Source organism: Collinsella sp. LCP19S3_H3 (genome assembly GCF_052119145.1).
Lineage (GTDB): Bacteria > Actinomycetota > Coriobacteriia > Coriobacteriales > Coriobacteriaceae > Collinsella.
The window spans coordinates 115204-172874 of the sequence record NZ_JBQKFW010000003.1 but is presented as its reverse complement, the minus strand read 5'-3'; the positions used below and the strand labels follow the sequence as shown (position 1 = coordinate 172874).

General features: G+C 61.2%; 45 protein-coding genes and 2 tRNA genes (2 of these 47 only partly in view). 35 read left to right on the top strand and 12 right to left on the bottom strand.

The window, feature by feature from the left end:
- Window positions 1-915: the 3' portion of an adenine deaminase gene (locus ACTQZF_RS02580; protein WP_441056895.1), read on the top strand. It extends 906 nt beyond the left edge of the window; only the last 915 of its 1821 coding nucleotides appear in the window; the start codon falls outside the window, past its left edge; its stop codon occupies window positions 913-915.
- A gap of 198 nt (window positions 916-1113) precedes the next feature.
- Window positions 1114-1908 (top strand): Cof-type HAD-IIB family hydrolase, encoded by a 795-nt coding sequence (locus ACTQZF_RS02575; RefSeq protein ID WP_441554489.1) that lies wholly within the window; start codon window positions 1114-1116, stop codon window positions 1906-1908.
- Window positions 1909-2026: 118 nt separating this feature from the next.
- Here ACTQZF_RS02575 and ACTQZF_RS02570 read toward each other — a convergent pair whose 3' ends face one another.
- The 3 genes from ACTQZF_RS02570 to ACTQZF_RS02560 all read right to left on the bottom strand — a co-directional run bounded on the left by ACTQZF_RS02570 (window position 2027) and on the right by ACTQZF_RS02560 (window position 4737).
- The gene (locus tag ACTQZF_RS02570; RefSeq protein WP_441554488.1) at window positions 2027-2869 is read right to left on the bottom strand and encodes a Cof-type HAD-IIB family hydrolase; all 843 of its coding nucleotides are present in this window, start codon (window positions 2867-2869) and stop codon (window positions 2027-2029) included.
- Between the two features lie 87 nt (window positions 2870-2956).
- Complete coding sequence (locus ACTQZF_RS02565; RefSeq protein WP_441554487.1) at window positions 2957-4375, bottom strand: citrate synthase; 1419 nt, start codon at window positions 4373-4375, stop codon at window positions 2957-2959.
- A 74-nt stretch (window positions 4376-4449) separates the two neighbouring features.
- Window positions 4450-4737: an ACT domain-containing protein gene (locus ACTQZF_RS02560; protein WP_006235289.1), complete on the bottom strand. Its 288-nt coding sequence runs from the start codon at window positions 4735-4737 to the stop codon at window positions 4450-4452.
- 349 nt (window positions 4738-5086) lie between these two features.
- On the opposite strand from ACTQZF_RS02560, the gene rpmE reads away from it, so the two are divergent.
- The 18 genes from rpmE to ACTQZF_RS02470 all read left to right on the top strand — a co-directional run bounded on the left by rpmE (window position 5087) and on the right by ACTQZF_RS02470 (window position 22789).
- Window positions 5087-5512, top strand: a complete 426-nt coding sequence (gene rpmE, locus ACTQZF_RS02555; RefSeq protein WP_154516018.1) for a 50S ribosomal protein L31 — start codon at window positions 5087-5089, stop codon at window positions 5510-5512.
- 191 nt (window positions 5513-5703) lie between these two features.
- On the top strand, window positions 5704-6807 hold the full coding sequence (locus ACTQZF_RS02550; protein WP_441554486.1) for a hypothetical protein: 1104 nt from the start codon (window positions 5704-5706) through the stop codon (window positions 6805-6807).
- Window positions 6794-7066 (top strand): hypothetical protein, encoded by a 273-nt coding sequence (locus ACTQZF_RS02545; protein ID WP_427794657.1) that lies wholly within the window; start codon window positions 6794-6796, stop codon window positions 7064-7066. Before ACTQZF_RS02550 ends, ACTQZF_RS02545 begins: the two co-directional genes overlap by 14 nt.
- A gap of 157 nt (window positions 7067-7223) precedes the next feature.
- On the top strand, window positions 7224-10031 hold the full coding sequence (secA, locus tag ACTQZF_RS02540; protein ID WP_441032949.1) for a preprotein translocase subunit SecA: 2808 nt from the start codon (window positions 7224-7226) through the stop codon (window positions 10029-10031).
- Window positions 10031-11179: a peptide chain release factor 2 gene (gene prfB, locus ACTQZF_RS02535; RefSeq protein ID WP_441042315.1), complete on the top strand. Its 1149-nt coding sequence runs from the start codon at window positions 10031-10033 to the stop codon at window positions 11177-11179. The genes secA and prfB overlap by 1 nt, the downstream gene beginning before the upstream one ends.
- 163 nt (window positions 11180-11342) lie before the next feature.
- Window positions 11343-12233: a YitT family protein gene (locus ACTQZF_RS02530; protein ID WP_441048319.1), complete on the top strand. Its 891-nt coding sequence runs from the start codon at window positions 11343-11345 to the stop codon at window positions 12231-12233.
- Window positions 12234-12440: 207 nt separating this feature from the next.
- The gene (locus ACTQZF_RS02525; RefSeq protein WP_154516003.1) at window positions 12441-13271 is read left to right on the top strand and encodes a transketolase; all 831 of its coding nucleotides are present in this window, start codon (window positions 12441-12443) and stop codon (window positions 13269-13271) included.
- 1 nt (window position 13272) lies between these two features.
- Window positions 13273-14214, top strand: coding sequence for a transketolase family protein (locus tag ACTQZF_RS02520; RefSeq protein ID WP_441554485.1), 942 nt, complete (start codon window positions 13273-13275; stop codon window positions 14212-14214).
- A gap of 450 nt (window positions 14215-14664) precedes the next feature.
- Window positions 14665-15882 (top strand): cell division ATP-binding protein FtsE, encoded by a 1218-nt coding sequence (ftsE, locus tag ACTQZF_RS02515; RefSeq protein WP_441540493.1) that lies wholly within the window; start codon window positions 14665-14667, stop codon window positions 15880-15882.
- A complete protein-coding gene (ftsX, locus tag ACTQZF_RS02510; RefSeq protein ID WP_154515997.1) occupies window positions 15869-16789 on the top strand; it encodes a permease-like cell division protein FtsX in 921 nt (306 codons plus the stop codon). The genes ftsE and ftsX overlap by 14 nt, the downstream gene beginning before the upstream one ends.
- Before the next feature lie 268 nt (window positions 16790-17057).
- The gene (locus ACTQZF_RS02505) at window positions 17058-19193 is read left to right on the top strand and encodes a ribonuclease R family protein (RefSeq protein WP_441554484.1); all 2136 of its coding nucleotides are present in this window, start codon (window positions 17058-17060) and stop codon (window positions 19191-19193) included.
- A gap of 315 nt (window positions 19194-19508) precedes the next feature.
- A complete protein-coding gene (locus ACTQZF_RS02500; protein ID WP_441067540.1) occupies window positions 19509-19868 on the top strand; it encodes an arsenate reductase family protein in 360 nt (119 codons plus the stop codon).
- Window positions 19869-20178: 310 nt separating this feature from the next.
- Window positions 20179-20252, top strand: a tRNA-Gln gene (locus ACTQZF_RS02495).
- A gap of 17 nt (window positions 20253-20269) precedes the next feature.
- Window positions 20270-20346: transfer RNA gene (locus ACTQZF_RS02490), tRNA-Glu, on the top strand.
- Window positions 20347-20441: 95 nt separating this feature from the next.
- Complete coding sequence (locus ACTQZF_RS02485) at window positions 20442-21359, top strand: hypothetical protein (protein WP_427727424.1); 918 nt, start codon at window positions 20442-20444, stop codon at window positions 21357-21359.
- Window positions 21349-21819 carry an SsrA-binding protein SmpB gene (gene smpB / locus ACTQZF_RS02480; RefSeq protein ID WP_006235325.1) on the top strand — a complete coding sequence of 157 codons (471 nt, stop codon included), beginning with the start codon at window positions 21349-21351 and terminating at the stop codon, window positions 21817-21819. Before ACTQZF_RS02485 ends, smpB begins: the two co-directional genes overlap by 11 nt.
- Before the next feature lie 232 nt (window positions 21820-22051).
- Window positions 22052-22555 carry a flavin reductase family protein gene (locus tag ACTQZF_RS02475; protein ID WP_427717758.1) on the top strand — a complete coding sequence of 168 codons (504 nt, stop codon included), beginning with the start codon at window positions 22052-22054 and terminating at the stop codon, window positions 22553-22555.
- 90 nt (window positions 22556-22645) lie between these two features.
- Window positions 22646-22789 (top strand): rubredoxin-like domain-containing protein, encoded by a 144-nt coding sequence (locus tag ACTQZF_RS02470; protein WP_035137395.1) that lies wholly within the window; start codon window positions 22646-22648, stop codon window positions 22787-22789.
- A 441-nt stretch (window positions 22790-23230) separates the two neighbouring features.
- Here the strand turns inward: ACTQZF_RS02470 and ACTQZF_RS02465 are convergent, their stop codons facing one another.
- Complete coding sequence (locus tag ACTQZF_RS02465; protein WP_441554483.1) at window positions 23231-24514, bottom strand: Nramp family divalent metal transporter; 1284 nt, start codon at window positions 24512-24514, stop codon at window positions 23231-23233.
- Between the two features lie 523 nt (window positions 24515-25037).
- Between ACTQZF_RS02465 and gltB the strand changes: the two genes are divergently transcribed.
- From gltB to ACTQZF_RS02440, 5 genes are all read left to right on the top strand, one after another.
- Window positions 25038-29735: a glutamate synthase large subunit gene (gene gltB / locus ACTQZF_RS02460; RefSeq protein ID WP_441554482.1), complete on the top strand. Its 4698-nt coding sequence runs from the start codon at window positions 25038-25040 to the stop codon at window positions 29733-29735.
- A 5-nt stretch (window positions 29736-29740) separates the two neighbouring features.
- On the top strand, window positions 29741-31222 hold the full coding sequence (locus ACTQZF_RS02455) for a glutamate synthase subunit beta (protein WP_441554481.1): 1482 nt from the start codon (window positions 29741-29743) through the stop codon (window positions 31220-31222).
- Between the two features lie 424 nt (window positions 31223-31646).
- Window positions 31647-32354 carry a hypothetical protein gene (locus tag ACTQZF_RS02450; protein WP_427747714.1) on the top strand — a complete coding sequence of 236 codons (708 nt, stop codon included), beginning with the start codon at window positions 31647-31649 and terminating at the stop codon, window positions 32352-32354.
- A gap of 354 nt (window positions 32355-32708) precedes the next feature.
- Window positions 32709-33785 (top strand): hypothetical protein, encoded by a 1077-nt coding sequence (locus tag ACTQZF_RS02445; RefSeq protein WP_441554480.1) that lies wholly within the window; start codon window positions 32709-32711, stop codon window positions 33783-33785.
- A gap of 491 nt (window positions 33786-34276) precedes the next feature.
- Window positions 34277-35647 (top strand): amidohydrolase family protein, encoded by a 1371-nt coding sequence (locus tag ACTQZF_RS02440; RefSeq protein ID WP_441554479.1) that lies wholly within the window; start codon window positions 34277-34279, stop codon window positions 35645-35647.
- Window positions 35648-35738: 91 nt separating this feature from the next.
- On the opposite strand, the gene ACTQZF_RS02435 is transcribed toward ACTQZF_RS02440, so the two are convergent.
- The 4 genes from ACTQZF_RS02435 to ACTQZF_RS02420 form a co-directional block, all read right to left on the bottom strand.
- Entirely contained in the window at window positions 35739-36212 is a 474-nt protein-coding gene (locus ACTQZF_RS02435) for a hypothetical protein (protein WP_427727434.1), read from the bottom strand.
- A gap of 146 nt (window positions 36213-36358) precedes the next feature.
- Window positions 36359-36628, bottom strand: coding sequence for a metal-sensing transcriptional repressor (locus ACTQZF_RS02430; protein WP_229778266.1), 270 nt, complete (start codon window positions 36626-36628; stop codon window positions 36359-36361).
- Window positions 36629-36679: 51 nt separating this feature from the next.
- Window positions 36680-36901 carry a heavy-metal-associated domain-containing protein gene (locus ACTQZF_RS02425; protein ID WP_154515953.1) on the bottom strand — a complete coding sequence of 74 codons (222 nt, stop codon included), beginning with the start codon at window positions 36899-36901 and terminating at the stop codon, window positions 36680-36682.
- A 147-nt stretch (window positions 36902-37048) separates the two neighbouring features.
- The gene (locus ACTQZF_RS02420) at window positions 37049-39391 is read right to left on the bottom strand and encodes a heavy metal translocating P-type ATPase (protein WP_441554478.1); all 2343 of its coding nucleotides are present in this window, start codon (window positions 39389-39391) and stop codon (window positions 37049-37051) included.
- Window positions 39392-40029: 638 nt separating this feature from the next.
- Between ACTQZF_RS02420 and ACTQZF_RS02415 the strand changes: the two genes are divergently transcribed.
- From ACTQZF_RS02415 to ACTQZF_RS02405, 3 genes are all read left to right on the top strand, one after another.
- A complete protein-coding gene (locus ACTQZF_RS02415; RefSeq protein ID WP_441554477.1) occupies window positions 40030-42234 on the top strand; it encodes a DEAD/DEAH box helicase in 2205 nt (734 codons plus the stop codon).
- A gap of 973 nt (window positions 42235-43207) precedes the next feature.
- Window positions 43208-43411, top strand: a complete 204-nt coding sequence (locus ACTQZF_RS02410; protein ID WP_117647680.1) for a type II toxin-antitoxin system RelB/DinJ family antitoxin — start codon at window positions 43208-43210, stop codon at window positions 43409-43411.
- 88 nt (window positions 43412-43499) lie between these two features.
- Entirely contained in the window at window positions 43500-44411 is a 912-nt protein-coding gene (locus tag ACTQZF_RS02405) for a CPBP family intramembrane glutamic endopeptidase (protein ID WP_441554476.1), read from the top strand.
- On the opposite strand, the gene ACTQZF_RS02400 is transcribed toward ACTQZF_RS02405, so the two are convergent.
- Entirely contained in the window at window positions 44408-46552 is a 2145-nt protein-coding gene (locus tag ACTQZF_RS02400; RefSeq protein WP_441554475.1) for a YgiQ family radical SAM protein, read from the bottom strand. The genes ACTQZF_RS02405 and ACTQZF_RS02400 overlap by 4 nt on opposite strands.
- A gap of 250 nt (window positions 46553-46802) precedes the next feature.
- On the opposite strand from ACTQZF_RS02400, the gene ACTQZF_RS02395 reads away from it, so the two are divergent.
- The 4 genes from ACTQZF_RS02395 to ACTQZF_RS02380 all read left to right on the top strand — a co-directional run bounded on the left by ACTQZF_RS02395 (window position 46803) and on the right by ACTQZF_RS02380 (window position 51713).
- On the top strand, window positions 46803-47519 hold the full coding sequence (locus tag ACTQZF_RS02395; RefSeq protein ID WP_441554474.1) for a YoaK family protein: 717 nt from the start codon (window positions 46803-46805) through the stop codon (window positions 47517-47519).
- Between the two features lie 231 nt (window positions 47520-47750).
- Complete coding sequence (fucO, locus tag ACTQZF_RS02390) at window positions 47751-48917, top strand: lactaldehyde reductase (protein ID WP_441554473.1); 1167 nt, start codon at window positions 47751-47753, stop codon at window positions 48915-48917.
- Window positions 48918-49181: 264 nt separating this feature from the next.
- Window positions 49182-50201, top strand: a complete 1020-nt coding sequence (locus tag ACTQZF_RS02385; protein WP_117635086.1) for a M42 family metallopeptidase — start codon at window positions 49182-49184, stop codon at window positions 50199-50201.
- Window positions 50202-50339: 138 nt separating this feature from the next.
- Window positions 50340-51713 carry a hypothetical protein gene (locus ACTQZF_RS02380; protein WP_441554472.1) on the top strand — a complete coding sequence of 458 codons (1374 nt, stop codon included), beginning with the start codon at window positions 50340-50342 and terminating at the stop codon, window positions 51711-51713.
- Between the two features lie 8 nt (window positions 51714-51721).
- On the opposite strand, the gene mnmA is transcribed toward ACTQZF_RS02380, so the two are convergent.
- The gene (gene mnmA / locus ACTQZF_RS02375) at window positions 51722-52945 is read right to left on the bottom strand and encodes a tRNA 2-thiouridine(34) synthase MnmA (RefSeq protein WP_441545509.1); all 1224 of its coding nucleotides are present in this window, start codon (window positions 52943-52945) and stop codon (window positions 51722-51724) included.
- 57 nt (window positions 52946-53002) lie between these two features.
- Window positions 53003-53941 carry a cysteine synthase A gene (gene cysK, locus ACTQZF_RS02370; protein WP_154515926.1) on the bottom strand — a complete coding sequence of 313 codons (939 nt, stop codon included), beginning with the start codon at window positions 53939-53941 and terminating at the stop codon, window positions 53003-53005.
- A 252-nt stretch (window positions 53942-54193) separates the two neighbouring features.
- Here cysK and ACTQZF_RS02365 point away from each other — a divergent pair, with 252 nt between their 5' ends.
- Window positions 54194-54622, top strand: a complete 429-nt coding sequence (locus ACTQZF_RS02365) for an RrF2 family transcriptional regulator (protein ID WP_154515923.1) — start codon at window positions 54194-54196, stop codon at window positions 54620-54622.
- Between the two features lie 137 nt (window positions 54623-54759).
- On the opposite strand, the gene ACTQZF_RS02360 is transcribed toward ACTQZF_RS02365, so the two are convergent.
- Window positions 54760-55125, bottom strand: coding sequence for a phage holin family protein (locus ACTQZF_RS02360; protein WP_427717799.1), 366 nt, complete (start codon window positions 55123-55125; stop codon window positions 54760-54762).
- Between the two features lie 326 nt (window positions 55126-55451).
- Between ACTQZF_RS02360 and ACTQZF_RS02355 the strand changes: the two genes are divergently transcribed.
- Together ACTQZF_RS02355 and ACTQZF_RS02350 are read left to right on the top strand one after the other, a co-directional pair.
- Window positions 55452-55751: a YerC/YecD family TrpR-related protein gene (locus ACTQZF_RS02355; RefSeq protein ID WP_154515917.1), complete on the top strand. Its 300-nt coding sequence runs from the start codon at window positions 55452-55454 to the stop codon at window positions 55749-55751.
- Window positions 55752-55933: 182 nt separating this feature from the next.
- A protein-coding gene (locus tag ACTQZF_RS02350; RefSeq protein ID WP_441554471.1) for a PD-(D/E)XK nuclease family protein crosses the window boundary here: on the top strand, window positions 55934-57671 show its 5' portion. It continues 1361 nt past the right edge of the window; only the first 1738 of its 3099 coding nucleotides appear in the window; the start codon lies at window positions 55934-55936; its stop codon lies off the right edge, out of view.

Below are 57671 nucleotides of genomic sequence, written 5' to 3'. Positions count from 1 at the left end.
GTGGCCATCGAGGCCGGCATCGACCCGGTGGTCGCCATCTCCATGGCGTCCCTTTCCACGGCCGAGGCCTTTGGTCTGGACCACGGTTGCCGCGATCCGCATGAGCTCCGCGGCGCCATCGCTCCGGGTAAGCGTGCCGACCTGCTGGTGCTCAACGATCTGACGTTTGCCACGGCCCCGCATCGCGTATATGCCGCCGGTGCTCTGGTGGCGCAGGATGGCGCCTTTGTGGGCGAGATCGCACCCGAGATGGCTGAGGTTGCAGCCCTTGCCGACGAGCTGCGCGCCTCTGTTAAGCTGCCGAAGCTTTCGCTCGACGTTTTCGACTATGCCTTTAAGCCGGGCGAGGCTGTGATTGACGTGGTGCCGGGTAAGGCCATCACGGGTATGGCTCGCCCCGAGAGCGCCGAGGGCCTGCGCCGCATTATGCTGATTGAGCGCCATGGCCGCGGCGTGTCGCTGCAAGCCGAGGGCGTCGACGGCGACGGCCCCGATGGCCTGGGCCTGGTCGGCAAGCATATCGGTCGCGGCTGGGTGCGCGGTTTCACCATCACCGGTGGTGCCATTGCCTCCACGATCGGCCACGACTCGCACAACGTGTGCGTGGTGGGCGACAACGCCGCCGATATGATGGCTGCTGTTGAGGCCGTGGGCCAGGGCGGTCACGTGCTGGTGCGCAACGGCGAGGTCGTGGCCCGCATTCCGCTGGCGCTCGGTGGCCTGATGAGCGAGGGCACGGCCGAGGATGTCGCAGCGCAGCACGACGACTTTATGGTCAAGGCGCGCGCCATGGGTATTGAGCCGCCACTCGACCCCATCATGGGCATCATCTTCCTGCCCCTGCCGGTCATCCCGACGCTCCGCATCCGCCCCGAGGGCATGTTCGACGTCACGACCTTCACCTACGCCGACTAATCATCGGGGACGTTCTTAAACGACTAACCGTCGGGGTGGCGTGTGGCCTGACGCCGCGACCGTGGGCTCTCTGGCGCGCGTGAGCTATTTGCCAGGTCTATGTAACGTTTATGACTGCGGGGTCTTATTTGAGCTCCCTTTGGGTACGTTGGAATCGGATACACGTTCGATTCCAGCAAGCCCGAAGGGAGCTTTTCTATGTTTAAACTGATTGCATCCGATATGGACGGCACGTTGCTTGACGAAAACGGCCAGGTGCCTCCCGAGACCTACGAACTGATTTTGGCGCTACGCGAGCATGGCGTGCATTTTGCCGCATCGTCAGGCCGCCGCTACGATCGCCTGTGCGAGTTCTTTGCACCCGTTCGCGACAAGATGGACTTTGTCGCAGCTAACGGTGCCCAGGTCTACGCCGACGGCAAAATGGTAGACCGCGAGGTGTATTCGCACCTGGCGATTCGAAAGCTCGCCCAGGCCGTCGCGACGTTTCCCAATTTGCATCTTGCACTCTTTGACCGAACCAAGTCCTTTTTGCTCGATGACGAGTGCAAGTTCGTACGCGAGGTCGATAAGGACCTTCCCAATGCCGAGCGCATTTGGGAGCTGCCCGATCCCAGCGTAAATATCATCAAGGCGAGTATCTTTTGCGATGACTGTGCCGTTATGGACAGCGCCTACGTGCTACAGCGCGAACTCGGTCAGCTCTTTACTTTTGCGCCTTCGGGCAACGCGTGGATCGATGCCATGCAGCCCGGTGTTTCGAAGGCCTCGGGCATCGCACAGCTCATGGAGCACTATGGCGTCGAACGCGACGAGGTCATGGCGTTTGGCGACTCGATGAACGACTACGAGATCATTCGCTTTGTCGGCACGGGCTGCGCGATGAAAAACGCGCGCCCCGCGCTCAAGGCAGTCGCCGATCGCGTGGTGGGGTGCAACAGCGACCACGCCGTTCAGCAGGAGCTCCGTCGCGTGCTGGAGAGTCTCGCCTAATTCGGCAGATGGGGACAGTCCTTGCAGCGCCCCGCGAAGAGTGCCCCCAACGACTACTGTGACCAGGGTAGCTAAAAAAGCCCCGTCCCAAATTAGCTACCCTGCCGGGTTGCTGCTGCTAGGCGAGGGCGGCCATGATGGCGCGGGCGACGCCGTCGTGGTCGTTGTCGTATTCGGTGATGGCGCCAGCGGCTTCGCGGTCCTCGGGCTCGGCATTGATCATCGCCGTACCGTGGCCCGCTGCCTGCAGCATGGGGATGTCGTTGATGTTGTCGCCGAACGCCCAGGCGTCGGCGAGAGGCTCGCCCAGACGCCCACATAGCCAAGCCAATGCCGTTCCCTTGGTGGCGCCCCCGCCCATGACCTCGATATTCATGGCGTACGAACGCGTGACCTCAATGCCTTCGAGTGTGTCGAGCGCCGCCACGATAGCATCGCGGTCGGCTGAGTCGTGCCAGTACATGGCGATGCGTTCGAGCACCTCGACCTCGTCGATTTTGCTGTCGATATCCATGTCGATCGGCGTTCGCGTGCGCTTGAGCGAAGCCGCGATGTGAGGATCTCCGCCGCAGAATTCGTCCAGGCGCGTGTAGAGCGAGCGGGGGAGGAAGCACTGCCCGTCCGCGAAGATATCGAAGGTCACATCGTGGCCGGCGGCAATGCTATGGACGCGGTGGGCGATGGCGCGGTCGAGCGGTCGGCTCAATATGCACGTGGCGCGTGAGGCATCGGTGGGCACATCCTCGTCGAGCTGCCAGACGCTAGCGCCATTGGCGCAGACCGCGTAGTGCACGGCAGGATGGGCGAGGATGGCCTCAAAGACGCCCGACAGCGGACGCCCCGTGCACGGTACAAACTCAATGCCGCGACGTGCGAGCTCGTCGAGCATCGCCCAGGTGGCGTCGCTCATCTGCTTGTCACTCGTCAACAGTGTCCCATCCATATCGGAAAAAACAATCATTCGATGCAGCCCTTTCTGCTGGCATAAAAAGCGTGGCCGAGGGCGGTGATGCCCTGGCCACGCTCGTGTTCTATAACGGTGCGCGTCCTAACGGTCGGCGAGTGGCTTGTACTCCAGTGGCTCGATCACCGGACGGTATGCCGGGCGAATAATACGGTGTGCGCAGAAGAGCTCTTCCATGCGGTGTGCCGACCAGCCTGCCATGCGGGCCACGGCGAACATCGGCGTAAAGAGCGTCTCGGGTACGCCGAGCATCTTGTAGATAAAGCCCGTGTACAGGTCAATATTGGCGCAGATAGGCTTGGCCATGCCGTGGTCGCGCATGACCTGGGGCGCCAGGCGCTCGATGCGCTCGATCAGCGCGAATTCCTCGCCCAGATCTTTCTTGGCGGCGAGCGAACGTGCGTAGTGGCGGCAGACCTCGGCGCGCGGGTCGCTGAGCGTGTAGACGGCGTGCCCCATGCCGTAGATGAGCCCCGTGCCGTCAAAGGCCTGCTTGTCGAGAATCTTGCTCAGATATGCAGCGACCTCGTCATCGTCTTCCCAGTTGGAAACATGCGCGCGAATGTCCTCGTGCATGGATACGACCTTGGCGTTGGCACCGCCGTGACGCGGGCCCTTGAGCGAGCCGATAGCCGCGGCGTAGGCGGAATACGGGTCGGTGGCCGAAGACGACAGCACGCGGCAGGCGAAGGTGGAGTTGTTACCGCCGCCGTGCTCGGCGTGGAGCATGAGCATCACGTCGAGCAGCATGGCCTCGTCGCGGGTGAACGCCATGCCGCCGCGCAGGACCTGCAGAATGGTCTCGGCGGTGGAGAGACCGGGCGTGGGGTGCGGCACGTGCATCTCCGAACCGTGGCACTTTGCGATCGATGCCATGTGCGCAAAGGCGGCGATGCGGGGCAGACGTGCCAGCATGGAAATGGCAACGTCGATCTCGTGCTCGGGTGTGATTACATCGGGCTCGGCATCGAAGGCATAGAGCAGCAACACGGCGCGCTGAAGCACGTTCATGATGCTCGAGGATACCGTGGTCATGGGGAACACGCGGACGTATTCGTCGCTCAGGTGCCTAAAAGCACCCAGGCGTTCGCAAAAACCGTCAAGCTCTTCCTTGGTGGGCAGAGAGCCCGTGATGAGCAGGTAAGCGACTTCTTCGTAGCCGTAGCGGTTCTCGGCCTGGGCATTGTTGACCAGATCTTCGATGCTGTAGCCACGAAGCGTGAGCTTGCCCTGATCGGGCACAACCTTTCCGTCGACCTTGTTGTAGCCATGCACATCCGAGATGCGAGTGAGGCCCGCAACCACGCCCGAGCCATCTGCATTGCGCAGGCCGCGCTTGACATCGTGCTCGACAAACAGGTCCTCGTCATAAGGGTCGGTCGGCAGGCCGTAGTATAGATTTTCACTTTCGGGCGAAATCTGGCGGCTTGCTTCGTAGTCCAAGACCAGGCGGCTCAGGTGGTCATCGAAGCGGTAATAGATTTTCTTGGCGTCGTAGGCCATGCGCGCTCCTCTCCGGGCTATGTGGCGACGTTGCGCCTGGGCGCACGTTGGGCCGTCGTCACGCAGTCTGTTCGCTACAGGCGGTACATAAAGTTAAAGACGTCCTCGCGCTGGATGGACACGTTAACGCCCGAAAGCTCGCCGGCCTCGGCCAGGGCCTTCTGCAGCTCGGCGAAGTCGAGCTTGGACTCGGCGGTGTCGGCCAGCATGGTCATGGTGAAGATGTCCTCGATAATGGACTGCGTAATGTCGCGGATGTCGACATTGGCTTCGCCCAGGACGCGGGTGACGCCGGCGACAATGCCGGGGCGGTTCTTGCCAAGGACGGTGATGACGATACGGGAGGACGAGATCTCGGCCATGGGAAACCCTTTCGCGTGTTAGCGGCGCGCGGCGGCGCTCCGCTACGGTACAGTGTTCATCATTGTACCTGTCCCGTGCAAAAAGGGGCACCTTTGCTGCGGCGTTACACGTCTGCAACATGGAGCGCTTGTCTCGTAGGGTGTATTTTTGGCACCCTGGACAGCTCGGGCGGCTCTGTTGGCGCCGCGATCGGGCAGATTCGCCTGTGCGCTCCGGCGTAAAGACCGTGAACCTTTTGTGGGACGCTCGACGCCGTGGTAACATAGCCGAGTTTGTTGTCTTGGTCGGAAACCAAGACGCCTTATGCGCTGATCGGTAACCAGCGCCTGACCAATAAGGAGTCCTACCATGAAGCAGGGTATCCATCCCCAGTATGTCGAGTGCACGGTGACGTGCTCCTGCGGCAACACCTTCAAGACGCACGCTACCGTGTCCGAGATGAGGGTCGAGCTTTGCAACGAGTGCCACCCGTTCTACACCGGCCAGCAGAAGTTCGTCGACACCGGTGGACGCGTCCAGCGCTTCGCCGACAAGTTCGGTGGCGCCGCTGCCGCCCAGCTCAAGAAGGCCGAGGAGGCCAAGGCTGCCAAGGCCGCCAAGGCTGCTGAGGCCGAGGCCGCTCGCAAGGCCGCCGCTGAGGCTAAGGCTGCCGAGAAGGCCAAGCGTGCCGCTAAGTTTGCCGAGGAGGCTGCCAAGCAGGCCGCCGAGGCTCCCGCAGAGGCTCCCGTCGAGGAGGCCGCTGCCGAGGCCGAGACCACCGAGGCTGCTGAGTAAATAGCTCGCCGAGGAATCGCTCGCATTCATGGCAAAAGGGCCGTGCATCCAATTGGGTGCACGGCCCTTTTCTTATCGACGCAAAGTAGCACGTCCTCTTTGCACCGAACGGTGGGGATTTTTCGTTTGCCCAGATAAAACCTGCCAAAATAAACCTGTCCCTTTTTGGCAGGTAACCGATAGGAGGCTACGTGGACACATCGACGTCCTTGGGCAATCGCGAGCTCGCGGTGGCAAAGAAGCGTGCGCTCGATGCTGCCTATTTTAGGAAGGGTATCGCTGTCGCGGCGCTTTCGAGCTGCATGTATGCGCTGTACACGGCCTTTGTTACCGCCGGTCAGCTCTTTGGCGTTTGGGCCGGTTGGTTCGATGCATTTGCTCCCTCCGGTCTTTTGGCGGTATTCATCTTGCCCACAATCGCCTCGGGCGTCAATGACGTGCTGAGTGCCGTCTGGGCCACGTTTTTCACTGCCGGTCAGGGCAAACTCGCTGACCTAGGCCGCTGCATCGCCTCAAAGCCCGGCGTCATCGTTATCGCCGCCGCCTTCATTGGCGGGCCCATCGCTTCTGCCGCCTACGTTATCGCGCTTTCGCAGGCAGGCACGCTTGCCGTGCCCATCGCCGCGCTCAACCCCGCGATCGGTGCGGTGCTCGCCCGCGTGCTCTACCGACAGCCGCTTAGCCCCCGTGTCGTCACCGGCATCGTTGTCTGCGTGGTCGCCGGCGCCATGATCGGTAGCGCCGGCCTGAGCGGGCAGGCATCTTCCGGCATGGCGCTTGGCCTGGTCCTGGCGCTGTTAGCCGCCCTGTGCTGGGGCGTCGAGGGATGCGTGGGCGGCCGCGCCACCTGCATGATCGATCCTCAGATCGCCATCAACATTCGTCAGCTTGTCTCGGGGGTCGGCAACCTGTGCTTGGTACTGCCGGCCCTAACCTTGGCATGCGGAGAGCCCCTTGGTCAGAGTTACGTCCTTGTCGCCCAAGCGCTCACCGACAAATCCTCCGTCGTGTTTTTCGCCTGCTCCGGTTTTGCCGCCTACTTTTCGTTTATGAGCTGGTATCGCGCCAACTCCATGTGCGGCACGGCGCTGGGCATGGCCATCAACGGCACCTATACCTTTACAGCGCCGCTGTTTACGTGGATTATCGTCGGCCTGGTCTTGGGCTTTGACGGCTACGCGCTTCCGTCCGTCGCATGGGTGGCGGCCGTCGTCAACCTCGTCGGCATTTGCCTGATCGCCGTGAATCCCCTCGACATGGTTAAAAAGGACGGTGATCGGGATGCTTCCGCTTAACTATGCCATGCTCGATTATTTTGTTTGCCATGACGAGGCTTGCGTCGACGATGTGATGGCCGATCTCGCGGCCGAGTATGCATCGTTTGCCGCCTTTGCAAGGCCGCGCATGCAGGAGGCGCTCATGACCGCGCACAAGAATGGCCTGATTGACGAGGCGCGCTTTGATTTGAATGCCGAAGGCGAGCTTCGCGTCTACTATCGGGCGAGCGCCGAGCAGCGCAAAGTTATCGGCGCTTATCTGGGCCGTAGCCATTAAAAATAAAACGTCCCTTTTTGGCAGGTCGGTCGTAGTTATTACGTGGGGGATGAGGTCGAGCGTATAGCGTGCGTCCCGTTTGGCTAAAGTACAACTATCTGTGTTTAACTCGCCCAGTGCAGTGCGCTACGGGCGATGGCCAAAAAAGGAAAACCACATGGGATTCATGTCAAAGCTGCTGTCCTTTGGATCCGATAAGGACCTTAAGCGCTACTACAAGATCGTTGACCAGATCAACGGGCTTGAGCCTCAGTTTGAGAAGATGACCGAGGAGGAGCTTCGCGGCCAGACCGATAAGTTCCGCGAGCGTTATGCTAACGGCGAGTCGCTTGACGACATGCTCCCCGAGGCCTTTGCCACCGTGCGCGAGGCTTCAAAGCGCATCACGGGCATGCGTCACTTTGACGTACAGCTCATCGGCGCCATGGCGCTGCACGAGGGTCATATCGCCGAGATGAAGACCGGCGAAGGCAAGACGCTCGTCTCCACCCTGGCCGGCTATCTTAACGCCATCGCCGGCAAGGGCGTGCATGTCGTTACCGTCAACGACTACCTGGCAAAGCGCGACTCCGAGTGGATGGGCCGCATCTACAAGTATTTGGGTATGACCGTCGGCCTGCTGCAGAACAACATGCCGCTCGAGCTTAAGCGCCCGGCCTACCAGGCCGATGTCACCTACGGCACCAACTCCGAGTTTGGCTTTGACTACCTGCGCGACAACATGGTCACCCGCCCCGAGCAGCGCGTCCAGCGCGGCCACAGCTACGCCATCGTCGACGAGGTCGACTCCATCCTGATCGACGAGGCCAGGACCCCGCTTATCATCTCGGGCGCCGGCACCAAGTCGGCCAGCACCTACAAGGACTTCGCGCGCGCCGTGCGCGGGCTGGAGCGCGGCGAGGACGTGTCGCACGATATGCTCACCGCCACCGAGGACGTGGAGCCCACGGGCGACTACGTCATGGACGAGGCCAAGCACACCATTGCCGCCACCGAGCGCGGCCTCAAGAAGATCGAGCGCCGCCTGGGTATCGAGGACATCTACGCCGACCTTTCGGGCCAGCTGGTCAACCACCTGCAGCAGGCGTTGAAGGCCCAATACATGTTCCACCGCGACAAGCAGTACGTCGTTACCAACGGCGAGGTCAAGATTGTCGATGAGTTCACCGGCCGCATCATGGAGGGCCGCCGCTACTCCGAGGGCTTGCACCAGGCCATCGAGGCCAAAGAGGGCGTGCTCGTGCGCGAGGAAAACCAGACCCTTGCCACCATCACCCTGCAGAACTACTTCCGTCTGTATGACAAGCTCTCCGGCATGACCGGTACGGCACTCACCGAGGATGCCGAGTTCCGCGAGATCTACAAGCTGCCCGTCGAGGTCATTCCCTCCAACAAGCCCGTGCAGCGTGTCGATCACGAGGACCTGGTGTACCGCACCATCCAGGCCAAGTACAACGCCGTTGCCGACGACGTCGAGCGACGTCACGCCAAGGGCCAGCCGGTCCTGGTGGGCACCGTCTCCATCGAAAGCTCCGAGAAGCTGTCGGCCGCCCTTACCAAGCGCGGCATCGCGCACGAGGTCCTCAACGCTAAGCACCACGAGCGCGAGGCTCATATCGTTGCCCAGGCCGGACGCTACGGCGCCGTGACCATCGCTACCAACATGGCCGGTCGTGGTACCGACATCCTGCTGGGCGGCAACCCCGACGAGCTGGTGCGCGAGCGCCTTGAGTACGAGGGCCTGACCATGGAGGACGTGACGCCCGAGCAGCTCGAGCAGTTTAACGCCGAGGCCAAGGAGACCTGCAAGGCCGAGCGCGAGCGCGTGCTTGCCGCCGGCGGTCTGACCGTCATCGGCACCGAACGCCATGAGTCCCGCCGTATCGACAATCAGCTGCGTGGCCGCTCCGGTCGTCAGGGCGATCCGGGCGAGACCCAGTTCTACCTGTCGCTCGAGGACGATCTGATGCGCCTGTTCGGTGGCGACAAGATGGACCGCGTCTCCAAGATGATGGTCACGGCAGAAATGGGCGACGACATGCCCATCCAGCACAAGATCATCTCCAAGGCCGTCGAGAGCGCTCAGCACAAGGTCGAGAGCATCAACTTCTCCATGCGCAAGAGCGTTCTTGAGTACGACGACGTGATGAACAAGCAGCGCCAGGTTATCTACGCCGAGCGCAACAAGATTCTGGACGGTAAGGACCTGACCGACCACATCACCGAGGTCATGCACGACACCGTGTACCGCTGCGTGCAAGAGTTTTGCGCTAAGGACAGCCACGACGGCGAGCGTGACCTCGATGGCCTGCGCAAGTGGGTTGTGGAGCTGACCGGCCATATCGATACGCCCAAGTTCCCCGACGAGGATTACGAGGCCCTTGCTGCCGATGTCCTGGCCTACGTCGAGAAGTGTTACAACATGAAGGCCGAGCGCCTGGGCGAGGACCTCATGCGCGAGCTCAATACTCAGGTCATGCTGCGCGTCATCGATACCCGCTGGATGAACTACCTGCAGGAGATGGACTATCTCAAGACCGGTATCGGCCTGCGCGGCTTTGGTCAGCGCGACCCGCTGGTCGAGTACAAGACTGAGGCCTATGGTGCCTTCCAGATGCTCGTTGACACCATGTACGAGGATTACCTGCGCACCGTCCTGCGCATCGAGATCAAGGCCGCCCCGCAGGCTGTGGAGCGCAAGGAGGACCCCGCGCTCGAGGGTGCGCGCTTCTCCGGCCCCGCCGACGTCGATGGCGACAACGGCAACTCGGTCCTGCGCAAGGAGGCACGGGCACAGGCTCGCACGGCCGTCCAGGGCGGACCGGCAGCTGTCAACAACGGCGCTAAGGTGACCACCTACCGCAAGTCCGAGAGCGACGACCCGTATGTCAACGTGGGCCGCAACGAACCGTGCCCTTGCGGCAGCGGTAAGAAGTTCAAGTACTGCCACGGCAGGAATCGTTAATGGCCGAGGCTTTAGAGGTAACGCCCGCCGAGCTGGACAAGTTTGCGGACCGGCTCGGCGAGGTTGAGTCGTATCTTCATTTGGACGAGAAGCGCACCCACGTGACCGAGCTTGAGGCCAAGAGCGTCGCTCCCGGCTTTTGGGACGACGCCGATGCCGCTCGCGCCACGATGGAAGAGATTGCGCGCGCCAAGGAGGATATCGCCGCCGTGGATACCGCGCGCGGTGAGCTCTCCGATGCCCGCGCGGCGCTGGAACTTGCCGAGGAAATGGGCGATGACCCCGATGCCGCTGCACTGCGTGAGGAGGCTGCCGCCACGGCTGATCGTCTGGCGCGCGCCATCGATGAGCTCGAACTTTCGAGCTGGTTTACCGGCGAGTTCGATCACGGTGACGCGATTGTGACCATCAAGCCCGGACAGGGCGGCTTGGAGGCGCAGGACTGGACCTTCATGCTCTTTAAGATGTACATGAAGTACTGCCAGCGCCGTGGCTGGAAGGTCACCATCAACGATTGCCCCGCTGCCGAGGTCATTGGCATTGATCGCGCGACCTTTACCGTTGAGGGCAAGGATGCCTTCGGTATGCTTCGTGCCGAGGCCGGCGTTCACCGTTTGGTGCGCATTAGCCCCACCGATGACAAGAAGCGTCGACAGACTACGTTTGCCGGCGTCGAGGTCATTCCGGTGCTGCCCGACGATATCGATATCGAGATCAACCCCGACGATATCCGCGTCGACGTGTACCACGCAAGCGGCCCGGGCGGCCAGGGCGTCAACACCACCGACTCCGCCGTGCGCGTGACGCATTTTCCCAGCGGCATTGTAGTGACCTGCCAAAATGAGCGCAGCCAGATTCAGAACAAGGCCGCGTGTATGCAGATTCTCAAGGCCCGCCTGTACGAGATTGAGCTCGAGAAGCGCGCCGAGGCGCTCGACGAGATCCGCGGTCCCAAGACCACGATTGGCTTTGGTAACCAGATCCGCAGCTACGTGCTCTATCCGTATCAGATGGTCAAGGACCTGCGCTCGGGCGTGGAGACCAGCAACGTCGACGCCGTTCTCGACGATGGCGACTTGGATCCGTTTGTGATCGGCTACCATCGCTGGGCTACCGGCAATGCTGATGCGGAGTCTCCGTCCGCTTAAGCCCCGGGTGAGTCACGGACCGACGCTAAACTCTGGACAGGGCGGTTTTATATCCAGAGCAAACCCGCCGCGGGGTGGCTTTTGCTCGGCGAATCGGTAGAATCGAATACGGTAAGAAGTTCAAAGCGCACCCAATGGGGTGCGCTTTTTTGAGGGAGGTAGCATGGCATATCGTCTGGATATTAAGCGCATTCTTTCAATGAACTTCTTCCGCGATCTGCCCCAGATCATGCTTGGGTGCGCTTTGGCGGCCATCGCGACCGACCTGTTTTTGATTCCCAACGGTCTTGCCGCCGGTGGCGTTACGGGCCTTGCGACTATTATCCAGGCGGTCGGTGCCGCGCGGGGCGTTTCGCTGCCCGTCGGTATCCAAACCATCGTGATGAATGCCTTGCTGTTGCTGGTCGTCATGCGCGAGGGCGGCATGTTCTATGTGGTACAGACGGCGACAGGCTTTGTGCTACTGGGCTTCTTTACCGACCTGTTTGCCCCGTTTGTAGCGCCTCTGGCAGATGCAGACCTGATGCTTCCCGCTATGTGGGGCGGCATTATCACGGGCATTGGTTACGGCATGGTGTTACGCGCCGGCGCCAACACCGGCGGCTCCGACACCATCGGCCAGATTATCTCGCGTAATACCTCGCTGCCGGTGGGTTCGACCGTCATGGCGATCGATGTCGCCGTATGCGCGGCATCGGCCCCCGTCTTCTCTCTGGAGAACGCGCTGTATGCAGGGCTTTCGATGGTAATTAGCGGCTATGTGATCGACGCTGTGGTCGATGGAGGCAACAAGCGCCGTATGGTGCTCATCATCTCGGAGAATTTCCCCGATATCGCGGCCGATATCATGTATGGCCTGGGTCGCGGCTGCACTAAATTTAAGGCGACCGGCATGTATTCGGGCGCTGAGAAGCCGGTGATTATGGTGATCGTTAGCCGCCGCGAGCTCAATACACTCAAGACCATCGTGCGTGAGCGCGATCCTCAAGCTATCGTGACGGTCGCCGACGTTACGGAAGCCTTCGGCGAGGGGTTCAAGGACATTAACGCGTAGGGCAGACTGCGCTCCATCCAAAAGACGTTCACATTGATAAACCGATTCATCAGCGGTTCTGCCTGCTAAATTATTCAAATAATGATAAAAACTCTGGTAAAGCCTTCAGTTTCCAGCATAATGAATGGCGCACGTGCATTGTGGCAGGGTTGGGATTACCTTCTGCGCCGTGCGCATCTTGTCTAAAGAGGATGAAAGGAAGGCACAATGAGCGACGAAGAGCTCAAAAAGGTTGCCAACGAGGTAAGGAAGGGCATCGTCACCGGCGTGCACGCTGCCAAGTCCGGCCATCCGGGCGGTTCGCTCGGCTCTGCCGACATCATGACTTATCTGTACTTTGAGGAAATGAATGTCGACCCGGCCGATCCTCGCAAGGCCGACCGCGACCGCTTTGTGCTCTCCAAGGGCCATTGCGCTCCGGGTCTGTACGCCGTGCTCGCCGAGCGCGGATTCTTCCCCAAGGAGGACCTCGAGACGCTGCGCCATATCGGCAGCCACCTGCAGGGCCACCCCAACATGAACGATACCCCGGGCGTCGACATGTCCACCGGCTCGCTGGGCCAGGGCATCTCCGCCGCCGTGGGCATGGCCGTCGCCGCCAAGCACTGGGGCGATACTTACCGCACGTACGCCCTGCTGGGCGACGGCGAGAGCGAGGAGGGCCAGGTCTGGGAGGCCGCCATGTTTGCCGGCAATCAGCAGCTCGACAACCTCTGCGTGATCGTTGACCACAACGGTCTGCAGATTGACGGTCCCGTCGAGGAGGTCAACGATCCCATGCCGCTCGCCGACAAGTTCCGCGCCTTTAAGTTCCACGTGGTGGAGCTCGCCGACGGCAACGACTTCGGTCAGATTCGCGCCGCCTTTGCCGAGGCTCGCGCCACCAAGGGTCAGCCTACCGCCATTATCGCCGAGACCATGAAGGGCAAGGGCGTTTCCTTTATGGAAAACCAGGTTGGTTGGCACGGCAAGGCCCCCAACGATGAACAGTTTGAGCAGGCCATGGCAGAGCTCACGGCCGCCGGAGAGGAGCTCTAGGATGGCAGACGTCAAGAAAATCGCCACGCGCGTAAGCTACGGCGAGGCCCTCGTTGAGCTCGCTGCCGAGCACGACGACTTTGTGGTCCTCGACGCCGACCTGGCTGCCGCCACGCAGACCGGTAAGTTTAAGGCCGCCTGCCCCGACCGCTTCTTTGACGTGGGTATTGCCGAGAGCAACCTGATGGGTGTCGCCGCCGGTATCGCGACCACCGGTCGTACTGCCTTCGCGAGCACCTTTGCCATGTTCGCCGCCGGCCGCGCTTTTGAGCAGGTCCGTAACTCCATCGGCTATCCGCACCTCAACGTCAAGATCGGCGCCACGCACGCCGGTATTTCGGTGGGCGAGGACGGTGCCACGCACCAGTGCTGCGAGGATATCGCCCTTATGCGTGTTATCCCTGGCATGACCGTGATTGTCCCGGCCGACGACGTGGAGGCCCGCGCCGTGGTCCGCGCCGCCCACGAGTGCGACGGCCCCGTGTACATGCGCTTTGCCCGTTTGGCCTCGCCGGTCATCAACGACCCCGAGACCTACAAGTTCGAGCCGGGCCGCGGCATCGTCATGCGTGAGGGCGCCGATGTGACCATCATCGCCTGCGGCCTGATGGTTGGCGAGGCTCTCGAGGCTGCCGAGCAGCTCGCTGCCGAAGGCATCGACGCCGAGGTCATCAACATGCACACCATTAAGCCCATCGACGCCGATCTGATCGTCAAGAGCGCCGCCAAGACCGGTCACGTCGTGACCGTCGAGGAGCACTCCGTGATCGGCGGCCTGGGCAGCGCCGTTGCCGACGTGCTCTGCGAGCAGTGCCCGACGCCGCTCAAGAAGATTGGCGTCAACGATACCTTTGGCGAGTCCGGTCCGGGCGCCGAGCTCCTGCACAAGTACGGCCTGGATGCCGCCAACATCGTGGCAACCACCAAGGAGTTCTTGGCCTAGGGCAAGACGAGGCAAAGTATCGCTTCAGCAACCGTAAGCAAGCCACAACAGGGGCGCCCCCAAAGAGGGCGCCCCTGTTTTTGTCGGTAACAAACAAATTAGGCCCACACCAAGCAAGGGCTTCCTCCGGGAAGCGGGCCCAGACCAGCAAAGTGCAACTCAGCCCTTCCAACTTTGTATATGCAGCACCCCAAGAAAAACGCGGCGACTCCTTAGTAGCCGCAGGCCGCGCACAGGGCTACCTCCCAAATCATTCCGCAGGACGGAGGAGTCCCCGCAGCGCGAAGCGCGCAGCGGGGACTCCGACATGTCCGAGGACGATTTGGGAGGTAGCCCTGTGCGCGGCCGGTGAGACCAAAACCCTGCCATGCTTCTTATGTGCAGTGAAGCTAATGCTGCTAAAATACAAAGCGCTCATGTAGTTTAAACGCACGATGATAAGGAGCACCAGTGGGTAACCACTTCCGTACCTCCGGTGCGGGCGATGAGGCCCCCAAGACACGGCAAGGTGTCCCGGGCACACGTTTCGCCACTCCGGATTCAGAGGGCCAGCATATTGCCCAGGCCCCCGCACAGCCGGCAGATCAGGCACGGCCGGCAACCGATCCCTTTGCCTACAATCCCACCAGCGATGCCGAGCTTTCTGCCGCTGCGGGCTTTGAGCCCGTCCAAAAGGTGACTGCTCGCGTGAACCAGCCTCAGACGTCAGCCGAGCCTCAGCCGACCATGGCGGGCATTCCCGATCCCATGGTTCCTGCTACGCCCGCGCCGCAGCCGGCGCAGTCCGGCCTCTTTGCCGGCATTCCCGATCCTACGCAGCCCGCTGCGCCCATGGTCGAGAATGATCAGGCTGCCGAGGTCGCAAGTCTTGACAATGCGCTCAACAACCCCGATTTTACGTCGGTGTTCGCGCCTATCGATCCGCAGGCAAGTCGCAAGAAGATGGCCAAGCAGGCCGGTGTCGAGCCCGTCATTCTGATGGAGCATGTCACCAAGATCTACCCGGCACAGCCCAACAAGCCCGCACTCGACGACATCAACATCGAGATCTATCCGGGTGAGTTCGTCTTCTTGGTCGGTCATTCCGGATCGGGTAAGACCACGCTGCTTTCCACGCTCAACCGTGATGTCAGGCCTACGAGCGGTCGCATTTTGGTCGCCGGTCAGGATCTCATGAAAATCAAGAACCGCAAGGTTCCCTTCCTGCGCCGCCAGATTGGCGCCGTGTTCCAGGACTTTAAGCTTTTGCCGCAAAAGACCGCCTATGAAAACGTGGCGTTTGCCCTGCAGTGCATAGGCAAGCCCAAGGGCGTCATTCGCAGCCAGGTGCCCGAGGTACTGCGTCTGGTCGGTTTGGCCGATCAGATGGACTCGCTGCCCGATCAGCTTTCCGGCGGCGAGCAACAGCGCGTGGCCGTCGCCCGCGCCATGGTCAACCGTCCGCCGCTGCTGATTTGCGACGAGCCAACGGGCAACCTCGACCCGGCAATTTCGCTCGGCATCATGAAGCTGCTCGAGCGCATTAACCGCACCGGCACGACCGTGATCGTGGCTACCCACGATCGCGAGATGGTCGATAGTATGCATCGTCGCGTGATCGCCCTCGAGGGCGGCCACGTAATCCGCGACCAGGAGAGGGGAGGTTACGGCAACTATGGCACCAACTAACGTGGGCTATTCGCTCAAAGAGGCAATGAGCCACTTCTTCCGTAACTGGACCACCTCGCTCGGCGCCGTCATCACGATTTTCCTTTCGCTGTTTATCATCGGCCTGTTCATCATGGGTTCCGCGATGCTGAACTCCGTGATCGGCACCGTTGAGGACCAGGTTGTTATCAACGCGTTTATTAGCGATGACGCCGACCAGGCCGACGTCCAGGCTTTCGAGAGTGAGCTCAAGACGTGGAACAACGTTAAGTCCGTGACCTATAAGGACAAGGACGACGCGCTGGCCGAGTACACGAGCAAGATGTCGGGTAATGCCGACGCCACTCTGAGTGCACTTGATGGCCAGAATCCGCTGCCTGCTTCGTTCGCGATCGAGATGGACGATCCGTCCCAGGTCGAGAGCACGGCCAAGAAGCTCAAGAAGAACTCCGATTTCCAGAAGATCGCGGATGACGGTGACGTCGATGCGAGCGTTCTGTACGGTCAGGAGGAAGTGAGCCGCCTGTTCCAGGTGACGAACTACATCCGCATCGCTGCCGTTGTGCTTGTTGGTTTGCTGACGTTTATCGCGTTCATCTTTATCAATAACACGATTCGCCTGTCGATTACGGCTCGCCGCCGCGAGATTGCTATCATGCGCCTGGTGGGCGCCAGCAATGGCTTTATTCGCGGTCCGTTTATCACCGAGGGCGTGCTGCAGGCCGTTTTGGGCTCGCTGCTTTCCATCGGTGTTTTGGAGCTGCTTCGCAACCTGTTGGTTCCGCGTCTTCAGGAGAGCATTGGCTGGATGTCGTTTGCGCTGCCGATGCAATACTACCTGGTGACGTATGCCGCACTGATCCTGGTCGGCGTGATCATCGGTCTCTTTGGTTCCGCCATTGCCATGCGTCGCTACCTGCGCGTGTAGACACAGCTGGAATTAGTTTTGCTAACGGGCCGTCCCGCTCTGGGGTGGCCCGTTTTTTGATTCCCGTGCGACGGAGGAAAAGGGCTCACCGGCAGTTCGGCTTGTCTCGATAATTCGATTTTCTCCGTCACATAGGGATCATGACGCGAGGTGCGTGCCCTGTTGTTGATTGGGTAGACTCATTGATGCGTGCGGTTTAGGCCTGCACAGTGTTTTGACATGATGCGGATGCGCCTGCGGGCCCCGCAACAGATAGTAAGGAGGCGCCATGGGGCGCAATAACAAACATAAGCGTAGCGCTCGCAACAAGCGCGCGCCGGTGCGCAGCGAGCGGCGTCCCAGCCTGACGGGCCGCGTGCAGCTCCATGAGCACAGCGCCTATGTTGTCACCGATAATGGCGACTATAAGGTTATGGGTCGCGGCAAGCGCGAGATTATGGACGGCGACATCGTGGCCGTGAGCATTAAGACCGGACCGCGCGGCGATCGCCGTGCCGTGATCGAGGGCGTTGTCGAGCGCGCGGCCATAAGCGTGGTGGGCACGTATCAGACGGCAGGCCCCCTCGGTGTGATCGAGCCGCTTGATTCGCGTCTCAAGGCCGATTTCTTTATTTTGCCCGAGGATACTTCGGCGGAGCGTTTAGGCGTGCATCCGGGCGATGCAGTCGTCGCACGCATCTTGACCTATCCGACACGCTTGGAATCGGGCACCGTGACTCTTGAGCGCCGCATTGGCGGCGACGATGCACCCGACTTGGGTGTTCAATATGTCATGGCTCGTTACGGCTATACCGATAGTTATCCCGAGACCGCCCTTGCCGAGGCCGAGGAGCTATCGCTCGACGTGGCGACAGCTCTTAAGGACCCACTTTGCCGTGATCTGCGCGACCGTTTTATCATCACGATCGATCCGGTCGACGCGCGCGACTTTGACGACGCCATCTCGTTGGAGCGCACGACGCAGGGCGGCTACAAGCTGGGTGTCCATATCGCCGATGTATCGCATTATGTGGCCTGGGACGGACACATCGACCTAGAGGCTCGTCATCGCACGACGTCGGTGTACCTTGCCGATCGCGTGCTCCCCATGTTGCCCGAGCGCCTGTCGAATGACCTGTGTTCCTTGCGCCCCGACGAGGATCGCCTGGCGTTTACCGTCGACATCGAGCTCGATGCGCAGGGGCACGTCCGCCACTACGATCCGTATCCTAGCGTGATTCGCTCGCGCGTGCGCATGGACTATGACGGTGCCGAGGCACTGCTGGTGCGTGCCGGTGCGGTGGAGTACTCCGTGTTGGAAGGTGCCGCCGAGGATGTTGCTGCAGCCGAGGCGTCGCGCGAGGAGGCGCTTGAGCGCGGTTTGACTTGCGAAGAGACTGCCCGCGACTACGACGTGGATCTGAGCGATTTTCTAGTCGCTGCCAACGAGCTTGCCGAGCGACGCCGTCGCATTCGCCGTGCGCGCGGCTCGGTCGACTTTGACACGGCGGAGATTCGCGCTTTGCTGGACGAGGACGGCATTCCCGTGCAGATCGTGGCCCGCGAGCGCTCGTGTGCCACGTCGCTCATCGAGGAAGCTATGCTGCTTGCCAACGAGTGCGTTGCCGAGTGGCTGGCAGACCGCGATATTGAGGCATGCTATCGCGTGCATGAGGATCCCAGCCCCGACAGCTTGCACGGGGCCGCTGTGGCGCTGGCGCAGCTGGGTATCATCGACGATCGCCGCGCGGCCGGCATTGCCCTGGGAAGTCCCGATGAGCTACAGGCGGCGGTTGACGCTGCCGCTGGCACGGCAAATGCCCCGCTTGTCAACACGTTGCTATTGCGCAGCATGCAGCGCGCGCTGTACAAGCCGCGCAACGAGGGCCACTTTGCGCTCGCCGCGCCGTGCTACTGCCACTTTACGAGCCCTATCCGACGCTATCCGGACCTTGTTGTCCATCGTGTGCTCAAATTGCAGCTGGCGTATGAGCAGCTGGGCGGCAAGGATGCCTTGGCGCGCACGCCGCGGCTGATCGGCAGGGGTCGCGAGTCGCTGCCGCGCATCTTGCCGCAGATTTGCCGTGCATGCAGCGATGCCGAGCGTGCGGCCGACGCCGCCAGCCATGCGACGCAAAAGATCAAGATCGCCCAGTATTACGAGGATCGTCTGGGCGAGCGCTATGCCGGAACCATTTCGTGGGTCAGCAGCATGGGCCTCTTTGTGCGCCTCGACCTGACACAGGTCGAGGGCTTGGTCTCGATTAAGAGTTTAGGAAGCGAGTGGTTCGAGTTTGACGAGGACGCGCTCACGTTGACGGGTGCCGACACGGGGCGCCGTTTTGAGTTGGGGCAACGCGTGATCATCGAGGTCTCGCGCGTCAACACGACCCGCGGGCACTTGGACTTTAAGCTCATCCATTAGTTTGGCCAGAAAAAACTTGGTTGGCGACCGGGTGCATAAGATTTTTGTTCCCGGCAGGCACTTCGACATTATTGACCTGGGTTTCGATGCTGCGGGCTATGTCACCGCTATCGTGCTGGTGCTGCTGGTGGCCGCGTTGGCGCGTTATGCCACCCGTCCCATCGGCGCCCATGCAAGACGTGTCTGGATACCCAAGATACTACCGGCATCGTTGGATACTCTTTATGGCAACCGGTTACAATGTCAACCGTCGATACGCGCCATCGACGTATCGGCGCTTACCCAGACATGCGTCTTTACGAAGAGGAGATTCCTGTGGCAGTGCTATTTGTTGAGTATCCCAAGTGCTCTACCTGTAAAAAGGCTAAGGCATGGCTGGATGAGCACGGGGTTGAGTATATCGATCGCGATATCGTAGCGGATAACCCAACAGCCGAGGAGCTTTCCGCGTGGGTTGCGCGGTCGGGATTGCCGGTGCGACGCTTTTTTAACTCGTCGGGCATGAAGTATCGCGAGCTGGGGCTCAAGGCTCGTCTGGACGCTGGCATGACGGACCAGGAGTGCTTTGAGCTACTCGCGACTGACGGCATGCTGGTTAAGCGCCCGCTGCTGGTGGGCGACGACTTTGCGATCCCCGGCTTTAGGGAAGCGGCTTGGACCGAGGCGTTGCTGTAGCGACTGCGGGGAAGCTGTATCCCGTTTTGGATGCCGATTTTGGGATACAGTTTTCGCTGACAGGCTTGCTCCGGTCAGTTTTTGAACCGCGGCCACCCGTGCGGGCCGAAGAGCTATGCGTGCTTGTCGAAGTATTGCTTCGCCATCCTTTGTCCATAAGGGGCAGATGTGTCGCTTCACAGGTCCTTCACGGGTTGGCTAAAATCAGGCCAATTTTAAAAAAGTCAAAATAAAGACTTGCGTCATCGCGATGCTTCCCGTATATTTCTTTCTTGCGCAAAGGCACAGCCGAGCGCAGCGATGCAGTCATTGGGATGTCGTCTAATGGCAGGACAGCGGATTCTGGTTCCGTCAATGGGGGTTCGACTCCCTCCATCCCAGCCATTGCATTTGCTACATATGGCCCGTTCGTCTAGCGGTTTAGGACGCCGCCCTCTCAAGGCGGAGATCACCAGTTCGAATCTGGTACGGGCTACCACAAATTGAATGCCCGGGCCTCGCAAGAGACCCGGGTTTTGTGTATACACCGCATGTGTGGAATGAGCCGCGTTTCACCTGGACCGAGGAGTTGCCATGGACCTGCCCATCAGCCTACAAGACATTACGTATGCCGAGAATTACCTGGCGCAGGGAGACCTGGCCACGGCGACGCCGCTGCTGGAGCGTTTGGTGGAGCTCGCCGAGGAGTATATCGATGCCGAGTGCAAAACGGAGGAGAACCGCCAGTACTTTAGCTTCGATAGCAAGTTTGAGCGCCTGGCCTACCGCCGCGTGGAAAAGGATCCACGCGAGCTGGTGCAGGTCGAGGTGCCGTTTGACCGCCTGTACTCCGACATGGCGTTTGCCTACATCCGTCAGCAGGATTATGTGAGCGCTCGCAATGCCTTGATGCAGGCCGTGCGCTGGGACCCCATGAACTGCAACTACCGACTGGATCTGGCCGAGCTGTTCCGTGCGCTCGAGGACAAGCAGGAGTGGGCTTCGCTTTCGTTTTCGGTGCTGGAGCGTGCGAGTGACGGCAGGTGCGCCGCCCGCGCCTACGCCAACTTGGGCCAGTACTTTTTGGAGCCCGAGACCGAGAACGTCTCGGCGGCCGTGGGTTGCGCACGTCTGGCGCTGCGCTTGGCCCCTGGCGATTCACATACGACGCGCTTGCTCAGCAAGATCCATGCCACCTATCCGGATGCCGCCGACGAGAGTGATGAGCATGTGATGGGCGAGCTGGCGTTACAGGGCGTACCGACCTCGCCTTCGGCCGAGATTGCCATTTGTCTGATTATGTGTGCGACCGACGCTGCGGGCGACGGTGACAAGCAGGAGGCTACACGCCTGACGGTCCGTGCCCGCGACCTGGTGGGCGAGGAGGCATGCGCGGCGATCATTAAGCTGGTGCGCGAAAGCGATGCCGAGCTCAACGCCGAGCGCAAGGCCAAACGCGAGGCCGCGAGCGGGAAAGCCGATGACGCCGAGGAGGCCGGCGATGCCCAGTAAGCGCGAGCGCAAGCTCATCTCTAAGAATCGTTCGGCGCATCACGAATACTTTATCGACGAGACATTCGAATGCGGCATTGAGCTGAGCGGTACCGAGGTCAAGTCGATTCGCGAGCGCGCCTGTCAGATTACCGATACTTTTGCGCTGATTCGCGGCGGCGAGTGCTGGCTGGTGGGTTTGCACATCCATCCCTATAGTCACGGTGGCGTGTGGAACCGTGATCCCGATCGCCGGCGCCGTCTGCTGCTGCATCGCAAGGAGATTGATTTTCTTGACGGCAAACTGCGCAACCGCGGCTATGCACTGGTGCCGCTCGAGCTCTACTTTAATACCGATGGTCGCGTTAAGCTGCTGTTGGGCCTGGGCCGTGGCAAAAAGCTCTACGACAAACGCGAAGACATGGCCAAACGTGACGTTCAGCGCGAAATCGATCGCGCGCTTAAGGAGCGTAATCGCTAAGGGTTGATATCCGGGCGGGCGGGGATGTTCATCCATCACTGTTGTCGTACTCCCGGTCTGCTCCTCGCAAGTTGCGGTGGAATAGTTCCTGTTTGTTGGGTATCCAGGCTTAAACAGGGACTTTTTCACCGCAACTGCGTGTGGCTCATTTTTCTTACCGTTCTGACACATATGTCTCATTGTGGGTATATACGTCTGCAAGGCTCAATTCCGAGTTAGGGGAGTGATCGTTTTGGATAAAACTGCGTTCTTTACGATGCCCTGCGGGCTGTATGTGGTGAGTGCCGCGGCAGATGGGTCGCGCGCCGGCTGCATTATCAACACCGCGGTGCAGGTGACGTCCACGCCGCCGCGCATTTCGGTTGCCGTGAACAAGGAAAATGTCACGTCTGGCGTTATCTCGTCTGCCAAGGCCTTTGCGCTGACCGTGATCGATCAGACGGCCGATATGCCCTACATTGGTAACTTTGGATTCCGTACCAGCAGCAACTATGATAAATTTGCCAAGTACGAGACGCGCGAGACCGCACTGGGCATGCCCTATGTTCCCGAGCATGCGGCGGCCTTGTTTAGCTGCCGTTTGATCGACACAGTGGATGTGGGCACGCATCTACTGTTTATCGGCGAGGTCGAGGATGCCGAGCGCCTGAGCGACGAGACGCCGCTCACCTACGATTACTACCATAAGGTCCTGAAGGGCAAGACGCCGCCCAAGGCGTCTTCGTACCAAGGGTAGAAATGCGGTAAAACCGCTTGCATTATATTATTAAGAATATATACTAATTAAGCAAAGTACACCAGCAGCCACGTTCGAGAGGAGAACATCATGGCCGAGGAAAAGAAGACGTACAAGTTCGTGTGCACCGTTTGCGGTTACGAGGTAGAGGTCGACACGCCCGAACTGCCCGAGGATTACGTGTGCCCGGTGTGTGGCGTCGGTCCCGATCAGTTTGAGCTCGTCGAGGAGTAGCTCGTAGACACACGACTTGCAGCAACATATAGCTCTGTCCAAGGGCCCCGGTCGGATTCCCGGCCGGGGCCCTTTTCCTCCGTCCCCAAGGGATCACGGCTGCTATTAGCCGATCCTGTCTGTTGTGAGTCCGGCCGACCTTTTGTCTTAACCTGCAACATCTAACGGCTCAAAACGGGTCTTCCTGTTACAGAACGAGACAAACCAAAACCATCATTCTCAAAATCTCAATCTATAACATTTAGGTACGTAAACCCCCTCTACTTGTTACAGATCGAGACAAAAGGTTGGGGCTGAAGAAATATCTCGATCTGTAACATCTGGGCGCGGAAATTGGGTCCACTTGTTACAGATCGAGACAAACTGAAACTATCTCTCAGAAAATCTCAATCTGTAACATCTGACGGTTTAAAACGGTCTCACGTGTTACAGATTGAGACGTTATATCTGGACAGTCACGCCATCCCATTGCATCCCCGTTAGCAGCACGATGTCGAGAATCGTCACGATGACACCGATCCCTACGAGCAACGCGTTGAGCGGGCGCGAGTTGGCGTATTTGCCCATGACGCGGGGCGAGCTGGTGAGTCGTATGAGCACAAAGACCGTAATCGGCAGCTGAAGCGACAACAGTGCCTGACTCCAAATGAGACCCTCAAAAGGATTCGGGACGATCAGGCACGCCGCTACTGCGCCGACGAAACAGGCCGCCACTCCGATCGAGGAATGTCGGTCGTGGATGTCGTATTCCTCGTCGAATATGCCCGCGGTGATGGTGCCCGCCGCCATGCCCGCCGTCACGCTACTCGATATGCCCGCAAACAGCAGTGCCACCGCAAAGATGGTCGAGCTTGCCGGGCCCAGAATGGGGGAGAGCGTGGCCGCTGCGACGGCGAGGTCGTCTACGACAATGCCGTGCGCAAAGAAGGTCGTTGCGGCCAGGATGACCATGGCCGAGTTGATTGCCCAGCCCACACCCATCGAAAAGAGCGTGTCGAAGAGCTCGTAGTGCAGGCGTTCTTCGATAACCTGCTCGCCTTGGCCTTCGAAGTGCATGGATTGGATGACCTCGGAGTGCAGGAAGAGGTTGTGGGGCATAACGACCGCGCCTAGGACACTTACGATAATCGCGACTGAGCCGGTGGGCATACTGGGTGTAATCCAGCTTGTGGCGGCTTGCGGCCAGTCGACCTTGACCAGCAGAAGCTCGGCTAAAAACGAAAGTCCCACCACGCCCACGAAGGCGATGATCCAGCGTTCGGCGCGTTTGTAGGAGCTTGTCATGAGCATGCCAATCGATGCCGCCGCCACGATGATGCAGCCGGCACGTACGGGCAGGCCAAAGAGCATTTGAAGTGCGATCGCACCGCCCAGGACTTCGGCCATGGCGGTGGCGACCGTGGCTAGATACGCGCTGCCGAGTATCGCACGCCCGACGAGGCGGGGCAGGTGGCGCGTCGTGGCCTCGGCAAGACACATGCCCGTGGCGATGCCCAAGTGAGCCGCGTTGTGTTGCAGCACGATGAGCATGATCGTGGACAGCGTGACGATCCACAGCAGCGCGTAGCCAAACTGCGAGCCGGCGGCCATATTGGAGGCCCAATTGCCCGGGTCGATAAAGCCGACGGTCACGAGCAGCCCGGGGCCGATATGCCGTGCGATGTCGAGTCCGCCGTGGCCGCCGGTGCGCAGGGAGCCAAAGTGATGTTTGAGATGGTCGATCATGGTGCACTCCTGCGTGCCGTTTGTTTGACGCCGCAAAGGATACCCGTTTTAGGCTCGAAATCTGACCATGACTAACAAAATTGTTGTATTTGAATAGGGTGGTAAAAGGGGGTTGCCGAAATGTCTTGATCTGTAACAACTAGGGATGGAAATTGGGCCTAGGTGTTACAGATCGAGACAGGAAGAAATGGTCCTATGGAAAATCTCGATCCGTAACAGCTGACCGCCAAAACCGGCCCCTCGTGTTACAGATTGAGACATTCGTAACCGTCTCTCGAGAACATCTCAATCTGTAACAGTTAGTCGTCGAAATTGGATCTTCCTGTTACAGATTGAGATGTTTGAAGCGGTGAGCTTACAGGCCGAACCTGGGGCCCTTGTTGTTGCCCTTGAGGTCGGCGGTGTCCACTCGTAGGGCATGCGTTACGCAATTGTTTCGAAACGGGCGGGAAACACAATGGGCCGGCGATGCTTCTAGTATGCCTATTCAACTGACTGTCTAAATATCTAGGGGAGGATCGCGATGCAGGCAGATTCCGCTCAGCAGCAGGGCCTTTATCGCCCCGAATTCGACCACGATGCATGTGGCATCGGCGCTCTTGCCGATATCAACGGCGAGCGCCACCACCAGATTCTGGACGATGCGCTGTCCATTCTGGTCAACTTGGAGCACCGCGGTGGCACGGGACTCGAGAAGAATACCGGCGACGGCGCCGGCATCCTGTTCCAGGTTCCGCATCACTTTTTCCGCAAAGAGGCTCAAAAGTGCGGCCAGATTCTGCCGGCAGAGGGCGACTATGGCGTGGCCATGCTGTTCTTCCCGCAAGACGACAAGGGTGTAGAGGATGCCCGCCGCGTGTTTGAGGAAGGCTGTGCCGAGGCCGGCGTGCCGCTGCTCTTTTGGCGCGAGGTGCCGGTCGACCCTCACGATCTGGGCGAGACGGCCCGCGCCTGCATGCCCACCATCCTGCAGGCCTTCCTGGGCCGTCCGGACGACACGCCCGCCGGCGATGCCTTTGAGCGTCGCCTGTACGTGTGCCGCCGTACCATCGAAAAGAAGGCCGACGCCGAGTTTGCCCTGCGCGACAAGATCTTCTATGTGTGCTCCATGAGCTCGCGCACCATCGTGTACAAGGGCATGCTGGTCGCCACGCAGATGCGCCGCTTCTTTATCGATCTCAACGACGCCGCCGTCAAGACGGCCGTGGCGCTCGTCCACTCGCGCTACTCCACCAACACCACGCCTAGCTGGGAGCGCGCACATCCCAACCGCTTTATTATCCACAACGGCGAGATCAACACCCTCAAGGGCAACGTCAACTGGATTCGCGCCCGCGAACCTAACCTGTACAGCCCCGTGCTGCAGCATGATCTTGAGCGTGTGATGCCCATCATCAACCGCGAGGGTTCCGACTCCGCGATTCTGGATAATGTGCTCGAGTTTTTGGTCATGAACGGCCGTCCGCTCACGCGTGCCGCGTCCATGTTGCTGCCCGAGCCTTGGGACCACAACGACAATCTGAGCGAGGAGCGTCGCGCCTACGATGCCTACCAGTCCATGCTCATGGAGCCCTGGGACGGCCCGGCGGCCATCGCCTTTACCGACGGCCGTACGCTGGGTGCCGCCCTCGACCGCAACGGCCTGCGCCCGGCTCGCTACTACGTGACGCGCGACGGCCGCTTTATGCTGGCAAGCGAGGTGGGCACCATCGAGGTGCGCCCCGAGAATATCCTGACAAGCGGTTGTTTGGGACCGGGCCAGATGCTCGAGGTCGATTTTGCCCGCGGCCGTGTGATCTACAATGACGAGCTGCGCGCCCGCTATGCCAAGGAAAAGCCCTACCGCGATTGGATTGCCGAGGAGACGCTGACCGTTGACGCGCTCGACAAGCCCGCCGCGGCAACGCCTGCCGAGGATGCCGAGGTGCCTGCCGCCGTGCGTATGGCCAAGCTCGGCTACCACTGGGATGATGTTGACGAGGTCGTGCGCCCCATGGCCCAGCAGGGCAAGGCCCCGCTCGCCTCGATGGGTATCGATGCGCCGCTGGCCTGCCTGTCCAAGAAGACGCGCTCGTTCTTTGATTACTTCTATCAACTGTTCGCCCAGGTCACGAACCCGCCGATCGACGCCCTGCGCGAGCATATGGTCACCTCGACCACGCTCTACCTGGGCAACCACGGCAACCTGCTCGAGGACTCTCGTACGGCCTGCCAACTGGTGCGTCTGGAGCGCCCGCTGCTGAGCGAGGAGGAGTTCGACCGCATTTGCGCGATTGACCGTGTTGGCTTTAAGACCCGCCGTTTCCGTGCCGTTTACCGCCGCGATGCCGGCGAGGGCGCGCTGCAGGCTGCGCTCAAGCAGCTTGCAGAGGACGTTGAGGCTGCGGTCCGCGACGGCGTGAACATCGTGGTGTTGAGCGATCGCGCCGGAGCGGACGAGGTACCCGTGCCGTCACTGCTCGCCGTGGGCTGCGTGCACAACCACCTGATCCGCGCCGGCGTGCGTACCTTTGCCGACATCGTGGTGGAGTGTGGCGACGCCGTGTCTCCGCACGACTTTGCGGCGCTGGTGGGCTACTCCGCGAGCGGCATCTATCCGTACAACGCGCATGCGTGCATTCGCGACTTGGCGGCGCACGGCGATCTGGACGTGACAGCCGAGCAGGGCATCGCCAACTACAATAAGGCTGCGACCGCCGGCATCGTTTCCATCATGTCCAAGATGGGCATCTCGACGGTGCAGAGCTACCATTCGGCGCAGATCTTCGAGGCCGTGGGCTTTACGTCGGAGTTCGTCAACGCGTACTTCGCCGGCACGGTGAGCCGTGTGGGCGGTATGGGTGTCGAGGACGTTGAGCGCGAGCAAAACGAGCGCTACGACGCCGCGCTCGCTATCCTTAAGAGCCCGGCTCCCGATCAGCTGCCCACGCTGGGTCTGACCAAGTGGCGCCCGCTCGGCGGCGAGGATCACCTCATTGATCCGCAGACTGTCTACTTGCTGCAGACCGCCTGTCGTGAGGACAGCTACGACACCTTTAAGGAGTACAGCGCCCGCCTGCACCGCACCGGCCGTGCCGTGCGCCTGCGTGACTTGCTCGACTTTAATGCCAACGGCCGCACGCCGGTTTCGCTCGACGAGGTGGAGCCCGCGCGCAACATCGTCCGCCGCTTTAACACCGGTGCCATGTCGTACGGTTCTATCAGCAAAGAGGCGCACGAGTGCATGGCCATCGCCATGAACCGCCTGCACGGACGCTCTAACTCGGGCGAGGGCGGCGAGGATCCGCGTCGCGAGACCCCGCTGGCTAACGGTGACTCCAAGAACTCCGCCATCAAGCAGGTGGCAAGTGCGCGCTTTGGCGTAACGAGCCGCTACCTGTGCAGCGCCTTCGAGATTCAGATCAAGATGGCCCAGGGCGCCAAGCCCGGCGAGGGTGGCCACCTGCCCGGTAAGAAGGTCTACCCCTGGATCGCCGAGGTCCGTCAGTCCACGCCCGGCATCGGCCTGATCTCGCCTCCGCCGCACCACGACATCTACTCCATCGAGGACCTGGCAGAGCTGATCTTTGATCTTAAGAACGCCAACCCCGGTGCGCGCGTGTCGGTCAAGCTGGTCAGCGAGGCCGGCGTCGGCACCATCGCCACCGGTGTGGCCAAGGGTGCCGCCGACAAGATCTTGATTAGCGGCCACAATGGCGGCTCGGGTGCCGCGGCGCGCGATTCCATTTGGCACGCCGGCCTGCCGCTGGAGCTCGGCCTTGCCGAGGCTCAGCAGACATTGCTGCAAAACGGACTGCGCTCCCGCGTGGTGCTTGAGGCCGACGGCAAGCTCATGGACGGCACCGATGTTGCCGTCGCCTGCCTGCTGGGCGCCGAGGAGTTTGGCTTTGCGACCATGCCGCTCATCTCCATGGGCTGCCTCATGCAGCGCGACTGCCAGCAGGACACCTGCCCGGCCGGCATCGCCACGCAAAACTGTCGCCTGCGTCGCGGCTTCCGCGGCAAGCCCGAGCACGTTGAGCACTTTATGCTCTTTGTTGCCGAGCAGCTGCGTGAGGTCATGGCGAGCCTGGGCTTCCGCACCGTCGACGAGATGGTCGGCCATCCCGAGTGCCTGCGCCAGATCGAGGTACCGGGCAACCGCAAGGCCAACCTGCTTGATCTGTCGCCCGTGCTGGCGAGCGCGACCTGCGAGTTCGGTGCCCATATCCCGGGCGCCGACGGTCGCCACTTCCTGCCGCAGATGGCTGCGGACAGCGAGCTCGACAAGACGCTCGACTCCACGTTGTTCGTGCCCTATACGGCCGATGCCCGTGCGCACCTGCGCCCGATTCGGTTCCGCGCCGATATCGCCAACGTCAACCGCTGCGTGGGCACCATCCTGGGCAATGCGGTGACCAAGGCGCATCCCGAGGGCCTGCCCGCCGGCTCCATCACCATCGATTGCGATGGTTCGGCCGGTCAGAGCTTTGGCGCCTTTCTCCCGCGCGGCATTACGCTCAACGTGTGCGGCGACGCCAACGACTACTTTGGCAAGGGCCTTTCGGGCGGCGAGGTGTCGGTGCGCCCCAACCCGCATGCGACCTACAAGTTCGACGAGAACATCATCGTGGGCAACGTGGCGTTCTTTGGTGCCACGAGCGGCCGCGGCTTTATTAACGGCCTGGCAGGCCAGCGCTTTGGCGTGCGTAACTCCGGTGCCACTGTGGTGGTCGAGGGCTGCGGCAACCATGGCTGCGAGTACATGACGGGCGGCCTGGCGCTCATCTTGGGCGAGGTCGGGCAGAACTTCGCCGCCGGTATGACGGGTGGCGTGGCCTATGTCTTTGACCAGTACGGCACGCTCGAGGCCCGTGTGAACCACGAGAGCGTGGAACTCAAGGCCCCGACGGCTGTCGAGCTGGCGCAGATTCGCGCGCTCATCCAGGAGCACGTGGACGCGACGCAGAGCCCGCGCGGCATTAAGCTGCTCTACAGCTTCGACTCGATGAGTAAGCACTTTGTGAAGGTCATTCCGACCGAGTACGAGCGCGTGCTGGCGATTGTCGCTGCGGCCGAGGCCGTGGGCAAGACGCATGCGCAGGCCGAGGAGTTGGCGTTTGACATCGTGACCGGCCGCGCGAGCAACGCGGATGTCGCTCGCTTTGATGTCGCGGGCGGTGCAGCGGGCACTGCGCCCGTGGCTGTCAGCTCTGTTGCTTCGACCAAGAAGGAGGCGTAAGTGCCATGGGTAAGCCCGGTGCTTTTCTTGATATCGATCGCGTGACCCACGAGCTGCGCCCCGTGGAGGAGCGCAGCTGCGATTTCGATCCGCTGTATGTGGAGCTCGACGACGATACGCGCCGCGCCCAGGCGAGCCGCTGCATGATGTGCGGCGTGGCGTTTTGCCAGATGGGTGCGAGCTTTGGCAAGGCGCGTCCGAGTGGCTGTCCGCTGCACAACCTGATTCCCGAGTGGAACGAGCTGGTGTATCGCGGTCGCTGGGACGAGGCGGCCGAGCGCCTGTCGCTCACCTCGCCCATGCCCGAGTTTACGAGCCGCGTGTGCCCGGCACTGTGCGAGGCTGCGTGCAACCTGGGTTCGGTCGACGGCCAGCCCACAACGATTCACGATAACGAGCGCGCGATCAGCGACCACGAATGGGCAAACGGCGGCCCGCGTCGCTTTGAGCCGGCAGGGGAGGACGCGCCCTCGGTCGCCGTGGTTGGTTCCGGCCCGGCTGGCCTGGTGGCTGCATGGGAACTTGCGCGTCGCGGTGCCCGCGTGACGGTGTTTGAGCGCGACGACCGCCCAGGCGGTCTGCTCATGTACGGCATTCCCAACATGAAGCTCGAGAAGTCCGTGGTCGAGCGCCGCGTGGCGCTCATGCGCGAGCTGGGCATTGTCTTTGAGCTGGGTACTGACGTTACGAACCCTGCGGTGGCGGCCAAGCTCAATGGTTTTGACGCCGTTGTGGTGGCTGCCGGTGCTCGTACGCCCCGCGGTCTTTTGGCTACGAATGTGGATGCCCCGGGCGTGGTGTATGCCGTGGACTACCTGACGGCTTCGACCGTCTCGGTGCTCGATGGCGGTGAGCCCGCGGTGAACGCGCGCGGCCTGGACGTTGTGGTCATTGGCGGCGGCGATACCGGCAACGACTGCGTGGGTACCGCGGTGCGCCAGGGCGCACGCAGTGTGCGTCAGTTTGAGTTCTTGCCGGCCGCACCCGATAAGCGTGCGGCGAGCAATCCCTGGCCGCAGTGGCCCAACGTTAAGAAGACCGACTACGGTCAGCAGGAGGCTATCGCTGCCATGGGCGGCGAGATGCGTGCTTGGGGCGTGGATACGCTCGAGGTATTGCTGGACAAGAAGGGCGCGGCCGCGGGCCTGCGCGTGGTCGATCTGGACTGGTCGGCCGGCAAGCCCGAACGCATTGCGGGCTCCGAGCACGAGGTGCCGGCCCAGCTGGTGCTGATCGCCTGTGGCTTTACGGGTCCGGAGCACGGCGTGTTTGACGCTTTTGACGTGCCTATTGCCACGGCGGGCCGTCCGTTGCCCGTGATGGCCTCCGAGGACTCGCATCTTGCGGCTCGCGTGGATGGCGTTGCCGCGGATGCCGCGCCGGTGTATGTGGCCGGCGATGCCCGCAACGGCAGCTCGCTCGTGGTGAGTGCCATGGCCGATGCCCTCGCCTGCGCAGCCGAGGTCGCCGAGGCGCTGGGGCTGTAAGACAATCACGGAGTTACTCAACAATCGAATCGGCAAGGGCTGTCCCCAACGGCCGGCATATAAGGAACGTCCCCATGTGCCGGCAGCTGGGGACGTTCCTTACGTGCCGGCATCCGGGGACACTCCTTGCGGGTTTGCGAGCGTTTTGCTCGTTTGCCGACGTTTGGCTGCCTACCCGTTGGTGTTTGCGCTCGTTGCGCTCTGCTGTTTATGTGGCGGCTTTAGTTGTTTGCGGACAGCGGCGCGGGTGATTCGTCTAGTTCTACCCGCGATTTTGTGGCAATTTGTATAATCTGCAAGTATCCCGTCAAGTGCTTGGTCAGCATCTGGTTTGCAGCCCGATGCTCATTTCGCCCGTGATGGCGGCGACCACCCGCCCTCCTCGTAAGCTCAAATTGAGGTTTATCAGTTTGAGGAGGATGCCATGGCTGATCATGTTTTGGACCGGGGACGTCTGGCCGAGGCCGTCGGTGACGATATTGCCGGCATGGCCCAGTTTTGGATGCTGCGCAAGTTTCAGTTTTTGGAGTCGGCGCGTACACAGTTCGAAGTGATAGTCGATCCATGGCTCAGCTATTGCGAGGAGCCCTCGCAAAATGAAATCATGGCCTATAACATGGCATTTACCGATTGGCTGCTGTTCGAGCGTCCCTATTACCATGGCAAGACGCTGCTTGAGCTGTATGTTGACGAGCCGCCGGCGTCGCTTTCGCCTGTCTCGCTCAGACGGCTCGAGCAGGTGCGCGGCACGCACTATTTTTCGCGCTTTGGCATTTTGGATAAGGATCCCGCGACCGGTATGGTCGCGCTGCGTGACACGCGTACCGACCGTCGCTTTGACGTCTATGATCCGCATATCGTGCAAAAGGAGCACTGGCGCGATGGCGCGATTGCGGTGCGCCTCGCGTGCGTCGACGATGTCTGGCTGACGGCGGGGCAGCTCTACCTCTACGACATTGCGCGCCTGAGCGATACGGCGGTCGACGGGCCTGGCGCCGTGCATCCTGAGGACCTAGAAGATGGCTTCGATACCTCGTGTATCAGCTTCTTTCTGAGGCTGGTTCGCGACATCATGGGTGCCCAGGGGCGCTACGTAAAGTCACTCAACATCTACAAACAGGAATGGGAGTAGGGGATGGGCAGTCGCGCCGCCGCCGCCCGTCTATTTGTCTCGATCTGTAACGTTTAGGGACAAAAAACCGGTCTACCCGTTACAGATCGAGACGACTGCTTGGGCGTTGCTGGTTTGTCTAAATCTGTAACGTTTAGGGGTCTGGAGAACGCCTAACTGTTACAGATTGAGACGTTTGGCACCTAGCTGGGGAAATGTCTCAACCTGTAACATCTACAGGCCAAAATTCGACCTAACTGTTACAGATTGAGACAAAGGTTGGGCGCGGTGCCGAACAATCTAAATCTGTAACAACTAGAGGCTCAAAGACTGTCTTCCTGTTACAGATCAAGACATTTGTCAGCGGAGGCAACGGTGACGATGGTCCATTTGTCTGACGTGGTGGTGATGAAAGTGTCTAATACCGTTTTCAAACACAAACATGCAGCACGTAGCACCTTGGCGCGGAATAGGATGCTCGCCAGGCTCACGGAGGCGGCTGAACAAGGCGTGCTGCTTGCGACGCACGACAATGCCGAGCTCATGTGGCTGCGGCGCCATGTGGGCACAGACGATATTGCGGAGCCCGAATCGCACCTATTCTGTTTTCAGCATAAATGGGATGCGTTGACGCCGCCGGAGCGGGCTCGGCGGACCATCAAGGGGCTTGCGGAGTTTCATCCCGATTGGGCGTTTTGGGGATATGACGCCGCGCTGATATGGGGTCTGGAGGTGCCGAATGATCTGCTCGGGCCGCGTTACTTGGTCAAGACGGGTTGTTCGGTGGCGTTGAGTACGGGATATAGGCTGCTGCGTCCGCAGGCGTCGGGTGCGCTTGAGCGCGTCGACGGCGTGCGAGTGACACCGTTTTGGCGCACGGTGGAGGATTGTCTGCTGCGTGCGCCGTTTTCATATGGTCTGGCGATTGCCGATTCTGCGCTGCGGGCGAAGGGCATATCGCGCGACGACCTCTGCGAACGGCTCCAGGCCGATTGCGAGGGCAGACGCGGGTATCGCAGAGCTCAGGTGATTGCGTCGCATGCGGACGGGCTGTCCGAAAACGGTGGCGAGTCTCGGTTCCGAGCGTTCTTTATTGCATACGGTTTTCCGGTGCCAGAGTTGCAGGTGGAGTTTCGCGATCCGCTCGATTCGAGCCAGGTGTTTCGGGTCGATTATTTCTGGAGGCTCGAGGACGGGACGTGCGTGATTGGCGAGCTCGACGGAAGAGGAAAGTATACCCTGCAGGATGGTGGGGATCGGGAGTCGGTCGACCCGTTCGTAGCAGAGCGTCAGCGGGAATCTCATCTGACAATGCTCGGGCACAAGGTGCTGAGGTTCACGTTTGATGAACTCAAGAACCCGGGGAAGCTGGCTGAAAAGATGAGGCTGGCGGGTATTTCGCAGCGGGCCGATTTGGCTGAGGGATGGAAGCGTCAGTGGTATGGGCGCTGAGGGATACGACTAACGCGGATGTGGTTGTTCCTGTCGAGTTTGTCTCGATCTGTAACAACAAGGGGCCGTTTGGCCTCGTAACTGTTACAGATCGAGACAGAAGGTTGGCTGCCGCTAAAAGATCTAAATCTGTAACATCTAGAGGCCGAAAACCTGTCTACATGTTACTGATTTAGATGTTTGACGACAGGGCTGGAGAATATCTCGATCTGTAACATCTAACGGCCAAAATTCGACCCAACTGTTACAGATTGAGACAAAGGCTGGACGCGGTGCCGAAAGATCTCGATCTGTAACATCTGGCTGCTAAAACCTGGTCTACCTGTTACAGATCAAGACGTTTTGCTGGAACGGCCGGAGCATTGCCGTACTGTCTCCGTTTGCCCTCACAGCTCTCTCGTCCCTCCGCTAACCGATATGTTCGACTTTAGTTTGCTGCATTAGGTGATAATGGACAAATGTTCAAGTTAATCGTGAGGGAGGAGCTCGATATGGCGTCTGCCGATCGTTCCACGTTGTTTATCAATGCGACCGTCCTGGATGGTTCGGAGCATATGGAGCCGCAGCCCGACTTGGCTGTGGCCGTTGAGCGCGGTGTCATCACGTGGATGGGGCCGAGCGCTGTTGCGCAGGCGCCTGCAGGTGCCGAGGTCCTCGACCTGGCCGGGGCGTATCTCATGCCGGGCCTCATCAATATGCATGTGCATCTGTGCGGCTCGGGCAAGCCGGTTTCGGCGGGCGATGCGGGCGCGCTGATGAAGAAGCTCGATAATCCCGTGGGGCGCGCTATCGTGCGCCATATTCTTAAGGGCAGCGCCCAACAACAGCTGGCAAGCGGCGTGACCACGGTGCGCGGCGCGGGCGACCCGCTGTTTGCCGATCTGGCCGTGCGCGATGCTATCGACGCCGGCAAGTATCAGGGTCCGCGTTTGGTGGCGCCGGGAACGGGCGTCACGGTGCCGGGTGGCCACGGCGCGGGCTTGTTCGCGCAGGTGGCCAACAGTCCCTCCGAGGCGGCCGAACAGGTGCGCGACCTGTATGCGCGCGGTGCCGATGTCATTAAGCTGTTCGTAACGGGCGGTGTGTTCGATGCGACCGAGGTAGGCGAGCCGGGCGTGCTGCGTATGCCGGTGGAGGTTGCCGCGGCGGCGTGCAAGGCAGCGCACGATATGGGCCTTCCGGTTATGGCTCATGTCGAGAGCACCGAGGGCGTGAAGGCCGCGCTCGAGGCCGGCGTCGATACGATCGAGCACGGCGCTCCGTTGACACCCGAGATCCTGGAGCTGTACCGCGGCGCCGCGGGAACTCAGCTCGAGGGGCGTGCGCCGAGTGTGACCTGCACGATCAGTCCCGCACTGCCGTTTGTGCTGCTCGATCCGGAAAAGACTCATTCGACTGACACGCAAAAGAAGAACGGCGATATCGTGTGCTCGGGCATTATCGAGAGCGCTCGTGCGGCGCTGGAAGCCGGTATCAAGGTAGGTTTGGGTACGGATTCGAGCTGCCCGTTCGTGACCCAGTACGACATGTGGCGCGAGGTGGCCTATTTTGCCAAGTACGTGGGCGTGAGCAATGCGTTTGCGCTGCATACGGCTACGCAGGTCAATGCTGAGCTGCTGGGGCTGGGCGGCGAGACCGGTGCAATCGAGTGCGGCAAGGCTGCCGATATCCTGGTGACGCGCGAGAACCCGCTCGATGACCTGTGCGCTCTGCGCGAGCCGATGCACGTGATGTGTCGTGGCGATCTGGTGCGCAAACTCAAGGTGAAGCGTATTCCCGAGGTGGACGCCGAGCTCGACACGATTATGGCCATGCCAGCCGAGGCGCTTGCCGAGGAGCTTGCCCGCGACGGCGTGGCGTAGGTGTGACGGGGGGCGGGCCCTTTGTCGCATTCAAAAAAGCCGAGGTCCCAGTGCGAGGCCTCGGCTTTTATTTTGTCCTGCGGTATGGCGGCTACGAGCGCGTCTCCATCTTGGCGTGGCACTTGGGGCAGGTGACGCGGATCTTGCCTTTGCCCTTGGGGACGGAGAGCATCTGGCCGCAGTTGGGGCACTTGAGGTATGCCGTGGTCTTGCGACCCTTCCACATCTTCTTGGCCGTGCGCTTGGCGCGCTCAAAGTCTTCCTTACTGGTGCCGGCCGCGCGTGAGGTGCTGGCCGCTGCAGCGCCGCCACCCAAGCTGGCGACAAACTTGCCCAAGCCGGGGACCTTAGCCGAGCCGGCGACAAAGGCGTCGTTCTCCTTGCGACGTGCGTCGATGTTTTTGGACAGGCCGCGCAGTACGCCGATCACGATGACGGCGATGGCGATCCAACTGAGCCACTGGACGCGGGCCATCGATCCGATCATCGCGATGACGATGCCCGCAAAACCCATCACGATGGTGAGCTCGTCGGCGCCATTGCGGCCCTTCATAAAGTCATTCATGCAAATTGCCTTTCGTTCGATATGCCGCACGCCTTTATACCCGATTTAGAGCAAGGGGGACAGGTTAATCTGCACCAATGTGGCGCAAACATACCTGTCCTCGGAACATCAAGACGGTGCAAAGTGGTTTGTCCCCAATGCGCCGATTACTTAGAGAGCTTGTCGACGACGCGTTCGATCTCGGCGAGCTTCGCGGCTTTGAGGTCTTCGTCGCCCGATTCGATTGCCGAAGTCACGCAGCCCTCGATATGCGCCTTGAGTACGTCGGCGTTAATGCGCGCGAGGAGTGCCTGTGTGGCCATGAGCTGCGTGGAAATATCGACGCAGTAGCGGTCCTCCTCGACCATCCGCAGGATGCCGTCGATCTGGCCGCGCGCCGTCTTGAGCATACGGTTCACCGATTTGTGGTCTGCCATCATGGCGGGTCCTCGTTTCTGGTCGATGGGGTCGAATGCTTCTGGTAGCTGCTAGGCTGCGGTCACGGACAGGGCGTGGAACTTCTCGCCGGCGCTCTCGACGGCGGCAGCGAGCTGCTCGGCGGCCACGGTGTCGGCGCACTCCACCTGTACCGTCTGAGTCTCGTGATCGGCATCGGCGTCGGTCACGCCGGCAACGTTGAGCAGTGCCGTCTCGACAGTAGCGTCGCAGTGGCCACACATAAGGCCGGAAGTCTTAATTGTGTAACGCATGGGTATTCCTCTCTGTTATGTTGGCTTTCCCAGGCACCCGACCTTGACCTTCAAGCCGTCGCTCGCGTACCAAAGTACGCGTCGCTCCTCTTTCAGGTCAATCTCGGGCACCTGGAAAACCCGTTCTAAATGGACGTAATGGTGAGCCTATTTTGCCACTTTAGGCTTAAAGGATTTCAGGCGCAGAGCATTGGACACGACGCACACGCTCGACAGGCTCATCGCCGCGGCGCCAAACATCGGCGAGAGCTGCCAGCCGGTGAGGGGGAAGAACGCGCCCGCAGCGAGCGGAATGCCGATGCCGTTGTAGAACAGCGCCCAGAACAGGTCTTGCTTGATGTTGCGAATCGTGGCGCGCGAAAGCTCGATAGCGCGGGCGACGTCCATGAGGTCGCTGCGCATGAGTACCACATCTGCCCCTTCCTTGGCGATGTCGGCGCCGGTGCCGATAGCAAGGCCCACGTCGGAGCGCGCCAGGGCGGGGGAGTCGTTGATGCCGTCGCCCACCATGGCGACCTTGCCGCCCGCATCCTGCAGTTCGCGCACGTGGCGTTCCTTGTCGGCGGGAAGCACGTCGGCGATGACCTGCTTGCTGCTCAGTCCTACGCGGCGGGCGATTGCTTCGGCAGTGATGCGGTTGTCGCCGGTGAGCATGTGCACGTCGACGCCGAGCGAACGCAGCGCAGCGATGGCCTCGGCGCTCGTCTCCTTGACCTCGTCAGCTACGGCAATGGTGCCGACAAGCTCGCCGTTCTTGGCAAAGAACAACGGTGTCTTGCCCTCGGCGGCAAATCGCTCCGCAAGACCGGCGGGCACGGTGATACCCAACTCGCCCATTAAGCGCACGTTACCGGCAGCGATGGCGTTTTGTCCCTCGCGCGCCGTAACGCCTCGTCCAGGCACGGCGGCAAAGTCCTCGACCATGCGCGCCACGATTCCGCGTGTCTCGCACTCGGTCATAATCGCCTCGGCCAGCGGATGCTCGCTCGAGCGCTCCAGCGCGGCAGCGAGCTTCAGTAACGCCTTTTCACTCATGGCGGGCGAGTCATCGGCGCGCGTGGCTACCACGATATCGGTCACGGCAGGTTTGCCGCGGGTGACCGTACCCGTCTTATCGAGCACTACGGTACCCACGCCGCGCAGGTTCTCCAGCGCCTCGGCGCTCTTAAACAGAATGCCCATCTCGGCGCCCTTGCCGGTGCCCACCATAATGGCGACGGGCGTGGCTAGGCCGAGCGCGCAGGGACAACTAATCACCAGCACGGCCACGGCGGAGGTGAGTGCCTCGTTTATGCTGCCGGTTAGTGCCATCCACACCGCAAAGGTCACGGCCGAGATCACGAACACCACGGGCACGAACACGCCGGCGACCTTGTCGGCCATGCGGGCGATGGGCGCCTTGGTGGCGTTGGCGTCCTCGACGAGCTGGATGATCTTGGCGAGTGATGTCTCGGCACCAACCCGCGTGGCGCGGAAGGTAAACGAGCCGGTGCGGTTGACGGTGGCGGCGTTGACGGTGTCGCCGGCGGTCTTTTCCACGGGGATTGACTCGCCGGTGAGCGCACTCTCGTCCACGGCCGAGCTACCCTCGAGCACCACGCCGTCGACGGGGATTGACTCGCCGGGGTGCACGCGCAGGACCTGGCCGGGAAGGATGCTATCGACGTCGACGGTGGTTTCGCTGCCGTCGTCGGCAACGACGGTCGCGGTTTTAGGCGCCAGATCGATGAGCGCCTCGATGGCGCCGCCGGTTTTGGACTTACTGCGCGTCTCGAGGTATTTGCCCACGGTGACGAGCGACAGGATCGTGCCCGCGCTCTCAAAATACAGATTGTCCATGCCTGTCATCATGGCCTCGTGCACCTGAGCTGTGGCCAGCTGGTCGGCCATGATGAACATGGCGTAGAGCGACCAGGCAATGGAAGCGGTGGCGCCCACGGCAATAAGGGCATCCATGGTGGGCGCGCCGTGCGCGAGCGATTTAAACCCGTTGATAAAGTACGCGTCGTTGACGTAGACGATGGGGATGAGCAGGACAAGCTCGGTGAGGGCGAGCGTCATGCTGTGGATATGGTCGGTGAAGATGCCGGGCAGCGGCCAGCCGAGCATGTGTCCCATGCCTATGTAGAACAGTGGGATGAGGAAGACGATCGAGACGATGAGGCGGGTGTGCATGGCAGAGGCGGCGGCCTCCAGCTTTTTGGTGGGCGACTCCATATGGGCGGCGCCAGACCTGGCTTGTGCGCTGCCGTTTGAGCCGGCGGCACCGGTGCCCGTGCTGACGGGTGAGGCCGAGTAGCCCGCGCGGTCGACGGCGGTGCAGATATCGTCGGGGGAGACCTGCGCGGGGTCGTAGTCGACCATCATGGAACCGGCGAGTAGGTTGACCGCGACGCTTTGGACGCCGTCGAGCTTGCTCACGGCACGGTCCACGTGCGCCTGGCAGGCGGCGCATGTCATGCCGCCTACGTCGAACTTATCTTGAGCCATGGACTCTCCTTTCTGTGGTTCGGTGTTGGAATTGTTAACCTCTCGATACTATACACCCATACCCCCTGGGGGTGTATGGCAAAAGTTGAAATGTATGACATTCCGATACGGGGGTCGACTGCCAAGTTAGCGCACCATCCTCGCCCTTCGTCTCAATCTGTAACATCTAGTTCCGTTTTTGCCGAGTTACTGTTACAGATTGAGACAAACAATTCGGCGGTTGCTTAACATCTCGATCTGTAACATCTGGCAGGGGAAATGACCTCTATCTGCTACAGATCGAGATGTTGTTTTGCGAGGTTTTGGTTTGTCTCGATTCGTAACGTGTAGACCTGGTTTTGCCTCGTAACTGTTACAGATTGAGACAATTGGCCCAGACCCGCCCCGTCCTCCCCGTCATCTGTGGTTTACGTGGGGGCATACGGAGTGCAGGTATACTAACCCGCGGCGAATCTGCTCCATCGCTTAGAGCTGCTGCGTCTGGACGGCGCGTGATATGGCTGCCAAAGCGATCGCCAGCGTGCTGAGCAACGTCCTCTCTGTGCGCACCCGTTTTTGTATGTACTAGCGCACTACCAAGCACGCCCGCGCGGCCGCATGCCGTGCCCCTTGCGCGTGCAGATAAGGAACAACAACATATGCGTAATTCTGTATCCGACGTCACCGACGCCGAGATCCTGGACGAGACCCGCGAGGCCATGGCCCAGGCTGCCTTCGATGCGGCCGACGAGGCCAGCGCCGCCGAGACCGTCGAGTCCGCTACCGAGAACCTGCCCGCCTTTGACGAGCTGGGTCTTTCGGACGAGATACTTCGTGCCATCGAGAACCTGGGTTACACGGCGCCGACGCCCGTGCAGGCCGGCTCGATCCCCGTGGTGCTCGAGGGCCGCGACCTGCTTGCCGCCGCTCAGACCGGCACCGGCAAGACGGCCGCCTTTTTGCTGCCGACCATGAACAATCTGGAGCACATCGCTCCTCCCAAACCTGTGCGCGAGCGCGGCGGCCGTAACCGTCGTCGCGGTGCTAAAAAGCCCGAGGGAAACGGCCGCGGCCCCGTGATGCTCGTCATCACCCCTACGCGCGAGCTCGCCCAGCAAATCGACGAGGTCGCGAGCAAGATCGCCGACGTCACCGGCCATGTTGCCGTGACCGTTGTGGGCGGCGTGAGCTACAAGCCGCAGACCGCTGCCCTCAAGTACGGCTGCGACATCCTGGTCGCAACGCCGGGCCGTCTGGTCGATCTGATCGAGCAGGGCGCTTGCCATCTGGACGAGGTCAAGGTGCTGGTGCTCGACGAAGCCGATCGCATGCTCGACATGGGCTTTTTGCCCGCCGTTCGCCGTATTGTGCGCGAGACGCCGGCCGAGCGCCAGACGCTGCTGTTCTCGGCGACCCTCGACGAGGAGGCCGTGGGCGAGATCACCGATCTGGTGAGCGACCCGGCCCGCGTGGAGATCGCGCCCGCCACGTCGACCGCCGACACCGTCGACCAGTTTGTGTTCCCGGTGTCCATCGAGGCCAAGAACAACCTGCTGCCCGAGTTCCTCAAGAAGGAAGGCCCGGAGCGCACCATCGTCTTTATGCGCACCAAGCACCGTGCCGACAGCTGCTGCCGTCGTCTGGAGCGCAAGGGCATCGAGGCCGCCGCGATTCATGGCAACCGCAGCCAGGCCCAGCGCGAGCGCGCGCTTTCGGCCTTCCGCGACGGCACCGTCGACGTGCTGGTGGCAACCGACGTGCTCGCCCGCGGCATCGACATCAGCGACGTGCGCTACGTCGTGAACTTTGACGTGCCGGCCGAGCCGACCGACTACATCCACCGTATTGGCCGTACGGGCCGCGCCGGCGAGCTGGGCTGGGCCATCACGTTTGTGACCGAGCAGGACGTGGATGAGTTCTACGAGATCGAGAAGCTCATGGACAAGACTGCCGACATCTACGAGGCCGGCGACCTGCACGTGGGCCCCAATCCGCCCGCGGTTGATCCCGAGCGCGACCCTGCGGCCTTTAAGGTGAAGAAGAAGACCAAGCGCGGCAAGTCCAAGAGCAAGAAGAAGCTTGAGCAGGCGCGTCGCGACGGCAAGCGCAACGGCGACGATTACGGCGATGTGGCCGGTCGTTCCAACCGTGGTCGCGATGAGCGTCGCGGCGACAGCGAGCGCCCGAGCCGTCCCAAGCGCGGCGGCAAGACCCGCGTGCGCGAGGGCGTTCAGGCTCGCGTGGACGAGGCCGTGGAGAGCGTGGCCCGCGAGGTGGCTGCCGAGGAGCGTGCCGGTGCTGGTGCCGTCGAGCCGGCCCCGCGCGGCAACCGTGCCGAGCGCCGTGCCAAGCAGTTCCAGGGCGAGGCACATCGCCGTCGCCGCGAGGACGAGGACCGCGGTGGTCGTCGCCGTGTTGAGCGCGAGGACGAGGGCCGTGGCTCGCGCGGCGGCAAGCGCGGCGCGAGCGACCGTCGTCGTTCCGGTCGCGATGACGAGCGCGGCGGCCGCGGCGGCGAGTCCCGTGGCGGCAAGCGCTTTGAAGAGCGCGGCGGCCGCGGCGGTGAACGTCGCGAGGATGCTCGCGGCAATGGCGGCCGCAGTGGCGCCGGCCGTTCTGGCGAGTCGCGCGATCGTCGCGATCCGCGTGCCAGCCGCGATCGTCGCGATGATTGGCGCAACTACGACGATACCCGCGAAGAGCGTCGCGGCGGCTATCGCGGCGGACGTGGCAGCAACCAGGCCGGCTCCCGTGGTGGCCGTGCCGGCGGTCGCGATAACCGTGGCAGCTATGGCAACAGCCGTGGCGGCAAGCGCGGCGGCAGCTCCCGTCGCCCCGGTGACGGCGGCGGCAAGCGCAAGTAACATACGCGTCGCGCGGTAAGGCGACACGAGTTTGGGCCTCGAGCAGACTATGCTCGGGGCCCTTTTAGTGGGCTCAGTATTAGTTGGGGCGAGTCTTCTTCGTGGAAACGCGCGGAGACGGCCGCGGCAAGAGATACGGGCTATCGATCTAGTTGGAGATTCGCGTACGCGGGGGCCGACATCGACGCAGGGCATGAGGTTTTCTGCTGACGCGCGGCGGCTGCGGTGCCCGGGCGGACACGCCGGGGATTTCGCCCGCTGCCTGGCGCCCTTGCCGCCATCCGGCTTTCGCGCTCGCATTCTTTTGGATGCGGGCGTGTTTTTCGTGGCGCGCACGGGTCCCCCGGGGCGCGCCGTGCATTTTTGGGAGTTTTCAGCAAGCCGGGGTGACTGCATACGCGCCGGAAGCGTCTATTTGAGCCAGCGGGATCCTTCGGCAGGCGATTTGGGTTGGCTGACGGCGTCCGGCGCGGCGATAACGCGCGTTTCGCGTCGCACCGTGCTCCAAAACGACACCAATCGCGCGGCGTCCACGATTTGCGGCACCGCCTGCGGGGGCCGCGATGCTGAAAACTCCGGTTTTTGCACGGTACAAGCGGGGGTACGTTGGGACGAGAAGGGGTGCCCCCGTCTTTTTATGCATGGCATAAGCGAAATTATCCAAGACAATAGGGCGCCATGCGTCGGATACCCAGCCTGGGCGCGCCATACGCCGACGCTTAGGCCCTCGATATCTCGGACATCATTACGCTCTAAATTACTAACCCAGCAACAAAATAATCCGTCTTTTCTCCGTCCCCATGGGACCGGGTGTGGTATTCTATCTGCCGGGTATAACATAGAAATACCAAGTAATACTAACGCCGCAGAAACAATCTCCAGATGCGGGCCAATCGGGTTGCCTTCACAGCCCGTCGCCCAGCCGCGTGGCCCGCATCTATCCGCACTACCGTTGTTTCAAAAAGGAAGCGCCATGGCAGAACACATGACCCCGGTTGTCGCGAAGGTCTTGCCCGAGGAAAAGGCGGCCTTCGCGGCGGCAACCCAGCTCGTGGGCACCACGCCGTCCAACGCCATCCGCATGTTTATCGCCGCGTTCAATCGCTGCGGCACCTTCCCGTTCGACATTTCGCCCAGCGGGGCCTTTGGCACTGCACCCGATTCTCATCAACAATGACTGTCCCAAACTGCCGGTACTTGGGGACGTTCATTTTCTGCCGGCAGTTAAGGAACGTCCCCAAGTACCGGGTTTTGAGGAGGCTGGCATGCTCAATGCGATAGCGTGGGCGCTCGCCTGTTTTGGCGTTGTCGCTGCCGATATAGCCCTGAGCGTGGTTCTGTTTTCTGTTCTCGATGCCGTGTCGGTGCTGACGGGCTATCCGATCGACAATCTCGATATTCAATGGTTCCAAGCCGCCGCTCAGACGGCGTCGTTTTTGATGGCGCTGCTGTGGTGGCGTTATCTGTGGCCGCGCTCGTTTATGGCGCGCTCGCAAAGCGAGCATCCGCTCGGCGGGGGAGCGCGTGGGGCGTGGAAACGCATCGCCTGCGTTATCGTGATCGGTCTTGCCCTGCAGGTGGTCGTTAGCTACGTGACCGACGCCGTGCTGTCGCTGTTGCCCGATGCCGCGGCCGACTACAGCGAGCTTGTCGAGGAAACGGGCATGGGCGATACCAGTCCTCTTGCCGTCCTGACCACGGTGCTCGGCGCGCCGTTTTGCGAAGAGCTCCTGGTGCGCGGTGTTATCTTTGAGTTTTCGCTGCGTGCGTTTAATCCCCAGTGCCGTCCGCTCTGGAAGCGCCGGCGTCGTGCGAGTGCGCAAGACGGCGCCATAGTGCCCTGGGCGGCCCCAAGCACGTGGGGTGTCGCCGCGGCGATTGTGCTGCAGGCGGCAATCTTCGGTTTTATGCACATGAATTGGGTGCAGGGTTGCTACGCGGGTGCCGCCGGCCTCATCTTTGGTTGGTTGCTCGTGACGACCGGAAAGCTCCGCTACACGATCCTGCTGCACTTTGCCTTTAATGCCGGGTCGTATCTCATGGGCCTGCTCTGGTTTGTGAACACGCCGCTCGACGTGGTAATTACGGTTGCCATCGCCGGCGTCATCCTCGTTGAGGCAATGCGCTCGCTGCGCCATGCGTGTGGGATGGACGCAGCGAGCGCACTGCTGCCTTAGTTGCGGCGACCGCCTCCGTTGGCACCCTGACGCCCCTGAGCCGCACGGTTGCGCCCGGCGGTGTTCTGCGCGCGCGACATGCCGCCGTGGCCCTTGCTGCCCTTGGGTCCCTTGGCTCCAGCGCCGCCAGCGCCACCGTGGCCCTTGCCGCTCTTCTTACCGGTGCCATGTCCGCCGCCGGCAGATGTCTCGCCCGGGCGTGGCGGCACGGGGCGGATCAGGCAATGCTTGGTGTAGCCGATCAAATCGCGACGCCCGGCTTTCTCTAGCGCCTCGCGCACGAGCTTGTAGTTCTCGGGCTTGCGATACTGGATGAGCGCGCGCTGCATGGCCTTCTCGTGCGGGTCGCGCGCCACATAGATCGGCTCCATGGTGCGCGGGTCCACGCCGGTGTAGTACATGCACGTCGACATGGTGGACGGCGTGGGGTAGAAGTCCTGCACCTGCTCGGGCATGTAGCCCATGTCTCGCACGGCCTCGGCAAGGTCCACGGCTTCCTTCATCGTCGATCCGGGGTGGCTCGAGATCAGATACGGCACCACGTACTGCTTGAGTCCGTACTCGCGGTTCAAGCGTTCAAATTTACGGCAGAATGCGTCGTAGACGGCTCGGCTCGGTTTGCCCATCACGGACAGCACCGCGTCGCTTACGTGCTCGGGTGCTACGCGTAGCTGGCCCGAGACGTGGTGCTCCAGCAGCTCGCGCAAAAACTCGTCCGAGGCATCGGCCATGGTGTAGTCGAAGCGGATGCCGCTGCGGACAAAGACCTTCTTGACGCCCGGCAGCTGGCGCAGGTCGCGCAGCAGCTGGGTGTAGCCGCTCTCGTCGACCACCATGTTCTTGCACACGCTCGGCCACAGGCAGCGCTTGTTCTTGCATACGCCGTGCTTGAGCTGCTTGTCGCAGGCGGGACGGCTAAAGTTGGCCGTCGGCCCGCCCACGTCGTTGATATAGCCCTTAAACTCGGGATCGCGCGTGAGCAGCTCGGCCTCGCGCATGATCGAGTCGTGGCTGCGCATCTGCAGCACGCGACCCTGGTGGAAGGTGAGCGCGCAAAACGAGCACTCGCCAAAACAGCCGCGGTTGGAGCTGATCGAAAACTTGATCTCGGCAAAGGCCGGCACGCCGCCCGCTGCGTCGTAATCGGGATGCCAATCGCGTGCGTAGGGGAGTTCGGCAACCTCGTCCATCTCGTCGGTGGTGAGCGTCGCCGACGGCGGGTTCTGCACCACATAGACGCTGTTGGGGTAGGGCTCTACCAGGCGATGTCCGGTGATGGGGTCCATATTCTGCTGCTGCACGTTAAAGCTGCGCGCGTAGTTGAGCTTGTCGGCGGTAAGGTCGTCCCAACTGGGCAGCAGGTCGTAGTCGTAGACCTCGTCGAGCGAACCCGTGCGGTAGACGGTGCCGTTGATATAGGTAATCTGATCGACGGGCAGTCCCGCGTCGAGCGCGTCGGCGATCTCGACAATCGCGTGCTCGCCCATGCCGTAGATGAGGATGTCGGCGCCCGAGTCGAGCAGTACCGAGCGCTTGAGCTTGTCCTGCCAGTAGTCGTAGTGGGCCAAGCGACGCAGGCTTGCCTCGATGCCGCCGATGATGATGGGGGCGTCCTTGAATGTCTGGCGGATGAGGTTGCCGTAGACCGTGACGGCACGGTTGGGGCGGTGCCCCTCCTCGCCACCGGGGGTATAGGCGTCGGTGTGGCGGCGGTGCTTGGTCACCGAATAGTGGTTGACCATGGAGTCCATGTTGCCGGCGCTGACGAGAAAGCCCAGGCGCGGCTCGCCGAGCACGGTGATGCTGGCGGGGTCGGTCCAGTCGGGTTGGCAGATGATGCCCACCTTGTAGCCGTGCGCGTCGAGGACGCGGCTGATGATGGCCATGCCAAAGCTGGGATGGTCCACGTAGGCGTCGCCGCAGATGTAGACAAAGTCGCACTGGTCCCAGCCGCGCGCATCCATGTCGTCGCGGCTGACGGGGAGGAACTTATCGCGGCCCGGGCGCCAGGGGCGGACAGGCGCTGCCGGGGCATGCGCGGGGCGCGAGCCCTGGGCTTTGCTTCCACGCTTTTGCTGCTGGCCGCGTTGGGCATGCTTGCCGTGCTGGTTGTGCTGAGCGTCCTGGGGCTTTTTTGCCACGATTCCTCCCGGTGTTTGTATGCTGCACGTAATTGTAACCAGTCTTTTTGGGACGGGGCTAAAAAGACTGGTGGAGTACACGAGGTGTCGGGTGTCGATGCCGCGCCCGTCGTTTGTTTCCAGACGGTGTATCTGCGCGTTGGGGAAGCCGTCTCGCGGGCGCGCCATGTTGTCAATGGGTTACAGTATGAACGGCGGCTATGTTTCCGCCAACGCACGAGAGGGTCGTCAACAAGGAGGGCGCACGACGATGCAGCGTGCCAAACAGATATCGGAGTCTATTGAGCTGGGCATCATCTTGGCGCTCGCCGGTGGCTTTATGGACGTTTATTCGTACATTGGGCGCGACCATGTTTTCGCCAACGCGCAGACGGGCAACATCTTGCTGGTGGGCGTGAGCATCTCGGAGGGCAATTGGGCACTTGCGGGGCGCTATTTCTTCCCTGTGGTGTCGTTTGCCGTGGGCATTATGCTTGCCGACCTGGTACACGAACGGTTTGGCAGCGTGATTCACTGGCGCCAGGTGACGGTGTTCTTTGAAGCCGTCATCTTGCTGGGCGTGAGCTTTATCCCCGGTGGCGGCTACAACTTGCTCGCCAACTGCCTCATCTCGTTTGCCTGCGGTATGCAGGTCGAGAGCTTCCGCAAGATCCACGGTCGCGGCATTGCCACGACCATGTGCATCGGTAACCTGCGCAACGCGCTGCAAAACGTGGACGACTACATCATCACCCACAAGCGCGGCTTTTTGGAAAACGGCCTGCTGTACTTTGGCGTGATCTTTACCTTTGTGTTTGGCGCTGTGCTGGGAAACTGGTGTATTGAGCGCATGGGGCTGCACGCTATTGCGGTGGCGAGCGTGCTGCTGTTCGTGGCGTTTGCCATCATGTTTATCGACCGCGAGCGCGACCTACGTTTTCGCTGGAAGCGCGCCTGCGAAGATTGGAAAGAGGCCTGCCAAAAATAGCGGCATGATGTGGCAAGGGGCTGACCCCTTGCCACACTGATCAATAATGGGGAGGGGGCGGTCATCTCGGCCGCCCCCTTTTTTTGTTTAGTGGTCAGGCGGTGACGATACCAGTTGTTGAAACGCTTTAAATAATCTGACGTTCTCACGCGTTTTTCGCTTCAAAAGCGTTAGGATGGGAGCTATAGCGTGGGGCGTAATGGGTGCCCCGCACACGATGGGAGGCTATCAATGGCTAATCGTTTCGTTCTCAACACCATTTCTTATCATGGTTCCGGCGCCATCAAGGAGATCCCCGGCGAGCTCCAGCGTCGCGGCTACAAGAAGATCTTCGTCTGCTCCGACCCCGATCTGGTCAAGTTTGGCGTTACCGCTAAGGTGACCGACGAGCTCGATGCCGCCGGCATCGCTTGGAGCCTCTACTCCGAGATCAAGCCCAACCCCACTATCCAGAACGTCAAGGACGGCGTCGAGGCCTTCAAGGCCGCCGAGGCTGATGCTATCGTGACCGTCGGTGGCGGCTCCTCTATGGACACTGCCAAGGCCATCGGCATCATCATCAACAACCCCGAGTTCGCCGATGTCCGCAGCCTCGAGGGCGTTGCTCCCACTAAGAACCACGCCGTGTTCACCATCGCCGTGCCGACGACCGCCGGTACCGCTGCTGAGGTGACCATCAACTACGTCATCACCGACCCCGAGAAGGTCCGCAAGTTCGTGTGCGTCGACACCAACGACGCCCCCGAGGTCGCCGTCGTCGACCCCGACATGATGGCTTCCATGCCCGCCGGCCTGACCGCTTCCACCGGCATGGACGCTCTGACCCACGCCATCGAGGGCTACACCACCAAGGGCGCTTGGGAGCTCTCCGACATGTTCCACTTTGAGGCCATCAAGCTGATCAGCGAGAACCTGCGCGACTCCGTTGCCGAGGCCAAGTCCGGCCAGCCTGGCTCCGGCCGCGAGGGCATGGCTCTTGGTCAGTATGTCGCCGGCATGGGCTTCTCTAACGTTGGCCTGGGCATCGATCACGCCATGGCTCACACCCTGTCCGCTCACTACGACACCCCGCACGGCGTCGCTTGCGCCATGCTGCTGCCGATTGCCATGGAGTTCAACAAGCCGGTTTGCGCCGAGCGCCTGGCCAAGGTCGCCGTCGCCATGGGCGTTGACACCACGGGCATGAGCACCGATGAGGCTGCCGACGCCGCTATCGCCGCCGTTAAGCAGCTCTCCGCTGACGTGAACATCCCGCACGTCTGCGAGGCCATGAAGGCTGACGAGATCGAGGTCCTGGCCAAGGACGCCATGGCCGATGCCTGCTTCCCGGGCAACCCGCGCGAGGCGACGCTCAACGATGTCATCGAGCTCTTCAAGAAGATCTGCCCGGCTGCCTAACATGGTTCGGCGGGCCCCTGCCCGTTAGCCCCACAATCGTCCTCGGACATGTCGGAGGCCCCGCTGCGCACTACGTGCGGCGGGGCCTCCTTCTGTCCTGCGGAAAGATTCTGGGGTTAACGGGCGGGGCCCGCCGGCTCGTTATCGTGGCGGGCACCGCTCTGAGAAGCTCGATGGGTTGTCTCGCTAGGTAAAAAGATGGTTCGCGGTGGTATCGTTGCTGTGGGTTTAATTCGATATGAAAGGGTGACTTTGGTGTCCAAGATGGATTCTACGCTCTCCTATATTACTGACCAGTTGAAGGCGCTTACTTCGATTGCTTCGCCTACGGGCTATACCCGTGCGGCGACTGATTATCTAATGGAAACGTTGCGCGATATGGGCTTTGGCCCCGAGCGTTCCAATAAGGGCAACGTGCTGGTTGAGCTTGGCGGCGAGGGCGAGCCGCTTGTGTTGGCGAGCCATGTCGATACCCTGGGCGCCATGGTGCGCTCCATTAAGGACAATGGTCGCCTGCGTCCCACGACGCTCGGCGGGCATCAGTGGTCTACGGCCGATGGCGAGAACTGCACCGTCTACACGCGCGATGGCAATGTGTACACGGGTGTGGTCCTCAATACCGAGCCTTCGGCGCACGTGGCCGACGAGCCGGTCAAGACCATCGAGAAGAACATGGAAATCCTGCTCGATGAGAATGTCGACAGCAAGGATGACGTGCTTGAGCTGGGCATTCAGACGGGCGACATCATCGCTATGGATCCGCGCACCACGGTGACGGAGAGCGGCTATATTAAGAGCCGCTTCTTGGACGACAAGCTGTCGGCCTCCATTTTGCTGGGCTTGGCGCGTGCCGTCGCCGCTGGCGAGGTGACGCTTTCGCGCAAGGTTTCACTGCTCTTTACGGTGTACGAGGAGGTCGGCCACGGTGGCGCTTTCGTGCCAGCCGACACGCGCGAGATGATCAGCGTTGACATGGGTTGCGTGGGTGACGATCTGGGCTGCACCGAGCGCATGGTGTCGATTTGCGCCAAGGATTCGGGCGGCCCCTACAACTACGATCTGGTGACCACGCTGTCCAATATCGCGCGCGAGCTGGAGCTCGATTACGCCATCGACGTGTACCCGCATTACGGCTCGGACGTTGAGGCCACGCTTTCCGCCGGCTACGACATCCGTCACGGCCTGATCGGCCCCGGCGTGTACGCGAGCCACAACTACGAGCGCAGCCACATCGACGGCGTGCGCAATACCTATGAGCTGGTTCGCGCCTACGTTCAGCGCTAGGGGAGCAGCTTGCGACTCGGCTGACCAATCGCTAAGGCCCGATTTCTCGGGCCTTTTTTCGCTTTGGGTCGTTTAGTATTATGATATATGTAATCTATTAACTAAACGTGTAAATTACTTAACGAGGTGATGCGGTGTATGGATACGTCTGAGTACTTGTCTATGGGTGATGCTGCCCGCCTGCTGGGCGTTACGAAAGCCCGCATATCTCAACTTGCCGCATCGGGAACGCTCGCGTGCGATATTGTGGGCGGACGGAAGATGGTCGAGTACAATTCCGCGGTCGCTTATCAAAAGGTCCGCAAACGTGGACGCCGTCCTGCGGCCGATGTGGGGCGCAAGTTTACGCTGATGTCGGCCGACCATGAGGTCGCGCATCTCTCATTTGATCCGTCGCGCGAATTTCCCTTCGAAATCGCGGAGGTCCTCGATGCACAACGAATGCCGTTTGGCACGTGCTCGAGCTCTTCTCCTACGGTGAATAAACGGGAGCTCAACGTGTGGTGGAGCCATCGGTCGGTGCCCGATGTTCGCCCCGGACTCGTCTCGCGCTATCGTGAACTGGGAATTGCCAGTGGCATCGAGGTCCCGGTTCAGTGCCTGGGCCTCTCGCTTTCGGATTGCTATTGGCTGCGGCCGGCAGAACGCGACGGGCTCAAATGGCGAAACCTCAATTACTTCGAGAATGATTTTGAGCGATCGGCGCCCGAGGGACGTTCGGGTTGGCTGGAGGGCATCGGTCTTAATAATCCGGATAACACGTCCGAGGGCGAGCTCCCTAAATCGTGGATGATCCGAAACGGCATTCGCGTTTTGGCTAAAGGTTGCGGCATGGACGATCAGCGTCCCTTTAACGAGGCGGTTGCAACGGCTCTACATCGTCGCTTGTTGTCGGAGGGCGAGTTTGTTCCTTATACGGTTGAGCGGATGTTCGATGGCCCTGTGTGTCTGTGCGACGACTTTCTTGACGGCCGCGAGGAATACGTTCCGGCTGTTTACGTTAAGGGCGCACTTGGTAGCCAGCGGGGAAACTCGACATACGACCGGTACTGCCGCTTCCTTGGTAAGCATGGAGCAGACGAGGCTGCCGTGAGAAGGTCTATGTCGCAGATGATTGTCTGCGATGCCCTTTTGGCCAACAGCGATCGCCATTGGCGAAACTTCGGCATCATCCGCAATGTCGACACCCTGGAGATAAGGCCTGCTCCGCTGTTCGATAGCGGCAACTGCCTATGGTGCAACGTACCAACTGCCGTGCTCGCAGCTGGGGAGTTTGGGTTTTCTGCTAAGCCGTTTGGGCCCGACCCTTCCGTCCAGCTGGCGCTTGCGGACTCACTCGATTGGTTCGATTCATCGCGGCTCAACGGATTTGTTGATGAGGCGATCGAGATTCTTTCGCAGAGCGAATGGGCCACAGCGGAGGGCCGGCTCGAGTCCATTTGCCGCGGCCTCGAGCGTCGCGTTATCGAGGTGAATGCTGCTGTTGAAGTGCTTCGACACGTGCGGCGATAATCCTGCGGCTACCTGATGGCGGCGGTTACGGTGCCGCCGCCCAGGACGACGTCGCCGCGATAGATAACGACGGCCTGGCCGGGGGCGACGGCGCGCTGCGGCTCGTCAAAGGTCAGAAGCATCTGTCCGTCGGCGCCACGTGTAAGGGTCGCTGCCTGGTCCTTTTGACGGTAACGGTACTTGGTGCCCACGCGAATGTCGCCGGACGTGAGCTCTGCCTCCATGCGGTCGGCAGGGGCGCTCCAGATCCAGTCATTGGCCGTGAGTGCTGTCGCCGTCAGGTCCTCAGCCTCGCCCAGATGCACAATGTTGTTGGCGGCATCGACGCCCGTTACATACACGGGGCGCGCCATCGCGACGCCCAAGCCCTTGCGCTGGCCGACGGTATAGCGCAGCGCGCCGTTGTGGCGTCCGACCACGCTGCCGTCGCGCCATACAATATCGCCTGGCTCGGCGGCATGCCCGCAGCGGCGCTCGATATAGCCCGCGTAGTCGCCGTCCGCGATAAAACAGATATCCTCGCTCTCGGCCTTCTTGGCGTTGATGAAGCCCTGCTCGGCGGCAATGCGGCGCACGTCGCGCTCTTTGTCCAACCCTGCCAGCGGAAAGATTGTGCGTGCCAGGCGCTCTTGCGTGAGCGAATACAAAAAGTAACTCTGGTCCTTCTTGGAGTCTTCGCCGCGGTGCAGCTGCCAGGTGCCATCGGGCGCTTGGCTCGTTTTGGCGTAGTGACCCGTGGCAATGTAGTCGCAGCCCATATCGAGCGCCGCGTCGAGCAGCGCGCCAAACTTAATATGGCGGTTGCAGATGATGCACGGGTTGGGCGTCAGCCCCTCCTGGTAGGCGGTCACGAAGCGCTCGATAACGTTGCGGTCGAAGGCCTGCTGCAGGTCGAGCACATGGTGAGGTATCCCCAGGCGATCGGCGACGGCCTTTGCATCGGCGATGTCACGGTCGACCTTGCTCATGCCCGTGACGGGATCGGGCGCAGGGCAGGTGAGGCGCATAGTGGCTCCGACGCATTCGTAGCCTTGGCACTTGAGCAGATAGGCAGTCACGCTGGAATCGACGCCGCCGCTCATGGCGACGAGCACGCGCTTGTTGTGCATGGGGAGGTTCTCCTTGGTGGCATGTGGCCAAAAAAGAAAAGCGGCGCGGGAGGCTGGTTCCGCGCCGCAGACATTGTAGCAAGTTCGGACGTCTCGTGGGACACCCTGACGGGATGGGCTCAGACCGCCGGGAGAGAGGAGGCAGGTTCGTCCCTGAGCTCAACCTATGGGAAATAGGCTCTAGTCCTGGAACAGTGCCGTGGACAGGTAGCGCTCACCGGTATCGGCGAGCAGTGCGACGATGGTCTTGCCCTCGTTCTCGGGGCGCTTGGCTAGCTGCAGCGCGGCCCACACGGCGGCACCGGACGAAATGCCCACGAGCACGCCCTCCTTGTGGCCCACGGCGCGGCCGGTGGCAAAGGCGTCGTCGTTCTCGACGGGGATGATCTCGTCATAGACCTGGGTGTCGAGGACGTCGGGCACAAAGCCGGCACCGATGCCCTGAATCTTGTGCGGACCGGCCTGGCCCTTGGAGAGTACCGGGGAGGTGGCGGGCTCGACGGCGACAACCTGAATCTCGGGGTTCTGCTCCTTGAGGAACTCGCCCACACCGGTCACGGTGCCGCCGGTTCCAACGCCGGCGACGAAGATGTCGACCTTGCCGTCGGTGTCGTCCCAGATCTCGGGGCCGGTCGTGGCCTTATGGATGGCGGGGTTGGCGGGGTTCACGAACTGGCCGGCGATGATGCTGTTGGGGGTCTCCTTCTGCAGCTCCTCGGCCCTGGCGATGGCGCCCTTCATGCCCTTGGAGCCGTCGGTGAGCACGAGCTGTGCGCCGTATGCCTGCATAAGCTTGCGGCGCTCGACGGACATGGTTTCGGGCATGGTGATGATCACCTTGTAGCCGCGAGCCGCCGCCACCGAGGCGATGCCGACGCCGGTGTTGCCGCTCGTGGGCTCGATGATGGTATAGTCGCCGCCGCGCACGAGCTTGCCGGCTTTCTCGGCCTCGTCAATCATGTTCTTGGCGACGCGGTCTTTGACGGACCCGGCGGGGTTGAAGTATTCCAATTTGACGAGCACGCGGGCCTTGAGGTCCTCATCGGCCTCAAAGTGAGTGAGCTCCAAAAGCGGGGTGTGGCCGATAAGCTGATCGATGGACGTATAAACCTTGCTCATGGTGAACCTCCAAAGTGTTCAAATGACTGGATACCGTGTGGCTTTACGGTGGCCTAGTAGATAAACCCATAAACCTTATAGGTTGTTCATTTAGCTGTTGGCAAGCATAGTAGACACTAAAGCCTAGTAATGCAATAGGAAATAGGAGATTATTACGAGCTGATTAACCACCTTGACTGGAATGGGTATTTTCAAAGCCAATTTTTCGGCTAGAATTTCAACGGATTAAAAGACCGAAAGGCAGCACTATATATGTTGGTTTCTACTAAGGGCAGGTACGCCCTGCGCGTTATGGTCGACCTGGCCGAGCACCAGGCGGCCGGTCGCATCCCGCTCAAAGAGATCGCGGCGCGACAGGGGATTTCCGAGAAATATCTCGAGAACATCTTGGCTACGCTCGTGCGCGCCAACATGCTCTCGGGCATGCGCGGCAAGGGCGGCGGCTACGTGCTCACGCGCCCGCCCGAGCAGTACACGGTGGGAGAGATCTTGCGCCTGACCGAGGGCAGCCTGGCGCCGGTCGCCTGCCTGGATGGCGACTGCAAGGGCTGCTCGCGATCTGACGAGTGCCCCACGCTCGACGTGTGGAAGAACCTGGACAAGCTCATCAACGACTACCTCGACGGTGTGACGCTCGATGCGCTCGTCGCCCCCAACGGGGGCTACGACTACGTCATCTAGCCCCACCAGCCATTTGGGGACGGGGCAGAAATGGTAGATTTTCTTGTCCTCTGAGGCTTGACAAAGGCGAAGGCCGTCCATCGTTGCGATGGACGGCCTTCGTTTTGGCGTGTTGTGGCGGTCCGTATCCGGTTGCTTTAGTTCCTGGCGATGCTGTCGAAGATGCTTCGAGTGATGGACACCAAAATGCTACCCATAAAGGCCGACCCAAAGCTGGCAATGGAGATGCCCGCGCCCAGCAGATTTACCGATAGGTAGCTGGCAAGCTCGAGCATAAAGCTGTTGACTACAAGCTGAAAAATACCCAGCGTGATAATGGTGAGCGGCAGCGAGATGACCGTCAGGAGCGGCTTGACGAGCGAGTCGACGACGTTGAGGAACAGTCCCACAAAGGCAAAGCAGACCCAGGCGTCGGCCATGCCGAAGGGCTGAATGCCGGGGACGAGGAACGTGGCGATCGCGATAGCGATTGAGGTCAAAAGCCAGTTGAGCAAGAAGCGCATGGTGGGTTCCTTTCCGGTGCGCGTGACGTGTTGGTGGCGCGTAAGCTCGTTTGCCGCGGCGAATCGGATGGTTGCCTTGGCGTGCGCCTCTGCGTTGGGCGCCCATTGTCTCAGATATTCGTGGAGCTTGCGTGCGCATTCGGTTTCAGAACGGCGTTCGTCCTAAAAAACGCGCCGCTGACAGAGAGTCTTGTCACTTTAGTTTGGTGGTGTGCTAAACTGCTACGGGCAAAAGCTACATGCGTTGCCCTATTGCATAGAATGGGCGAACGATGCCCGGTGCCAGTATCAACTTCGATGCCTTTTGGCGGGTTTGGCGGTGATCGATGAATATCGAGAACATGTTTGACAAGCCTGATGTCAAGCAGCTAGTCCACGCATTTAGTCTTTTGGACGACGAGAAAGATATCCAAGCGTTTTTGACCGATATCTGCACACCGCGCGAGATTTGCGATCTATCGCAGCGTCTGCAGGTCGCGCGCTACCTGGACGAGGGCGAGCCCTATGTCGAGGTTCAGGTCCGTACCGGCGCTTCGTCCACCACGGTGAGCCGTGTATCCAAGGCGCTCAACGGCGAGTACGGTGGCTACCGCAAGATCCTCATTAAGCTGGAGGATGGCGAATAGGCCGCGGCAAAACGAATTGTGAAAAACCGCTCCTCCGGGGGCGGTTTTTATATGCCCGCAATCGGCTGGTGCGCCGGGATCAGGTTGCTTTGCACCAAAACATGAAGCTGCGGTGGCAATGTGTCCGCTTGGGCGGGTAGGATGGATGCATTGATTATTGCGAACAGTTTGAGTGGAGGGCCATGCCTGTTCGAATCTATACCACTAATGCCGGCACGGATTTGAGCGATGCCGAGTCGGCGCTGCTTGCCGACCTTATTGCCCGCCACGGGCGCGCCGTGCTGCTGGCGCCAACGTTTGCCGAGCTCGACCTGTGCCGTCATGATGCGGCGGAAGCCGGCGTTTCGCTGGGCATCGATTACAAGACGCCCGCGTCGTGGCTTCGCTCGCTTTGGGAGCTTTTGGGCGACGGGCGCGGTTTCGTCGACAACCTGCAGCGCCAGATGCTGTTTTCGGACATGGTCACGCGTCTCGATGATGTCGACCTGCAGCCGCTTTCGCGCAGCCAGGGCACGGTGCGCATGCTTGCGCGCATGGCCCGCGATGTGCTGCCAGGTGTGGCGGGGACAGCTGCCGAGCGATGCCGTGGCAACAATTGCCGGCCTGAGCCAAAAAGCGATGCCGAGGCTCGTGTGTTCGAGCTTTTGCGTGCCTACGCGGGCGGTCTGGACCGTCGAGATATGGTCGAGCCCTGCGAGGCGGCTGACATTATGGCCAGCGCCCTGGCCGATAATCTGCCGGCGTGCGCCCGTGCCGTCTGTGTACGCGGCGTCACGTCGTTTACGCACGGTCTGCTCGAGCTGCTGTCTGCTGTGGCGAACAGTGGGGGAGAGGTCGTCGTGCTGCTTGCTCGCGAGCAGGCGGCGATGCGCGAGGAACTTGCCGCGGCATTTGATGCCAGCGGTGTGCTGTTTGAGGTCGCGCCGCTGGGGGAGGACGCCGTCGCGTCTGATGCCGCTTGTGGAGCTACCGCTCAGCCTGCCTTTATTGAGGTCTCCGGCCCCCACGCCCGTGCTCATGCTTATGCGGACGCAATTGATGGTCTGGTAAAAGCGCGCCAGGGTTTCGGGGCCGACGATACCGCCGGCCTCTCCGCCGACCCCGTACGCGTGCTCGTTGTTTCTGCCCGGGCACCCCAGCTGTTCGGTGAGCTTGCCTCTCGTCTGGCGGCTCGTCATATCGCTGCCGAGACAACTGAATTCACGGCGTTTTCCCAATCCATTGCGGGCAGGCAGTTTGCGGCGCTTGCCAGCTTGATCGAGCGCATGAAGGCGGCCGATGAGGGTGTGGCGTCAAAGACCGAGTGGTGGCCCGCGCCTGAGCTTGCCGACTGGATCTACAGTCCGCTTTCGGGCGCTGATGCCGCCAATGCCCGTATCTTCGATAAGAATATGCGTCTCTCGCGTAGCAAGACTACCGCGGGCGTTAAGAGCCTGCTGCAGAGCGTGCAAGGCCAGGTGAGGGGCGCACGCAAGGCGGCGAGCGACGAAAACTGGTTTAAGAACGTACCGTGTGTGGTCTCGGACGTGTTCCAGGCACTGTGGCGCGACAAGCCCGTGACGGCGCTCAAGGCCATGTTTGCCGTTGCCGAGGCGTTGCCCGATCGCTCGCTGGGCAGCCTGGATGGCCAAGCTCGTCGCCAAGCGGAGGCGGCCCTGCTGCGCCACGCCATCGACATCCTTATGAATGGCGCCCGCGCGCTCGACGTGTCACAGGCCGCGACCGTGCCCGTGCTCGATGGCATTCGCACCAAGGTGGACAAGCGTAGCACCGCCTGCGATTGCGAGACCTACGAGGTTGACGGTGCGCCACGTGCCCAGGTTCGCTTTGCCTCGCTTGCCGATGCGGCGGCTCTGCGCCCCGGCAGCTACGATGCCGTGCTGTTTGCCGATGTCGATCTGGACAGCTATCCGCTCTCAC

Bases quoted from the DNA above. Each gene is read 5' to 3' on its own strand.
- ACTQZF_RS02530 (WP_441048319.1), top strand. From the start codon at position 11,343: ATGGCATATCGTCTGGATATTAAGCGCATTCTTTCAATGAACTTCTTC.
- ACTQZF_RS02385 (WP_117635086.1), top strand. From the start codon at position 49,182: ATGGATTCTACGCTCTCCTATATTACTGACCAGTTGAAGGCGCTTACT.
- ACTQZF_RS02435 (WP_427727434.1), bottom strand. From the start codon at position 36,212: ATGAATGACTTTATGAAGGGCCGCAATGGCGCCGACGAGCTCACCATC.
- ACTQZF_RS02575 (WP_441554489.1), top strand. From the start codon at position 1,114: ATGTTTAAACTGATTGCATCCGATATGGACGGCACGTTGCTTGACGAA.
- ACTQZF_RS02525 (WP_154516003.1), top strand. From the start codon at position 12,441: ATGAGCGACGAAGAGCTCAAAAAGGTTGCCAACGAGGTAAGGAAGGGC.
- cysK (WP_154515926.1), bottom strand. From the start codon at position 53,941: ATGAGCAAGGTTTATACGTCCATCGATCAGCTTATCGGCCACACCCCG.
- ACTQZF_RS02410 (WP_117647680.1), top strand. From the start codon at position 43,208: ATGGCAGAACACATGACCCCGGTTGTCGCGAAGGTCTTGCCCGAGGAA.
- smpB (WP_006235325.1), top strand. From the start codon at position 21,349: ATGCCCAGTAAGCGCGAGCGCAAGCTCATCTCTAAGAATCGTTCGGCG.
- ACTQZF_RS02450 (WP_427747714.1), top strand. From the start codon at position 31,647: ATGGCTGATCATGTTTTGGACCGGGGACGTCTGGCCGAGGCCGTCGGT.
- ACTQZF_RS02415 (WP_441554477.1), top strand. From the start codon at position 40,030: ATGCGTAATTCTGTATCCGACGTCACCGACGCCGAGATCCTGGACGAG.
- ACTQZF_RS02355 (WP_154515917.1), top strand. From the start codon at position 55,452: ATGAATATCGAGAACATGTTTGACAAGCCTGATGTCAAGCAGCTAGTC.
- ACTQZF_RS02405 (WP_441554476.1), top strand. From the start codon at position 43,500: ATGCTCAATGCGATAGCGTGGGCGCTCGCCTGTTTTGGCGTTGTCGCT.
- ACTQZF_RS02380 (WP_441554472.1), top strand. From the start codon at position 50,340: ATGGATACGTCTGAGTACTTGTCTATGGGTGATGCTGCCCGCCTGCTG.
- ACTQZF_RS02505 (WP_441554484.1), top strand. From the start codon at position 17,058: ATGGGGCGCAATAACAAACATAAGCGTAGCGCTCGCAACAAGCGCGCG.
- ACTQZF_RS02485 (WP_427727424.1), top strand. From the start codon at position 20,442: ATGGACCTGCCCATCAGCCTACAAGACATTACGTATGCCGAGAATTAC.
- ACTQZF_RS02420 (WP_441554478.1), bottom strand. From the start codon at position 39,391: ATGGCTCAAGATAAGTTCGACGTAGGCGGCATGACATGCGCCGCCTGC.
- ACTQZF_RS02570 (WP_441554488.1), bottom strand. From the start codon at position 2,869: ATGATTGTTTTTTCCGATATGGATGGGACACTGTTGACGAGTGACAAG.
- ACTQZF_RS02565 (WP_441554487.1), bottom strand. From the start codon at position 4,375: ATGGCCTACGACGCCAAGAAAATCTATTACCGCTTCGATGACCACCTG.
- ACTQZF_RS02430 (WP_229778266.1), bottom strand. From the start codon at position 36,628: ATGGCAGACCACAAATCGGTGAACCGTATGCTCAAGACGGCGCGCGGC.
- ftsX (WP_154515997.1), top strand. From the start codon at position 15,869: ATGGCACCAACTAACGTGGGCTATTCGCTCAAAGAGGCAATGAGCCAC.
- ACTQZF_RS02520 (WP_441554485.1), top strand. From the start codon at position 13,273: ATGGCAGACGTCAAGAAAATCGCCACGCGCGTAAGCTACGGCGAGGCC.
- ACTQZF_RS02440 (WP_441554479.1), top strand. From the start codon at position 34,277: ATGGCGTCTGCCGATCGTTCCACGTTGTTTATCAATGCGACCGTCCTG.
- ACTQZF_RS02545 (WP_427794657.1), top strand. From the start codon at position 6,794: ATGCTTCCGCTTAACTATGCCATGCTCGATTATTTTGTTTGCCATGAC.
- gltB (WP_441554482.1), top strand. From the start codon at position 25,038: ATGCAGGCAGATTCCGCTCAGCAGCAGGGCCTTTATCGCCCCGAATTC.
- ACTQZF_RS02455 (WP_441554481.1), top strand. From the start codon at position 29,741: ATGGGTAAGCCCGGTGCTTTTCTTGATATCGATCGCGTGACCCACGAG.
- ACTQZF_RS02395 (WP_441554474.1), top strand. From the start codon at position 46,803: ATGCAGCGTGCCAAACAGATATCGGAGTCTATTGAGCTGGGCATCATC.
- ACTQZF_RS02470 (WP_035137395.1), top strand. From the start codon at position 22,646: ATGGCCGAGGAAAAGAAGACGTACAAGTTCGTGTGCACCGTTTGCGGT.
- ACTQZF_RS02560 (WP_006235289.1), bottom strand. From the start codon at position 4,737: ATGGCCGAGATCTCGTCCTCCCGTATCGTCATCACCGTCCTTGGCAAG.
- secA (WP_441032949.1), top strand. From the start codon at position 7,224: ATGGGATTCATGTCAAAGCTGCTGTCCTTTGGATCCGATAAGGACCTT.
- ACTQZF_RS02465 (WP_441554483.1), bottom strand. From the start codon at position 24,514: ATGATCGACCATCTCAAACATCACTTTGGCTCCCTGCGCACCGGCGGC.
- fucO (WP_441554473.1), top strand. From the start codon at position 47,751: ATGGCTAATCGTTTCGTTCTCAACACCATTTCTTATCATGGTTCCGGC.
- ACTQZF_RS02425 (WP_154515953.1), bottom strand. From the start codon at position 36,901: ATGCGTTACACAATTAAGACTTCCGGCCTTATGTGTGGCCACTGCGAC.
- prfB (WP_441042315.1), top strand. From the start codon at position 10,031: ATGGCCGAGGCTTTAGAGGTAACGCCCGCCGAGCTGGACAAGTTTGCG.
- ACTQZF_RS02360 (WP_427717799.1), bottom strand. From the start codon at position 55,125: ATGCGCTTCTTGCTCAACTGGCTTTTGACCTCAATCGCTATCGCGATC.
- rpmE (WP_154516018.1), top strand. From the start codon at position 5,087: ATGAAGCAGGGTATCCATCCCCAGTATGTCGAGTGCACGGTGACGTGC.
- ACTQZF_RS02365 (WP_154515923.1), top strand. From the start codon at position 54,194: ATGTTGGTTTCTACTAAGGGCAGGTACGCCCTGCGCGTTATGGTCGAC.